The organism is Myceligenerans indicum (assembly GCF_016742955.1).
In the GTDB taxonomy this organism is placed as follows: Bacteria; Actinomycetota; Actinomycetes; order Actinomycetales; family Cellulomonadaceae; genus Myceligenerans; species Myceligenerans indicum.
In genome coordinates this window covers 457199-513996 of the sequence record NZ_JABBYC010000001.1, presented here as the reverse complement: position 1 = coordinate 513996, position 56798 = coordinate 457199, and the positions used below count along the sequence as shown (strand labels likewise).

Below are 56798 nucleotides of genomic sequence, written 5' to 3'. Positions count from 1 at the left end.
GCGATGCTCGCAGATCGCTTCATCAGATGTCTCCTCATGACGATGGTGGCGCGCGGCCGTGGACGGCCCTCGCGAACGCGCGTCACGCTAGCGACGAGTCGGTGTCGCCTCCCTTCCGTACGGTTACGCACCGGCAAATTCCAGGTCACATTATGGACTCGACGGATATTTTTTCGCCGACGGACCACGCCGCCAGAGGTTCGAAGAGTTCGGTGAAGCTCGGCGCGGACCACGTCGCGGGGCCTGGCCGCGCCGTCCACCGGTCGATGTGGGCGCCGGCTGCTCCCACGGCAAGGGCCGGCGCGACGTCGTTCGCGTGGACGTCGCCCACGGAGACGAGTTCACCCGGGTCGGCGCCCGACAGCAGACCCCGCAGAACGGCGGCCATGGCGGCGGGCTTGCCCGCCTCGGGGACGACGCCGTCCAGCAGCGGTGCGATGCCCTGCCGTTCGAGCCAGTCGGACACACCGACCAGCGGCGAGTTCGTCACGAGCACGACCCGCACCCCGGAGGCCGTGAGCCGCGCCAGGAACGCCCGCAACCCGTCGGGCGCGGCGGTCCCGGCGCCGTCCTGGGCGAACCGCGCGCGTGACGCGCGGTAGGCCGCGCCGAGCATGTCCCGGTCGAGCTGCGGGCCGCCCCGGCCCGTGGCGAGCGCCAGGGCGACGACGGCCTGGTAGCCGTCCTCGGGGAGCGGCATCGCATCAGCCGTCGGGGCGGGCTCGGACGGTGATCCGGGCGACCGCACGTCCCCGGCCGGGAGGCGTCCGGTCCGCAGGAAGTGGCGCAGCTCGTCGGTCACGTCCCGGCCCGTGCGGCGGGCCACCTCCTCCGCGTACAGGAGGACCGGTCCGTCACCGACGCAGACGGTGCCGTCGAAGTCGAGGACAAGCGTGCGACCGTTCACTCGCCGACACCGCTCACTCGTCGACGCCGAGCGCGGTGCGCAGGCGAGCGACATGCCCCGTGGCGCGGACGTTGTACTGCGCGAAGGACACCGTTCCGTCGGGTGCCACGACCACCGTGGACCGGATGACGCCCACGTACGTCTTGCCGTAGTTCTTCTTCTCGCCCCAGGCGCCGTAGGCCTCGAGGGTGGTGTGCTCGGCGTCGGAGGCGAGCGGGAAGGTGAGGGACTCGGCGGCGGCGAACTTCTCCAGCTTCGCGACCTTGTCCGGCGAGATCCCGACGACGGCGTAGCCGGCGCTCTGGAGGGAGGCCAGGGAGTCGCGGAAGTCGCACGCCTCCTTGGTGCATCCCGGCGTGGCGGCGGCCGGGTAGAAGTAGACGATGACGCCCCGCGAGGCGCCGGCCCGCAGGCCGCTGAGGGAGATGGTGTCGCCACCGGCGGTCGGGAGGTCGAAGTCGGGAGCCTTGTCGCCGGGCTCGAGCCGTGTGGTCATGGCACCAACCGTATCGATGTTCGACGGCCGCCGTGACCTACGGCGACCGCCTCCGACGACGGCCGTGTCGGGGGACGTACGAGCCGGCGACGGCCAGGCGGCGACACGCCGCCCGGCGGCGTGCAGGTGCGGTGATCGTGCCCGACGGCGCACTCCCCCACGAAGACAGCTGTGAGTGGACGCGACGGCACCGGGCTCGGCGTCGGCGCACCCGGCGGCGTTTCCGGCCAGGTGGGTCGCGTAGCGTTGGGGACGTGAGTTCCGTCGTCAAGAATCCCGCCGGCGCGCAGACGCCGTCGGGCAACCTCCCGATCCGCATGCTGCACGACCGGCTCCTCGTCGAGCCGGAGACGGACAAGGCCGAGCGGCAGTCCACGGGCGGGCTGGTGATCCCCGCCACCGCGGCGGGCCCGAAGCGGCTCGCCTGGGCGAAGGTCGTCGCCGCCGGCGAGCACGTGCGACAGGTCGACGTCGGGGACCGGGTGCTGTTCGACCCGGAGGACCGCGCCGAGGTGGAGCTCGGCGGCACCGACTACGTGCTGCTGCGCGAGCGTGACGTGCACGGCGTGCACACGGTGGACGACGGCGACAACGCCGCGGGACTGTACCTGTAGCCGCACTGCTCCCGGCATGCCCGTGACTCCACGGCGGCCGGCCGGCCGGGACGACCATTCGGGCGGGAAGCCGGGGACGGGGACCGTACGGCGATCGCCGCCCCGTAGCTGTCACGCAGGTCACGTCCTTTTCGGTTGTGAGTCCGGTCCGGCCTCCTGGTAGTGTTGCTCTCCGTTACGCGCCATTAGCTCAATTGGCAGAGCAGCTGACTCTTAATCAGCGGGTTTGGGGTTCGAGTCCCTGATGGCGCACTCAGCGATGGGTGAGGTGTGCTCACGATGTGAGCCAGTTCGCCTCGTCGATGTCTCGTGGGGGCGCAGCCCTCACACCCCGGCCTGGGGCTTTGCCCCGGACCCCTTCATGGTTGCGTTGGCCGCCTCCGCGGTGTGATCAAGCAGGGGTTGGGTTGGGTAGGCGCCATTAGCTCAATTGGCAGAGCAGCTGACTCTTAATCAGCGGGTTTGGGGTTCGAGTCCCTGATGGCGCACTCAGCGATGGGTGCGGTGTGCTCACGATGTGAGCCAGTCCGCCTCGTTGATGTCTCGTGGGGGCGCAGCCTCCGCACCCCGGCCTGGGGCTTCGCCCCAGACCCCTTCATGATTGCGTCGGGCTTGTCGGTGGGCAGGCTCGGTACAGCAAGCGGCGTGTGTCCTTTCGGACCACGCCGTTCTGTCGTCTCCGAGCCTTCGTGTCTGCCTGGCACGTGCGCCGGGTCGCCGTGACAAGGGTCACGTCACAGGGTTCTCCACGCTCGCGTCGTCGTAGCGAGACCGCAGCGATGCTCGCAGGTTTCGTCACGTGTTCCGACGAAGAAGGAGAAACCGATGAATCTCGCACTCTGGATCGCCACCGTCGTCCTGGCCGCGGTCGCCCTGCTCGGGGGCAGCACCAAGACGTTTCTGCCCAAGGCCAGGCTCGACGCGATGGAGGGCACCTGGACCACCTCGACGGCCGCCGGGCCGATCAAGGCACTGGGGCTGCTCGAACTGCTGGCCGTGGCAGGTCTGGTACTGCCACCTCTGGTCGGCGTGGCACCCGTACTGGTTCCCGTCACTGCGGTGTGCTGGGCCGTCCTCATGGTCGGCGCGATGGTGACCCACGGCCGACTCGGGCAGCCGAAGCTTGTTGCGCTGACCGGCGCCTACCTCCTGATCGCGCTGTTCATCGCCTGGGGCCGGCTCGGCCCCGCGGCGTTCGTCGCCTGAGGCGCGGAGCCCGGACGGCATCACAGCGACATGACACACCGCGGCGGCGAGCACCACGGTCTCGTGGAGCGGCGCCTCGCGCGCGGGATCAGCGCGCGGGGTCAGCGCGCGGGGTCAGCGCGCGGGGTCAGCGCGCGGGATCAGCGCGCGGTGCGGTCGGCGGCGACGGTGCGCAGGAGGCGGTACTCGTGGCGCCCGGTCAGGCGTAGCACGAGCCGCGCCGGCGGCGGGAAGGCCCGGCGACCGGCGTCGGAGGGATAGGGCTCGACGGCGATCACGTGGTGCGGAGCGCCGTCGACGACCAGCTCGCAGCCACCTGCGGCCACGATGTTGCGGTACCAGTTCACGTTCTCGCCATAGGTGAGCTCGGCGATGAAACCTTCGGCGGCGCGGGCGACGATGATCGGCGTCTCGTAGGTGGCTCCCGACTTCCGTCCGACGTGCCGGACCAGCGAGAACGGGCCCGTGCCCGACCGGGCGAGCTTGACGGTCCAGCGGTTGAGGGTGTTCTTGAGCAGCCAGAGCCATCGTTCGCGTATCGAGGTCATACCGTGCTCCGATTCCGGGAGGTGGGGTGCGGGAGGTGGGGTGCGGGAGGGCTGGCCGTCGAGTGGCGGCGGGACGGTGTGCTCAGGACTCGACGGCCCTGCTGGTCATGCCTTGAGGGTCAGCTCGATCACGGGAACCAGGTCGTCGGGACGCCGGACCGGAAGGGTCAGCGTGAGCGTGCCGGGCGGGGGCGCCGCCGGGCTGAGGTGGGACTCCTCCGGCTCGTGGGGCCCGGCATCGATCGCGATCTGGGTCCCGTCCGACAAGAGGCGCGCGAACGAGACCTCACCCGCGAGCCCGGGCAGGTACAAGGTCTTGAACGGCCAGGCCAGCACGTGCGCGTAGAGCTTGTCGTCGCGCCGGGTGTAGACCACCCCCGAGGGGGCCACCACGCCGTCGGCAGGTCCGGCGCCGTACACGGAGTCCTGGTGACGACGCATCCACCGGCCGATCTCCCGCAGGATGGCGGTGTGCCGGTCGGTCACCTCGCCCCGGGCCGTCGGGCCGACGTTGAGCAGCAGGTTTCCGCCCAGGGACACGGTCTCGACCAGCATGCGCACGATGAGCTCGGGACTCTTGTCGTCCAGGTTTGCGCGGTCGTAGCCCCAGGCGCCGTTGATCGTCTGGCAGGCCTCCCAGAGCACGCGCTCGCCGTCGACCTCGACGGGCCGCACCGGCTGGTACTGCTCCGGGGTGACCAGGTCGGCCGGCACGCCGAACCGGTCGTTGACGATCATGCGCGGCTGAAGCTCCCGACACATCGCCAGCAGGCTCTCGGCGTCCCAGTCCGCCGCAGACTTGCCCGGCAGCCCGTCCCGGACGGACGGCTGCGTGAAGTCGACGAACAGGTAGTCGATCTCGCCGTAGCCGGTCAGCAGTTCCCGCAGCTGCTCGCGCAGATAGGCCCGGAACCGTCCCATGTCGCGCGTCGCGTTCAGCCGCGCGACGTCGGGCCGGTTCCCGAGCGGATGCGACCAGTCGATGGTGTAGTCCGGGTGGGACCAGTCCAACAGCGAGAAGTAGATTCCTACCCGCAGCCCCTCGGCCCGCAGCGCCTCGACGTGCTCCCGGACCAGGTCCCGTCCGCGGGTACGGGCCAGCGAGTAGTCCGTGGTGGCGGTGTCCCACAGGCAGAACCCCTCGTGGTGCTTGGCCGTGAGCACCACGTACCGCTGGCCTGTCTCCCTGGCCAGCCGCGCGATCGCCCGTGCGTCGTACAGGTCGGGGTCGAAGTGCTCCGCGTAGCGGCGGTAGGTGTCGTCGCCGATCCGCTCGAAGTACTTCACCCACTCCTGACGGCCCGCCACGGCGTAGGTGCCGTAGTGGATGAACATGCCGAAGTGATCGCGGCGGAACCAGGCCGTGCGCTCGTGGGAGGTCAACGCGTCCGTCATGAGCCGGGTCTCCTTGTTCGCGGGTCGCGGCCTGCTGACCGAACGCTACTCAGTTCCCGCGTTCTGGCAAGGAACACCATGTCGCGCCGGGGTCATGGGGGCCGACGGCGTGCGTGCTCCCGGGAGAGCTCCGGCCCGGACGGGCTCGTCACCCACCACCCCGCGGGGCCACGCAAGGATTCCGGCCGGTCCGGTCTTCCTGGCCGGGTGGGTCACCCGACGAAGATGCAGAACGGGTGACCCATCGGGTCCGCGAAGACGTAGAGCGGCTCGTCCGGGTCCTCCGACCGGTCGAGCAGCTGGGTCGCGCCCAGCGCGAGGGCATGGTCGCGGGCCGCGCCGAGCGCGGCGGCGTCGCGCACCGTGGTGTCCAGGTGCAGCTGCTGCGGGACGTCGGGTTCCGGCCAGGTGGGTCTGGGCAGCCGATCGACCTGCTGGAAGGCCAGGGACACACCGTCCTCGCTCCGCAGGACCAGCCAGTCGTGGCCGCGCGGATCGGGCTCCCCCGGTGGAGGCGCCTCGTCCCCGGGCCGGTAGGTGAGTCCGAAGAGCTTCCGGTAGAACTCGGCGAGGGCCCGGACGTCGGTGGTGTCGAACACGATCTGCCGGATGCGCGGGATCATCGCTCCAGCTCAGCACATCCGGCGCAGGACGCAAGGTATCGGCGCCGCGCGTCCGGCGGCGACCGGCGAGGCAGGACCCGCCCACGGGACTCCCGGAACCGGCCGTTCCCCGTGTCGGGTGGCGGATGCGTCCTCAGACATGCAGGGAGGGCCGGTACACGAGTTCCTGGGTGCGGCCGTCGAGGGTGGTCTGCTCGATCAGTTCGAGGTCGAAGTCGGCGGCACCCTCGAAGATCGGACTCACCCCGGTCTGACCGGTGATGACCGGGAAGACGGTCACCTGAAGCCGGTCCACCAGCCCGGCGGCCATCAGCGCGCGGTTCATCGACAGGCTGCCGTGCGACCGCAGCGGGACGTCGGACTCCTTCTTGAGCCGCGCGACGACGTCGATGGCGTCGCCGGTCGCCACGGTCGCATCCGGCCAGTCGAGGAGATCATCCAGCGTGGTGGAGACGACGGTGGCCGGCAGGTTCCTCATGCGGGTGACCCACGGATCGTGCACGGACTCCTCGAGGTCCGACGCCAGGAGCCGGGTGAACGCCCGGTAGGTGTTGGCGCCGAAGACCATCCGCTGCTCCTGGCTGTACTGGGCCAGGCGGCGATCGAGGAGCTCGGGGCCCTGCTTGCCCCAGTAGCCGCTCCAGTTGCCGGTCGTGGCGCCGAAGCCGTCGAGGCTGGAGAAGACGTCGAACGTGTAGGTGGCGGACATGGGGCCTCCTCGGGCCGGTGGATCATGTGTCGTCCGTACGGACGAGACACGGAGGCAAAACTCATCGGCGCGCCGTCCGCGGTCGCCGCGGCGTCGTGGTCGCCACGCCGGTACCGTCCGGGCTGCCTCGCCGGGGCTGCCACCCCGGTACCGCCGGGGCCGCCACGCAGGTGCCGCCGCGACGCCCCCGCCGGGCCGGGGCCGTCCGCGCAGATCCCGCCCGCGTGCGTAGCCTGATCCTCATGACGAAGATCCTCGTGGTGGAAGACGATGAGGCGATGGGCGCTCTCGTGCGGCGCGGGCTGGAGGACGAGGGTTACGCGGTGACGCTCGTGGACAACGGCAACGACGCGCTGATCGCCGTCGGGCAGGGCGACTTCGCCGCGGCCGCGATCGACGTCATGCTCCCGGCGATGTCCGGCTTCGAGATCTGCCGCCATCTGCGTGCCCGGGGAAGCCGCCTGCCGGTCCTGCTGCTCACCGCCCGCGACGCCGTCGAGGACCGCGTGCGAGGCCTGGACTCCGGCGCCGACGACTATCTCACCAAGCCCTTCGCCTTCACCGAGTTCGCCGCACGGATCCGGGCGCTGGTCCGCCGCGACGCCACGGCGGCCCGCACCACGCTCCACGTCGGTGGGCTGGCCCTGGACGCCCCGACGGTCCGGGCGACGTCGGAGGGCAGGGCCGTGCCGCTGAGCGCGAAGGAGTTCTCCCTGCTGTGGATGCTCGCCATGCGGGCGGGAGAGCCGCTGACCAGACACGAGATCCTCCAGGAGGTGTGGGGAACCGCCGTGGACATCGACGCGAACATCGTCGACCAGTACGTCAGCTATCTGCGGCGCAAGCTGGCGCCCACCGCCTCGGGGGTGTCGATCTCCACCGTCCGGGGAGTCGGCTACAAGCTGACGGCCGACCGATGATGTTCTCGCGGCTCTCGGTCCGGGCGCGGATCACCCTCGGCAGCAGCGTCGTCGCGGCGGCGCTGCTCGGTGTGGCGCTGGTGGTGGTGCACCTGCGGGTCGGGGCGGTGCTCACCCACGCGGACGTGTCCCTCGCCCGGAGCGACCTCACGCCCTTCGCGGCCGAGATCGCCACCCATCAGGACGAGATCCAGGACGACCCGGGGACCGGGGTCCTCGTCTCCGTCCGCTCTCCCGCCGGGCAGCTGGAGGTGAACACCCTGCCGCACGACGTGGCGCGCGAGGTGGAGCACCACGACGCGACGGACGGGAACTTCACGATGACCGACGACGAGGACCGGTCCTACGTCGTCGTGGGGCGCGTGGTCACGACCGGCGACGGCGGGTGGACGCTGTGGGCGGCCCGCAGCACGGCGGCGAGCAAGCTCGCGCTGGAAGGGCTCGACCGCCTGCTCCTGGTGGGCAGCCTGCTCCTGCTGCTCTGCTTCGCCGTCGCCTCCTGGGTGCTCACCAGCGTGGCGCTACGGCCCGTCACGGCGATGCGCCGCCGCGCGGAGGCGCTCGGCGGCGCGGGCGACGGCACCCTTCCGGTGGGCCCCGCCCAGGACGAGCTCGCGGCACTCGCCACGACGCTCAACACCTTCCTCGCCCGGGTCCGGGCCACCGCGGACCGGGAGAAGCGGATGGTCTCCGACACCGCGCACGAGCTGCGCACGCCGCTCGCCGCGCTGAAGACCCAACTGGAACTGGCCCACCGCGACTTCGGGGACGCCGCCGCGCTGGCGGCTCAGGTGCGGGCCGCCGAGGTGTCCGTCGAGCGGCTCGCCTCGCTCGCGTCCAACCTCCTGGAGCTGAGCCGGCTCGAGTCGCGCGACGCCGTGGGCTCCTCCACGGCCGGGGACCTCGTCGAGGAGTTCACCGGCAGTATCGACCGAGCCCGGATGCTGGGGCTCGCGAAGTCCGCCGACATCACCTTCGAGGTGCACGTCGAGAACAGGTCGGCCAGCTACCGGCTCGACGCGCAGGCGCTCGGCCGGGTGGCGGACAACCTCCTGGCCAACGCGGTCCGCGCGATCGACGACGGCGGTGCGGTGCGGGCGGCGCTGACCCAGGCGCCCGACTCGCTCACGCTGACGGTCCAGGACGACGGTCCGGGCATGCCGCCCGACTTCGTGCAGCACGCCTTCGAACGGTTCTCCCGCCCCGACGAGTCCCGGACGGCGGCATCGGGCGGGAGCGGCCTCGGGCTCGCGCTCGTCCAGGCCGTCGCGGACGCCGCCGGCGGGCAGGCCCGGGCGCGCAACACCCATCCGGGCCTGGAGGTGACGGTGTCGGTCCCGAAGGTGCTGGTCCCGAAGATGTGAGAGCTCTCACCGTAGGGATATCCCGTTCCTAGGGAGCTTCCAAGTTCGGCGGCCACGGTCGTTCCATGACCACGAGCACCCAGGCCCGACCGATGGCATCCCCGTCACTCGCGCCACCGCCACGAGTGAATCACCGGCGCTCCTACGCCCGCCGGGCGCTCCGCGCGGACCTGCTGGTGACCCTGCTGTGGGCGTCTGCCGCCGCCGCGGTGGCACTGTTCCTCGCCTCCGGCGGGGCGGCCCAGTTCACGAGCGCGGCCCAGATCGTCACGAGCCTCGGCATCGTCGCGGGACTCGTCGGCACCGACTTCATCCTCGTGATGCTCGTCCTCGCGGCACGGATCCCGCTGATCGACAGGACGATCGGCCACGACCGGGCCATCGCGGTGCATCGTTCCCTGGGAAAGCCGGCCCTCTACCTGCTGCTGGGGCACGGCGCGCTGCTGCTCACCGGGTACGGCATGAGTGCGGGGATCAACCCGATCGCGGAGATCGGGCCCATGTGGGCACTGCCCGACATGCCGCTGGCGTTCGGAGGCACCGGTCTCCTGATCGCCGTCGTGGTGACCTCGCTCGTAGCCGTCCGGCGGCGGTTCAGCTACGAGGGGTGGCACCTCGTGCACCTGCTCAGCTACGTCGCGGTCGCCGTCGCCCTGCCGCACCAGCTCAGCGTCGGCGGCGTGCTCGCCGAGGGCACGGCGCAGCGCGTCTACTGGATCGGCCTGTACGTGCTCGCGTTCGGCGCGATCGCCACGTTCCGCTTCGTCGAGCCGGTCGTGTCGAGCCTGCGTCACCGGATCACGGTGTCGGGCGTGCGCACGATCGCTCCCGGGGTCACGTCGATCGAGCTGACCGGCCGGGACCTGCACAAGCTCGGGGCATCCGGCGGACAGTTCTTCATCTGGCGGTTCTGGACCGGGCGGACCTGGTGGCATTCCCACCCGATCTCCCTCTCCGCGGTTCCCACCGCCGGCTCGGCACGCATCACGGTTCGCGAGCTGGGCGCGGGAAGCGGCCGCATCAGCGCCGTGCCCGTCGGCACGAAGGTCTCCTTCGAGGGACCGTACGGCCTGTTCTCCGGAGCGGCACGTACCGCTCCCAGGCTGGCGATCGCCGCGGCCGGCATCGGGATCACCCCGGTGCGGGCCCTGCTCGAGCACGCACGGCTCGCCCCGGGCGAGGCCACCGTCCTGCTGCGCGCGAGCACCCCCGAGGAGACCTACCTCTGGGACGAGATCTACGACATCGCGGCGGCGAAGGGAATCACCTGCTACGTCATGGTCGGCCACCGCGCGGCCCGCGGGCCGGGCTGGATGCCCGCCGACGACGCGCGCCGCGGTGTCACGCTCGCCTCCGTCTTCCCCGACCTCGCCCGATCCGATCTCTACCTGTGCGGCCCCACGGCCTGGCTCGATCTCGTGGAGCACGACGCCAAGGCCCTGGGCCTCCCTGACCATCAGATCCACGCAGAAAGGTTCGACTGGTGAGAACTCGCGCCGTCCTCGGAAGCCTCTTCGCCTCGACCGCGATCCTCGTCATGGGATGGCAGGTGGGTGACACCGTGCTCGTGAGCCAGCCCGCCACGATGTCCCTGGCCGGCAACGACACGGGAACCAGCTCTCTCGCCACCGGATCGGTGAGCGGATCGCAGACCTCCGGTGAGAGCACCGGGAGCACGACAGGCGGCAGCAGCGGCAGCACGGCCGACGGCAGCACCACCGACAGCAACGGTGGAGCCTCCGACGGCACCTACACCGGGAGCAGCGTCAACACCGGCTTCGGCCCGGTGCAGGTCGCGGTGACCATCTCCGGCGGGGAGATCACCGATGTCGCCGCCGTGCAGCTGACCGACAGGGACGGCAAGTCCGTCCAGATCAGCAACTACGCCGCCCCGATCCTGCGCCAGGAGGTGCTGGACTCGCAGTCGGCGAACGTCTCGCACGTCAGCGGCGCCACGTACACCAGCGCGGGATACCTGCAGTCGCTGCAGTCCGCGCTCGACCAGGCAGGATTCTGATGCGACACGTCTTGCGCACCATGGGGACCGTCGTCTCCGTCGATCTCCCGGACGGGTGGGCCCCGGACCCGGTCGAGACCGTCTTCACCGCCGTGGACGAGCGGTACAGCCTGTACCGCGCCGACTCGGAACTCAGCCGGGTCGCCGACGGCCGGCTGGCCCTGGCGGACGCCGGCTCCCGGGTGCGGGCCACCTACGCCCGGGCGCTCGACTGGCAGGCCGCGACCGGCGGGGTCTTCACGCCGCACCGGCCGGGCGGCGGGCTCGACCTGAACGGCATCGTCAAGGCGGAGGCCATCGAGCAGGCCGGGGAGCTGCTGACCGCCTCGGGCTGCCCGGCCTGGACGATCAACGCCGGCGGCGACATCCTGACCAGCGGTGACGACGGACCGTTAAGGGTCGGCATCGCCGACCCCGCCGACCCGACGGCGCTGCTGTGCGCCATCGGCCTGGACGGTGACCGGCGGGCCGTGGCCACGTCCGGCAGCGCACAGCGCGGGGACCACATCTGGCGCGACCGTTCCCTGACACCCGCCGCCTTCGTCCAGGCGAGTGTGGTCGCGGCGGACATCGTCACGGCAGATGTCCTCGCCACCGCCGTCGTCGCCGGAGGACCTGCCGTGCTCGACGACCTCAGCGGCCGCTGGGACGTCGACGTCCTGGCCGTCGACCGGGCGGGAGGCATCCGGGCCACACCCGGTCTGCGCCGCGCGCTGCTGGGCCCTGCCGGTGCGGCGGCTCGCGGTGCGGACGACATCGGGTGAGCCCGGCACGGCACGGGGTCCGGTGCGGGTGAGCGGGAAGCAGCCGTGGCCAGGTGCCGGAAGGCGCTCGATGCCGCCGCCGGTGAGGCGGCCGGGCGCGCAGCCCGGACCTGGCCTCGGCACATCGCGGTGGCGGCCGCCGTTCCGCGGACTACCGCATTTCCGGCCTCATGCACCTGATCCTGGTAGAAAAGGTTCGTGACCGACACCGCGGACTACCCCGCCGACGACTTCTACCGCGACAACTCCCAGACCTCCGGCTGGCTCACGGAGGAGGACCTGGCGGTCGTGCGCGCACAGCTTCCGCTGGTCTACGTGGACGCCGTGCCGGTCCGGGTCGACGACTCGGGGGACGTCGTCGCCGTCGGCCTGCTGCTGCGCGTCGACACGCAGGGCGCCATCACCCGCGCGCTCGTGTCCGGCCGCGTCATGTACCACGAGCGGGTGCGGGACGCCCTGCTGCGCCACATCGAGAAGGATCTCGGCCCGGTCGCCCTGCCCCAGGTGCCGCCGTCCCCGCAGCCGTTCACGGTGGCCGAGTACTTCCCCACCCCGGGGATCACCTCCTTCCACGACCCGCGTCAGCACGCGATCTCCCTCGCGTACGTGGTGCCGGTGACGGGCGACTGCCGGCCGCAGCAGAACGCCCTCGACCTCGCCTGGATGACCCCGGAGGAGGCCTGCGCCGACACCGTGCTGGCCGAGATGATGAACGGTCAGGGCACGCTCGTGCGGCAGGCGATGGCGCACGTGGGCCGCCTGGGCTGAGGGTCCCGCGGCGCCACCACCGCCCGAGATGCCCCTGATGAGGTATAACTTCTCAGGTGCCACCCGGGGCACCCGCGAACGGGGAGGCCCATGCAGACGAAGCTCGCGGGCAAGATCGCCACCGGCCTGGGCGGTTCGCTGCTGCTCCCGTTCCTGGTGGAGCTCGGCATGGCGTCATTGCTGGACGAGACCTTCAGCCTGCGCCGCGGGGCGCTGTTCGTCGGGGTGCTGGGCGCGCTCAGCGCGCTGCTGTTCGGCGTCGACCAGCTCAGCCATCTTCGTGCCCGGCGGGCCCAGGCACGGGCCGCCCGCGACATCGCGACCCGCACCGCTCACGTCTCCCACCACGTGCTGCGGCCCTACGGCCCTGAGACCGACGGCGTGGTCGCGCTCTGCACGACCCGCCTCGCCCCGGACACCCTGCACTACCTGCAGTACCACACGCGCGGCAAGGGGATCTTCCGGGTCGACGTGCTCGACGACCCCGCCCTCGCGCCCCTCCTCGGCCTCGCCGACTCCGACCAGCACCGCCGCGTCTACGAGCGCTACGGCGAAGGGCTGCGCGCCCTGGTGGAGCTGCTGGACGACGACTTCGTCCAGCTCGACTCCGGCAGGGTGCTGCGCGTGGTGCTCGACGTGGAGAAGGGCGCCGTCTTCGTCGTCGAGGTGCACCACGGCTCTGGCCGTTACCTGCTCGGCGTCACGCTGGACCAGACGGCCGTGGACCGCGCGGACAACGACCTGCGCGACCTCGCCACCACGATCCGCGCCCACCTGGGCCGCCACCACGACACCGCCGTCCCGTAGCTCCACGGCCGACCCGGCCGTCACGTGGCGGGGGTGGCTGTCCGCAGGGGGGCGTGCTCAGGCAAGAGGGAGCTCGGGCCAGTCCGCCAGTTCCTCGCGCATGCGACGGTCGTGGGTGGCGACCACGACGGCCGCCGGCGTGATGGTCAGGGCACGCGTCAGCTCGTCGACCAGGTCGATCGACAGGTGGTTGGTGGGCTCGTCGAGCAGCAGCAGGTGCGGTACGTGCAGCAGCGCCCGCGCCAGCTCGAACCGGCGCCGCTGCCCCACCGACAGCTCACCGAGCGGCCGGTCCAGGTCCTCCTCGGACAGCAGCCCCAGCGACGCCACCGCCACCACGTGGTCGGGATCGAGCGCCCCGGCCGCGAGCAGCTCCAGCGCCTCGTCGGCCGCGGTCTCGAACCCGGTCCGTCGCGCCGCCTGCGGCGTCAGCGCCAGGCTCTCCTGCCCGACGACGCCGATCCGCACCCCGTCCCGGGACACCCTGCTCCCCCGGGCGAGCCCCGCACCACCCGCGAGCACCCGCAGCAGGGTCGACTTCCCCGCCCCGTTCGGCCCGGTCACCAGCAGCCTGCCCGACGGCGGCACGGCCACCCGCGTCCCGGGAAGGTCCAGCAGGACGCTTGGCACACTATTCCCGCCACCGGCGTCGTCACCACGACCGTCACCCGTACCGTCACCGTCGCTCCGCGAACGGTCACCGCCACCGGCCACGACCAGCGGACTGCGCACCTCGACGAGCGGCTCCGCCGCGTCCCAGCCCGGTGACATCGCCGGAAGATCGGGGAACGCGAGCGCCGGCGGCGGGACGGGCACCTCGACGGCCTCGGCCTCCAGCTTCTGGGCCAGCCGGTCGGCGGCCTTGACGTGGATGCGCGCGCGGGTGGCACGACGGTGGGTCTGCGAGCCCTTGGGCGGGCGCCACTCGTCGGACAGGCCCTCGTAGGAGGAGTCGAGCACCTCGGCGAGGTGGGCGGCGCGCTTGCGCTCGGCCCGGTAGCGCTGCCGCCAGCGGTGCAGCGTCTGGTTCTTGGCGAACCGGTAGGACAGGTAGCCCGGCTGCCCGTAGAGCACGGGCCTGCCGTCCCAGGAAGGGTCGAGGTCGAGGATCGCGGTGGCGACGTCGTCGAGCAGCTCGCGGTCGTGGGTGACCACCGCCAGTCCTCCGCGCCACGCGACGAGCTCGCCGGTGAGGAACTCGATGGCTCCGGTGTCGAGGTGGTTGGTGGGTTCGTCGAGAAGCAGCAGGTCGGCTCGTTCCGCGAGGCGGCAGGCCAGCCGGACGCGGTACCGCTCGCCGACGCTGAGCTCGTCGAGCGGGCGGCCGGGCTCGCGGGGAGCGCCGAGACGGGTGAGCGCGACGTCGACGCGGCGGTCCGCGTCCCAGGCCGCCAGGTGCTCCGCGCGGGCGAGGGTGCGCTGCAGCTCGGCGAGGTCGCCCGTCTCGTGGTCGAACGCGGCGGCAGCGGCCTCCAGTTCCGCGGCGGCGGTGCGCAGGCCGTCGAGGGTGCCGGCGACCAGGTCACCGACGGTCTGGCCCGGGGTGGCGTGCAGCTCCTGCTCGACGAGCGCCACGGTGCCGTCGCGGCGGACCTCTCCGCCGCTCGGGTCGAGGCGTCCGGCCAGGAGGTGCAGGAACGTGGACTTCCCGGACCCGTTCTCGCCGACGACGCCGAGGCGCGTGCCGGTGTTGACGCTGACGCTGACTCCGCGCAGGACGGCCCGCCCGGGGTAGGAGAAGGCGAGTTCGTCGGCGACAAGATGCATGGGGAAACCCTAGACGCCCGGCCGCGGCGACCGGACGATCACCGTGGCCGGGCGCCCGGGCCACCCGCATCCGGGGAGCCGACGGCCGGGCGGCAGGCGACAGGGGCGCCGACCGCCCGGCCGTGCGTCAGTTCGCGCCGACCTCCTCACGTTCCGCCGGGTAGCGGATCTGCTCCACCATCTCCTGGACCTCGTGCGACGGCGGGCGGGTGGCCAGGGAGACCACGATCGTCACGACCAGGTTCACGACGGCGCCGAGGGTGCCGATGCCCTCGGGGCTGATCCCGAACACGTACTCGTGGGCGCTGGTCCCGAACACCTCCAGCGTGTGGATCATGTAGCTCCCGGTGAACGCGAGCCCGGCCAGCATGCCGGACACCGCCCCGGCCGCGTTCGTCCGCTTCCAGAAGACACCGAGCACCAGGAGCGGGAAGAACGTCGAGGCCGCGAGCCCGAACGCGAACGCGACCACCTGGGCCACGAACGCCGGCGGGTTGATCCCGAAGTAGATCGCCACCAGGACGGCGAGTCCCATCGCGATCCGGCTCACCCCGAGACGCCGCGCCTCCGAGGCGTGGTGGTCCACGTACCGGAAGTACAGGTCGTGGGAGACGGAGGAGGAGATGACGAGCAGCAGCCCGGCGGCCGTCGACATCGCCGCGGCGAGCCCTCCGGCCGCCACGAGCCCGACGATCGGTGCGGGCAGGCCGGCGATCTCCGGACTGGCGAGCACGAGGATGTCGTTGTTCACGAGCAGGTCGGCGCCGCCGTCGGCGAAGACGGTGGCCTTGTTGGTGATCGAGGTGATCGTGTCCGCCGACTCCGAGACCGACACGAGCCCCGTGGCCTGCCAGTTCTGCACCCACTGCGGGAGCGCGTCGACCGGCTGCCCCTGCACGCCCTGGAGCAGGTTGAACTTCGTGAACGCGCCCACGGCGGGGGCCGTCGTGTACAGCAGGGCGATGAACACCAGCGCCCACAGTGCCGACCAGCGCGAGCCGCGCACCGACTTGGTCGTGTAGAAGCGGATGATGACGTGCGGCAGGCCCGCGGTACCGATCATCAGCGCCATCGTCACGAGGAACACGTCGAGCTGCGGCCGGGCGGTGAAGGCCTGGGTGTACTGGTCCAGCCCGAACTCGGCCTGGAGCGCGTTGAGCTCCTCCAGGATCCGTCCGAACGACACCTGCGGGACCGGGATCCCGGTGATGGTGTGCGCCACGGCCCAGGCCGGGATGAGGTAGGCCACGATCATCACCGTGTACTGCGCCACCTGCGTCCAGGTGATGCCCTTCATGCCGCCGAACACGGCGTAGGTGAAGATGACCGCCGCCGCGATGGCGACGCCGCCGGCCTGCGGGATCTCCAGGAACCGCGAGAACACGATGCCGCCGCCCGCCATCTGGCCCACCACGTAGGTGAACGACACGATGATCGCGACGACGGCGGCCACGGAGCGGACGGTCTCGCTGAACCGGTCGCCCACGAACTCCGGGACCGTGAACTTGCCCCACTTGCGCAGGTAGGGCGCGAGCAGGAGTGCCAGCAGGACGTAGCCGCCGGTCCAGCCCATCAGGTAGACCGAGCCGTCCGAGCCGAGGAACGCGATGAGCCCCGCCATGGAGATGAACGAGGCCGCGGACATCCAGTCGGCGGCGACGGCGGCGCCGTTGGCGATCGCCGGGACGTTCTGCTCGGCGACGAAGAAGCCCCTCGTCTCCCGCACCCGGCTGCGCCAGGCGATGTAGATGTAGACGCTGAAAGTCAGGGCGACGAAGACGAGCGCCCAGATCTGCGTTTCGGTCACGTCAGCCCCCCGTCGTGGTTGCGTTCGTGCACGCCGTACTCCCGGTCGAGCCGGTCCATGCGTACGGCGTAGACGAGGATCAGCACGATGAACGTGTAGATCGCGCCTTGCTGGGCGAACCAGAACCCGAGCGGGAAGCCGCCGATCACGACCTGGTTGAGCTGCTCCACGAAGAGGATCCCGCAGCCGAAGGAGACGGCGAACCAGACGATCAGCAGCACGACCATGAGCCGCAGGTTCTTGCGCCAGTACTCCTTCCGCCAGCCGTTGGCCTCGCCACCGCCGGGCGGCGGGCCGCCCTCCGGTGTCATGACGTCGTCGGACATGTCGCGCTCCTTTGCGTCTCGGTCCGGCAGCACCTCCACGAGCGGTGCCGGAGGGCCCGGGACTCCTGTGGCCCGGGTCACATCTCTTCCCACCGTGAGCCAAGTGGTTCCGGGCGGTGGCCTGCAAGGGCTCGGCCGCCCGACGGCGGTCGTGGCCCCGCGAGCGGTCGCCCGCGGTTCGCCGGCGGGCCCGTACGGTGGCCGGTGCCGCTCACGGGACGAGAGCGACCGCTCGTACCGCCCGTGCCCCCGCTCGCGGAGGCGGAGGTACCCGGGTGGCGCCCGGGCATCGGCAGGGGCGCCGTCGTGCCCTACGATCAACCCCATGTCCTCGACGTCGAGCGCATCACGGGCCACCGCGCGCCGCCGGATCCTTCACCCCGGCAGCGTGATGATGATCGTGGGCGCGCTCTGCGTCCTCGCCGGCTCGGTGCTCCCCTGGGTCCGCACGGCCGCCGGCAACCTGCCCGGGTACGGAGGGGCGGGGATCCTGACGGCCGCCCTGGGCATGCTGCTCTTCTCCGGTGCCGTGATCCCGCACCGCGTCTCGGCGATCACCCACTGCCTCGTGGTCGGGCTGCCGGTCGCGGCCCTCGTCGTGTGGCAGTCGGTGAAGCTGGGGCTCACGGTCGCGTCGACCGGAGCCTGGTGGCACGTCTGGGCCGGGGAAGGGCTCGTGCTGGTCGGCACGGGCGCCGCCGTCGTCCTGGCCACCGCCTGGCGCCTGTACCGCAACCCGTTCTGACGCCCGGCGCACGAATGGACGACGACGCCCTCCGCCTCGACGTGGACGAGCACGACACCCCCGCGGAGGTCGACGCCGCCTTCCGCACGCTGCGCCGTGTCGCCGTGTGGCACTTCGTCCTGTTCCTCGCCGCCGTGCTCGGCGTGCCCGCGCTGTCCCTCACGCTCGGCTGGTGGTCCGGCGCCCGTATCGACGGCGGGATGAGCCCGGGCTTCGCCATGGCCGCGTTCGGCCTGTACGTGTTCTTCCTGGCGGTCGGGCTGGCCGCGGCCACGCTCTCCTCCGCGGTGGAGGCCCGCATGCTCGGCGGGGCGCACGAGGAGGCCGGCGACGACGACGGCGAGGACGCCCCGTGACACCGGCCGGCACCACCGCCCTGGTGGTCCTGGTCACCACGCTGGTGCTGGTCGCCTGGCTGGTGCGCCCGCGCGGCGCCTCCACCGTGGACTTCTACCTGGCGGGCCGGCGCGTCGGCGTGGCGACCAACGCCCTGGCGATCTGCGGCGACTACTTCTCGGCGGCCTCGTTCCTGGGCGTGGCCGCAGCGGTCTACGTCTCGGGCCTCGACGGCGTCTGGTACGCGGTCGGCTTCGCCGCGGGGTTCGTGCCCGTGCTGCTGTTCGTCGCCGCCCCACTGCGACGCTTCGGCGAGTTCTCCATCCCGGACTTCCTGGGCAGACGCCTGGGGTCGGAGCGCGTCCGGCTGGTGTCGGTCGGCGTGGTGCAGGTGGTGATCCTCAGCTACCTCATCCCGCAGGCCGTCGGGAGCGGGATCACCTGGCAGCTCCTGGTGGGCCGCGGGCTGCCCGGCCTCGACCCGTACGGCACCGGGGTGCTGCTGTCCACGACGTTCGTGGCCGCGCTGGTCGCGTTCGGCGGGATGCGCGGCACCACGTGGACGCAGGCCGTGCAGTTCCTGGTGCTGCTGAGCGCGCTGGTCTGGCTGGCGCTGGCCGTCGTCGGCTCCGGCTTCCGCTACACCGAGGCCGTCTCCGACCTCTCGGCCACTCCCCTGGCCAATCCCGTACCCGGAGCGGACGGCTGGGAGCTGCGCGTCGAGACCGATCAGATCGACCCCGGCGCGGCGGCCGCGTTCGGCGAGCCGGGCGCCGCCTACGGCCCGCTCGCCCAGTTCGCGCTCATCCTCACCCTCGTCATGGGCACGGCAGGTCTGCCGCACGTGATGAACCGGTACTTCACCAGCCCCACCGGCACGGCCGCCCGCATGACGACCGTGTGGGTGCTGGGGCTGGCGGGCCTCTTCTACGCTCTCGCGGTGATGCTCGGCACCGCCGCCCGGCAGAAGATCGCCGAGGCCGCCGGTGAGCACGCCTGGCTCCAGGGCCTGACCACCGACGGCGTGCTGCGCGTCCCGGAGCATGCGCTGCCGGTGCTGGGCCGGCTCTACGGCGGCGACGTCGGGCTCGCGGTGATCGCCGCGGGCGCCCTGGTGGCCGTGATGTCCACCATCGCGGGCCTGCTGCTCGCGGCGGCGGCGTCCTGGGGGCACGACGTGTACGAGCGGCACATCAACCCCCGCGCCACGCAGCGCCAGGCGGTGTGGGCCGGCCGGGCGAGCACCGCCGTCGTCGCGCTCACCGCCGCCGGGATGGCGGTGGTCCTGCAGCCGGACCATCTGGCGCCGTCGGTCCCGTCCATCGTGGCGGCCATGGTGACGTGGGCGTTCGCCATCGCCGGGTCGGCGCTCACGCCGGTGTTCGTGCTGACCATCTGGTGGCGGGGGACGACGGCGGCCGGTGCGGTCGCCGGGATGCTCACCGGGGGCGTGACCTCCATCGGGATGTTCGTGCTGGGGCTGCTTCCGGTGGGCCCCGGCCTCGGCGAGATGCTGATGACGCCCACCCTGGTGGCGGCTCCGCTGGCCGCCGTGGTGTGCGTCCTCGTGTCGCGGGTGACCCGGCCGCCGTCGGACGTCGAGAGCCAGTGGCTGGTCCTGCACGGCACGGCGGCGGACAGGCAGGCGGAACGCCTGGCGCGCCTCACGATCAGCAGCCTCGGCAAGGGGCGCCACGGCCGGCGGAAGGGGGACTGAGAATGCGTTCCGGGAGCGCGCTGCTCGCAGGGGGGATCGCGGTGGTCTGGGGGGTGGTGTACCTGGTGACTCAGGTCGTCGTCGACCCGCCGCTCGGTGTGGGGACCACCGTCGTGGCCGGTGTGGCCGTCACGCTCGCCGTCGTCCTCGGATATCCGTCGGCGTTGCGGGGGCCGCGCTCGGCCACCGTGCTGCGGCGGGGCCCCGAACCGCGGCGGGGCGGGGCACGCGGCCTCGTGGCGGGCGGCCGCGCCATGCCGCTGCGGTCGGGCCTGACCGCCGACGCCGCCCGCCGCACCGCGGACCTGCTGCGCCCGCTGCTGCGGGGCGATGCCGTGGCGATCACCGACACGGAACGCATCCTGGCCTTCGTCGGACCGGGCGACGACCACCACCGGGCCGGCAGGCCGGTCCGGGCGTCCGTGACGCTCAAGGCGATCACCACGGGACGCAGCGCGACGTCGCGCAGCACCGCGGACCTCGGCTGCGGCGAGCCCGACTGCCCGCTGGCGGGCGCCGTGGCGGCGCCGCTGGTCGTCGAGAACCGTGTGGTCGGGGCTCTCGTCGTGCTCCGCACCGGCCCGGAACCTGCCGAGCGCGGGCAGGTGGAGGACATGGCCGGCATCCTGTCCCTGCACCTCGAGCTCGCCGAGGCGGACCGGGAACGCGAGCTCGCCGCCGACGCCCGGCTGCACGCGCTGCGTGCGCAGATCAACCCGCACTTCCTGTTCAACGTGCTGAACACGATCGCCTCGAAGTCCCGCACCGACCCCGAGGAGGCGCGTGCCCTGCTGCTGCGGCTGAGCGACTTCTTCCGGTACGCGGTACGCCAGGACGGGCAGCTCGCCGAGTTCGCCCAGGAGTACTTCTTCGTGCGCACGTACCTGACGCTGGAGCAGGCCCGGTTCGGCGACCGGCTGCGCGTGCGGTACGACATCGACCCGCAGGTGCTGACCGCTCACGTACCGGTCCTGACGATCCAGCCGCTGGTGGAGAACGCGGTGAAGCACGGCCTGGCGGACAAGGTCGACGGCGGGACGGTGACGCTGCGGGCCCGAGTGGACCCGCTGACCCGGACCACGTCCATCCGCGTGTCGGACGACGGCGTGGGGATGTCGCCCGAGGTCCTCGAAGAACTCGACGGGCCGCACCTGACCGCGAGTCAGGACGGCGGGCGCCGCGCGAGGGCGGCCGGAGCCGCGGGTCACGCCCCCGCCGACGGGAACGACGCGACCGCCGACGAGGCCGGCGACGAGGCCGTCGACGACGCCGTCGACCGGCCGAGCGAGGGCGCCGGGACCGTCCGTGGCGGCCGCGGGGGGCCGCACCCGCACACCGGCGTCGGGCTGCGGAACATCTCGCAGCGCCTCACGGCCCTGTTCGGAAGCCGGTTCTCCCTGGACGTCCGTTCCACGCCGGACGAGGGAACCGTGATCGACCTGCGCGTCCCACTACGCTGATGCCCGTGCGCGACGACGACACCCGCCCCCGCGCGCTGATCGTCGACGACGAGGCGCCCGCCCGGGCCGAGCTCCGGTACCTGCTGGAGGAGCTCGGCGACGTGCAGGTCGTGGGCGAAGCCGCCAACGGCGGCGAGGCGCTGCAGCTCCTGGAGGCCGTCCCCTACGATCTGGTGCTCCTGGACATCCGGATGCCGGGCACCAGCGGGCTCGACGTCGCCGCCGCCGCGCGGCGGCTGCCCAGGCCGCCGCGCATCGTGTTCACCACGGCCCATCCGGACCACGCGGTCGAGGCGTTCGACCTGGAGGCCGCCGACTACCTGGTCAAGCCGTTCGACGGCGCCCGGCTGGCCCGCGCGGTGGAACGGGCGCTGACGCAGTCCGGGACCGACGACGGCGCGGGGGGCGGCACGGGGGGCGGCGCGCGCGGTGAGACCGCCGGAGGCAACCGCACGGGACAGCCCCCGGCTCCCGACGGCGACCGTCCGGACCCGGAGGATCTTCTGCCGCGACCGCTGGCGAAGGTTCCCGTGCAGAAGGACGGGCGGACCGTGCTGGTCGACCAGCGCGCGATCGTGTACGCCAGCGCCGCCCGCGGCTACTCCTACCTCAAGCTGGCCGACGAGCGCTTCCTGGTCACGTTCTCGCTGAACGAGCTCGAACGCCGGCTGCGCGGGCACTTCTTCCGCACGCACCGCTCCTACCTCGTCAACCTCGACCACGTGCGCGAGCTGGTGCCCGACTTCAAGGGGGCGCTGGCCTGCGTGATGAACGACCGCCAGCGCAGCCGGGTCGAGGTGTCGCGGCGCCAGGCGGCGGAGCTGCGCCGGCGCCTCGGCGCGTGAGGAACTGGTCCCCCTTGTGTTGACCTGCGCAAATGGGCAGTATGACCTGCATGTCCAAAGCCACTCCCCCCATGCTCAGGATGCTCAACGTGCTTCTCCTGCCGGGGGCGCGCAGCCGCAAGGATCCGGACGCCACCTTCGAGAAGCTCCTGGCCGCCGCGCAGCATGGGCGGCGGCCGCTCGGTCCGCAGGACCTCACGGCCGTCGAACCCCTGCGGCTTCTCCTGCGCGCGCACGCGGCGAACCCGCACCTGAGCCCGTTCGGCTGGACCACGGTGCAGGCCGGGATCCGGGACCGGCTGCGCAACCGCGTGATCGTCCGGGACATCCAGGCCAGGCATCCCCAGGTGCGCGAGCAGCCCGTCACGGCGCCGGTGTTCGTGATCGGACTACCCCGAACCGGGACCACCTTCACGTACAACCTCATCGCCCGTTCACCGGGGAACCGCGGGCCGCTGCTGTGGGAGATGCTCAACCTCGGCCTCCCGGTCGAGGACCCGGCCGAACGCCGGCGGATCGCCGAGCGGACCACCAAGCGACTGTCGGTCATGGACCGCCTCAGCCCGGACTGGTCGCAGGTGCACCCTCTGATCGCGACCAGCGAGGAGGAGGACTTCTTCCTGCGTGACCACTCCGAGCTGCACACCACGGCGTCGACCGTGCCGGCGTACCGGGAGTACCTCGCGGACGCCGACCTCACCGACGACTTCGTCCTCCTGCGCCAGGCCCTGCAGGTGATGTCGTTCGGGCAGGAGCCGCACCGCTGGATCCTGAAGCACCCCGCGAACCTGTGGCGGATGCCCGAGATCCTCAGCGCGTTCCCCGACGCGCGGTTCGTGTGGACGCACCGCTCTCCCGGAAGGGCGCTCGCCTCCGGCTGCTCCATGTCCGAGGCGCTGCGGAACATGCACTACAAGCCCGGTACGGTCGATCTCGACGCGATCGGCGCGGAGTGGCTGGCGATGCTGTCCGACGGCGTGGACCGCGCGCTCGGCCAGCGTGAGCAGCTGGACGACGACGTCCTGGTGGACGTCTCCTACAGCGATCTCGTCGAGGAACCGGTGCAGGTGATGCGCGGCGTGTTCGATCACCTCGGCATGACGTGGACCGCCGACGACGACGCCAACCTCGCCTCGGCCCGGCACCGGCCCCGCCACCGGGGCCACCGGTACACGCTGGAGCGGTACGGCCTCGACGAGCTTCAGGTCGCGGCGGCGTTCGCGGGTTACCGGATCCCGTCGGTACTCGCCTGAGGCGCCGCCGGTGCCACCGGCCCCGCCGGCGCCACCGGCCCGGCCGGGCGCGCCGGGAGCCGGTGTCAGGCCCGGGACAGGGCCCGCACGACCAGCGGGGCCAGGGCGCGGAACGCCTTGCCGCGGTGGCTGATGGCGTTCTTCTCGTGGGGGTCCAGCTCGGCCGCTGTGCGGGTTCCCGGGACGCCGTCGGACGATGCGGGCTGCTCGTCGGGGACGAGGACCGGGTCGTAGCCGAAGCCGTTCGCGCCGCGCGGGGCCCCGGTGAGCACCCCGCGCATCTCGCCGGTGCGGACCTCCTCGGTGCCGTCGGGCGTGACGAGCGCCGCCGCGCACACGAAGCCGGCGGTGCGGTGCTCCGGGCGCACGTCGGCGAGCTGGGCGAGCAGGAGGTCGAGGTTCGCCCGGTCGTCGCCGTGACGCCCCGCCCAGCGGGCGGAGAAGATGCCGGGCGAACCGCCCAGCACGTCCACGGCCAGCCCCGAGTCGTCGGCGACCGCCGCCAGGCCCGTGGCCGCACACACCGCACGCGCCTTGATCAGGGCGTTGGCGGCGAACGTCACGCCGTCCTCGACCGGCTCCGGCGCGCCGATCTCGCCCGAGGTGACCAGTTCGCCGTCGGGCAGGTCGACGCCCGCGCCGCCGAGGATCGTGCGCAGCTCCACCAGCTTCTTGCGGTTGTGGGTCGCGATGACGAGCCGGGCGCCGGGCGATGCCGGCCGGGCCTCCGGTCCGCGGCCGTCCGCACCCGGCACCGCCGTGCCCGTTCCCTGGTCCGTCACTTCGCCTCCTGGTGGTCGGTCCCGTCGTGCCCCGCGGCGCCGGGCCGGGACGTGCCGCGGCGGATGACGGCCACCATCGCGCGCCAGCCGAGCATCGTCACCCCGAGGAACCCGAGGGTGACGAGCAGGAACGAGACGGCGAACGAGCCGCCGGTCGCGACGCGCAGGATCATCCCCCCCACGGCCGTGGTGAACCAGACCGCCACCCCGACCGGCCAGATCCGGGCCGGGTCCCGCCAGGCGCGGGTCCAGGCCCAGCCCACCGCAGCGGCGACGGCGAACGGCCAGACCACCCGGCCGAGCTCCAGCACCAGCGTGTCGTGGGCGCTCATCCCCGCGATCGCGAACACGAGGACGGCGACACCGTCGGCGACGATCGCCGGGGCGACGGGGACCCTGTCGGCCGAGGTCATCCGCCCAGCTCCTGGGCGAGCGCCGCCTGCTGGAACGCCGTCAGGTCCGCCGCGCCCGCCACCGCGAGGTCCAGCAGCGTGTCGAGCTCGGCCCGGTCGAACGGCGCGTGCTCGGCCGTACCCTGCACCTCGATGAACGCGCCGGCGCCGGTGACCACGACGTTCATGTCGGTCTCGGCGCGCACGTCCTCCTCGTAGGGCAGGTCGAGCATGGGCGTGCCGTCGATGATCCCCACGGACACGGCGGCCACCGAGTCGGTCAGCACGGGCTTCCCGCGCGCGGTGATGTGGCCGTGGCGCTGCCCCCAGGCGACGGCGTCGGCCAGTGCCACGTAGGCGCCGGTGATCGCGGCGGTACGGGTGCCACCGTCTGCCTGGAGCACGTCGCAGTCCAGCACGATCGAGTTCTCGCCGAGCGCGGACATGTCGACCACGGCTCGCAGCGAGCGCCCGATCAGCCGCGAGATCTCGTGCGTCCGGCCGCCGATCTTGCCCTTGACGGACTCGCGGCTGCCGCGCGTGTTCGTCGACCGCGGCAGCATCGCGTACTCGGCGGTCACCCACCCCTCGCCGGAACCCTTGCGCCAGCGCGGCACGCCCTCGGTGAACGAGGCGGCGCACAGCACGCGCGTCCGGCCGAACTCCACGAGCACGGAGCCCTCGGCGTGGTCGAGCCAGCCGCGGGTGATCTTCACCGGGCGGAGCTGGTCGGTGGCGCGCCCGTCGGCACGCGTGATGTCGGAGGTACTGATAGTCACAGCCGCCAGCGTACTCGCGGGGGCGGCATCGTCCTGGGCGGGGGCCGCCACGCCTCCTCGGGCGGTCCACGTGGCGGCACTTTCCTTGCCGGGCCCCGCGTTCCCCGCTTGGATGGGAGCCGGCCTGCCCACCCCGGGCACCTCACCGACCCCGGGCAGAGAGGAACGCTCCCGATGAGCCTGCTGGACAAGTTCAAGGACGAGTTCGTCGACATCGTCGAATGGACGGACGACACCCGCGACACGATCGTGTGGCGCTTCCCGCGCCATGACAACGAGATCAAGAACGGTGCCCGGCTCACGGTCCGCGAGTCGCAGACGGCGGTGTTCGTGAACGAGGGCCAGATCGCGGACGTCTTCACGCCCGGCATGTACACGCTGGAGACGGCGAACCTGCCCATCCTGAGCACGCTCAAGGGCTGGAAGCACGGGTTCGAGTCCCCGTTCAAGGCCGAGGTGTACTTCGTCAGCACCCGCCAGTTCACCGACCTCAAGTGGGGCACCAAGAACCCGGTGATGATGCGCGACCCCGAGTTCGGTGCCGTGCGGCTGCGCGCGTTCGGCGCCTTCGCGGCTCGGGTCACCGACCCGGCGCTCCTGCTGCGTGAACTGGTGGGCACCGACCCGCAGTTCCGCACCGACGAGGTGCACGAGTACCTGCGCCAGAACATCGTCAGCCGTCTCGGCACCGCACTCGCCTCGGCGAACATCCCCGTCCTCGACCTCGCCGCGCACCAGGGCGAACTCGGTGACACCCTCGCCGCCACGCTGACCGCCGAGCTCGAGCCCGACCTCGGCATCGCGATCCCGCACTTCGTCATCGAGAACATCTCGCTGCCGCCCGAGGTCGAGGAGGCGCTGGACAAGCGCACGTCGATGGGGATCGTCGGGAACCTCGACCAGTACACGAAGTTCCAGGCCGCCGAGGCCCTCGAGGCGGCGGCCGAGAACCCGGGCAGCGGCGCGGCGACCGTCCTCGGCATGGGCCTGGGCCAGCTGGCCGGGCAGACCGTGGCGGGCGCGACGGCGCCGGCGGCCCAGCCCGCTCCGCCTGCCCGGCCCGCCCCGGCCGCCGCCGCTCCGCCGCCCCTGCCGGGTGCGGTGCAGTGGTTCCTGGGCGTGGACGGCGCGCAGTCCGGCCCGTTCGACGACGCCGGTCTGGCCGGCCAGGTCTCCTCCGGCGCGCTCACGCCTGCCACCCTCGTGTGGCGGGAAGGCATGGCCGGCTGGCAGGAGGCGTCGACCGTGCCCGACGTCGCCCGCCACCTGGGCGCCACCCCGCCGCCCCTGCCGCCGCGGTCCTGAAGGCTTTGACGAGGATGACCCAGCCCCCCGACGCCCGGCCCGCCACCCACCAGGGCTACCCGTGCGAACAGTGCGGCGCGAACCTCCGGTTCGCCGCCGGTACCGGCACGCTGACCTGCCCGTACTGCGGGCACACCCAGGAGGTCGCGAGCACCGACCGCGAGGTGCGCGAGCACGACTTCGCCACGCTCGCCTCCTCCCGCCGCGAGCTCCCGCCCGAGACCCACGACTACAGGTGCGGCGCCTGCGGCGCCGTCACCACGAGCGACCGGCTGTCGCACGCCTGCGGGTTCTGCGGGTCGCCGATGGTCGCCCAGGTCGAGGACCTGGGAATCGTCCAGCCCGAGGCGGTCCTGCCGTTCACCGTCGACCGGGCGACCATGACCTCGGCCCTGCGGCACTGGGCCCGCACCCGCTGGTTCGCGCCGTCGGCCCTGAAGAAGGTGAGCGCCGCGGAGCAGGCGCACAGCGTCTACCTGCCGCACTGGACCTACGACGCGCAGACCACCACCGACTACAGCGGGCAGCGCGGCGAGCACTACTGGGTGACCGTCACCGGCACCGACTCCGAGGGCCGGCGCACCGAACGGCAGGAGCGCCGCACGCACTGGTATCCCGCGCACGGGCGCGTGGCGCGGTTCTTCGACGACCTCCTGGTCACCGGGACCCGGCGCGTCATGCCCGAGCACCTGGCCAAGCTCGAGCCGTGGCCGCTGGCGCAGGCCGAGCCGTACCGGCCGGAATTCCTCGCCGGCCACGAGACGCTGCGGTACGACGTCGAGCCGGAAGCCGGCCTGGAGACCGCGAAGAGCCGGATGGAGCGCGTGATCGAGGACGACTGCGAGAGCGACATCGGCGGCGACGAGCAGCGGGTGCACCACATGGACACGGCCTACACGGCGGTGACGTTCAAGCTGCTGCTCCTGCCGGTGTGGATCGCGACCTACCTCTACGGCGGCAAGGCGTTCCAGGTGCTGGTCAACGCCCGCACCAGCGAGGTCATCGGGCAGCGCCCGTGGTCGGCGTGGAAGATCACGCTCGCCGTCCTGGCCGGGCTCGTCGTGGTGGGCGGGGTCGTCGCGGCGGTCGCGTGGAACGGCTCGCGCTGACCGGGGACCGGCCCGGGCGGGACACCACGGCGTGTCCTCCCGGGCCGCTCACACCGTGTACGTCGCCCCCGGCTGGGCCAGGCGGACGTCGCCGTCGTACTCGTCACGTGCCTCGGCGAGCGTGATGCCCGGCTCGTTCCACACCGGCAGGTGCGTCAGCAGGAGCCGCTTCGCGTCGGACTCGTGCGCGACCCTCCCGGCGCGCCTGCCGGTGAGGTGGATGCCGGGCTCGACGTGGTCGTCCCGGCCCTCGACGAAGGCCGCCTCGCTGAGCAGCAGGTCGGCCTCGCGGGCCAGCGTCACGACGCCGGAGCAGTAGTCCGTGTCACCGGTGTAGGCGATCACGGCGCGCTCGTCCGGTCGCAGCGTGCTCGGCCCGGTCACCCGGATGCCCCACGCCTCCTCCGGGTGGAACACCCGGTAGGACTCCAGGGTCAGCGGTCCGACCTGCACCGGCATGCCCTCCTGCCACGAACGGAAGTCGTAGTCGGCGTCCATCGTCTCGCCGTCGCTCAGCCCGTAGGACCGGGCCGCCTGCGTCGCCGTCGTGGACGGCGACCACACCGGCAGGTGCTTCCCCTTGCCGGTGCGCACCGATCCGCACTCCGGGTGGTAGCGCAGGTACACGTACATGCCCGACAGGTCGGCGCAGTGGTCCGGGTGCAGGTGGGAGATGGCGACGGCGTCGATGTCGAACGGGTCGACGGCGCGCTGCAGGGCACCGAAGGCGCCGTTGCCGAGATCCAGGACCACGGTCCAGTCCCGTGCCTCGTACCCCGCGGCGGCGGCCTCGACCGCGGAGACCTGGACGAGGTACGACGACGCGGGCGAGCCCGGCCCCGGTCCCGAGCCCGAGACCCCGAGTGCGATGAGGCGCATCAGACGGCCTCCATGCGGGAGACCTCGGGCCCGAGGAAGCGGTGCGCCAGCGGGCGGACGGCCTCGGGCGACCCGGTGGTGAGGAACGCGTGCGTGGGGGGCCCGGCCTCGGGGCTGCGCTCCAGGTCGTGCTCGACGAGCTTGCGGTACACGTCCTTGGCGGTCTCGTCCGCGCTGGAGACGAGGGTGACGTCCTGGCCCATGACGTAGCTGATCGGCCCGGTCAGCAGAGGGTAGTGCGTGCAGCCGAGCACGAGGGTGTCCACCCCCGCGTCCCTGACGGGGTCCAGGTACTCGTGGGCGTACTTGAGCACGTCCTCGCCCGATGTCTGCCCCTCCTCGACCAGGCGCACGAACTCCGGGCACGCCTGGGTGGTGAGCTCCAGGCCGGGGGTGACGTGGAACGCGTCGTCGTAGGCCAGGGACTCGATGGTGGCCCGGGTGCCGATCACGCCGATGCGGCCGGAACGGCTGGTGCGCACCGCGGTGCGTGCCGCGGGGAGGATGACCTCGACCACGGGGATGCCGTGCCGCAGCGTGTACCGCTCACGGGCATCGCGCAGCGCCACCGACGACGCCGTGTTGCAGGCGATGACCAGCATCTTCACGCCGTCGGACACGAGCCGGTCCATGACGTCGAGCGCCATCGCCCGGATCGCCCCCAGGGGCTTGGGCCCGTAGGGGGTGTTCGCGTTGTCGCCGAGATACCGGACCTGCTCGTTCGGTAGCTGGTCCAGAATGGCGCGCGCGACCGTGAGGCCGCCGAGGCCGGAGTCGAAGATGCCGATGGGCGCGTCGTTCACGGTGCGATGCTAATCGCACCGCTGTGTCCGATCCGTTACCCGCGCCACGCGGCGCAGGTGATGCCTGCCACGTTCCGCGGGGGTCCGGCGGCGTGCGCGAAGCCTCAGGCGTCCTCCGCACCGGTCTCGGGGGGCCGGGGACGTCCCCGCAGGTCCGCGATCATGACCTCCATCAGCGTCTCGAGCGCGAAGCCCGCCGCGACGAACACCCCGGACCAGAACCGCCGTGCGGCGCGGCCGTCGGCGGCGACGGGGATCTCACGGCCCATCTGCTGGTCCCACATCACCTGGTCGGTGAGCGTGTTGACGTCGTCGTCGGACTCCAGTCCCAGGCGCTGGGCGATGACCAGGCGCATGTCCGTGAGTGCTCCCGCGACGGCTTCGGCGGACTCGCGAGCGACCCGCACGGGCGGCGGCGCGCCGTGCCGGCCGAGCGTCTGCCACGGCGCCTTCTCCGGCTCGGGATCGTCCTCGGACGGCGGGGGCTCCAGCAGATCGGCGAACGCCTCCAGGCGCTCGGCCTTCTCCTGGGCCAGGTCGTTCTGCGTCAGCCGGCGGAACTCCCCGGCCACGCCGTCGTCGTCGGTGCTGGCGTCCGGCAGGAGGCGCCGGACCGCCGGGTCCTGGGGCGTGGGCCCGACCGACGAGATCCCCGTCAGCTTCGCGAGATCGCCGTCGGTGATCTCGTCGGGGGCGAGGAGGCCCTTGTTCCACACCCGGGTGGTGCTGCCCGTGTGCGGCGTGGGCAGGTCGTTCGGGTCGGGGTCCGGTGCGGAGGCGGGCAGTCCCGTCTCGTCCCGGACCATCGTGGCGACATCACGCGCCACCCGGGCGAGCACGGCGCGCTCCACCGGGTCCATCCGCGACTCGTAGCCCCGTCGCATGGCTCGGAACGGGGTCATGCCGCTCCCTGGACGCCGCCGGTCTCCTGCAGCGTCGCCCACAGCCCGAACCCGTGCATGGCCTGCACGTCCACCTCCATGCGCTCCCGTCCCCCGCTGGAGACGACCGCCTTGCCGTCGTTGTGCACCCGCATCATGAGTGTGTGCGCCTTCGCCTGCGGATAGCCGAAATAGCTCTCGAAGACGTACGTCACGTACGACATGAGATTGACGGGATCGTTCCACACGATCGTCACCCACGGGTCGGCAGGCCGGTGAGCCGCGTCCTGCTCCGTCTCCTGCTGGGTGGCCGTCCCGGCTGAGACTGTCGCCGCGGGCGCGGACTGGGGCATCTGCGCAGCGGAGGTCACAAGCCCTACCTTATCGATCCCCAGGGTGTGAATCACATTCCGCGCCGCGCTTTCGCGCAGGGCTCACCAGCACTTCACCCGCTCGTGGCCGGGCCGCGTCCTGCCTGGTCCCCGACCGTCCCGATCGTCGCGGGAGTCGCGCCGGAGGCCCTCCGGGCTCGTGCTGCACGGTGGCGCGGAACAGGGGCGCGGAACGGACGGCACGCGGCCGGGCACGCGGACGCCGTCGCGTCACCCGTCGTCGCCGGGTGACGCCTTTTCCCTTCACGTCGCCGCGGGCGGCTGGTAGACAATCCCGGTGACCCCAAACGATGACGGAAGGAATCCCTCAGGCGGCGTCCCGGACAAGCCCGAGGCCACCACGCACGCCTGGCCCGACCTGGGACAGCACGACGAGGCCGCCCGCGCGGCCGTCGCCGGGATCGCGGCGCTGCTGGGCCGGCCGATCCCCGAGAAGAAGGCCGAGCCGCACACGGCCTCGGAATGGCTCGCCCGCACCTGGGAGGTCAACGAGTCGGCGCTGGAGACGGTCTCCCGTCCCGTCTCCCCGGTCCTGCACCTCCTGTACGGGTTCGTGCTGGGGCGCTGGATCGCGGAGCACGCCGGCGACGTCGTGCAGCGCGGCCCGGACCGCCGCGCCCCGCAGATGTCCCGGCTCGACCTCGGTTCGGGCACGGCGGTGACCGTCCCGACCGCCGCGACCGTGCTGTTCCCCGCGGGCACCCGCGACGAGGACCCGGTGGCGATCGAGACCGGCTACCAGTTCGGCGACCCGTACCTCACCGCGCACGCGCTCCCCGGCCGGCGCGAGGTGGCGGAGCGTGCGCTCGACGCGCTGTCGGCCGATCTGGCCGCCGACCACCCCTACCGGGGCCGCACGCTCCAGGCCTCCGCGCCGGGCAGGCTCACGGTCAAGCCGGTGACTCCCACGCCGCAGGAGCGCACCGACCTCGTCCTGCCGCAGAGCGTGTGGCACGAGACCGACCTGTTCTGCGCCGGGGTGACCACCCGGCGGGACACGCTGCGCGCCCTCGGGCACTCGACGTCGCGGGGTCTCCTGCTGGCCGGGCCGCCCGGCGTCGGCAAGACGAAGCTGGCACGGGTGCTGGCCACGGAGCTGGCCGGGCCCCTGACCGTCGTCCTGGTCACCGCCGACGTGCTGCGCACCTGGATGACCGAGCTGTACGAGGAGGTCCGCACCCTCGGGCCGTGCCTCGTGGTGCTCGAGGAGATCGACTCGGTGGGCGGCAAGGACAGCCGCGGGACGACGAGCTTCGGCGAGTTCCTCGACGCCCTCGACGGCGCGCGCACCACCGACGACGTCCTGACGGTGGCCACGACGAACGATCCGGCCGCGCTCGACCCCGCGGTCAAGCGGCCCGGCAGGTTCGACACGATCCTGGAGGTCCCGCCGCCGGACGCCGCCGGACGCGAGGCGATCCTGCGCCTGTACCTCCCCCCGGACGCCGGGGTCGACGCCGGTCTGGTGGCCTCGTTCCTCGACGGCGCCACGGGGGCCGACCTGCGCGAGGTCGCACGCCGTTCCCTCCTGGAGCACGGCGCCGACGGGCTCACCACGGACCGCGTGCTGGACATCGCCACCTCCGGCCGCTGGAAGCCGGCGCCGGTCGCCGGAAACTACCTGTGACCCGAGGCCGGAGCAGGTCCGGGCCCGTGGATCCGCTCCCCCGCGCCGGAAGGGGCGGCACGGCGCGGGTCCCGGCCGTGGACCGGCCGTGGACCGGCGGGACACGCGGCGGCGGTCGGACGCATGTCGGTGTCCCGACGTAGAATCCGACCCATGAGCGAGCCCCTGGACAATCCCCCGGACGACCCGCGCACGAGCGGTTCCACGAGCGTCCTCGAGCGCGAGGAGACCCGCGAGGAGACGGAGCCGGGGGACCACGAGCGCTTCGCCCACTACGTCCGCAAGGACAAGATCATGGGGTCGGCCTTGTCCGGCCGGCCGGTGATCGCGCTGTGCGGCAAGGTCTGGGTGCCGGGCCGGGATCCGAGCAAGTTCCCGGTGTGCCCCGTGTGCAAGGAGATCTACGAGGGTCTGCGCGAGCCGCAGGACGGGGACGGCGGCCCGGGCAAGGGCGGTCCGGACGGAGGCGGTTCCGGCAGGTGACGAACACGCCGCAGCTCCCCCGTAACCCGTCGTCTGCGGCCGCCTCGCACCTGAGCCCCGCCTTTCCTCGCCGTGCCCCGTGGGGTACGGCGTCGAACCTGCGCGCCTGGCAGGCCGAGGCGCTGGAGCTCTACCGCGAGCGGTCCCCGCGCGACTTCCTGGCCGTGGCCACCCCCGGGGCGGGCAAGACCACCTTCGCCCTGCGCATTGCCACCGAGCTCCTGGAGGCCGGGGTGGTTCGCCGGGTGACCGTCGTCGCGCCCACCGAGCACCTCAAGCACCAGTGGGCCGATGCCGCGGCGCGGGTGGGCGTCAGCATCGACCCCAGCTTCACGAACGCCCAGGGCCGGCACGGCGCCCACTACGACGGCGTGGCGCTCACCTATGCCCAGGTCGCCGCCAACCCGGCGCTGCACCGCGCGCGCACCGAGGCGGCACGCACCCTGGTGATCCTCGACGAGGTGCACCACGGTGGTGACGCGCTGAGCTGGGGTGACGCGGTGCGGGAAGCGTTCGAGGAGGCCACGCGCCGCCTCGCGCTGACCGGCACCCCGTTCCGCAGCGACACCTCCCCGATCCCGTTCGTGGTCTACGAGGAGGACCGCGACGGCATCCGCCGGTCCAAGGCGGACTACACCTACGGGTACGGTGACGCCCTGCGCGACCACGTCGTGCGGCCGGTGCTGTTCATGACCTACTCGGGCGACATGCGGTGGCGCACCCGGGCGGGCGACGAGGTCTCGGCCCGGCTCGGCGAGGCCATGACCAAGGACATGACGGCCCAGGCGTGGCGCACGGCGCTCGACCCGGAGGGTCAGTGGGTCCCGTCGGTGCTGCGCGCCGCGGACAAGCGCCTCACCGAGGTCAGGCGTACCGTCCCGGACGCCGGCGGGCTCGTCATCGCCACCGACCAGAACACGGCGCGCGCCTACGCGAAGCACCTGACCGAGATCACGGGACAGCGCCCGGTCGTGGTGCTGTCCGACGACGCCGGGGCGTCCGGGCGCATCGAGGACTTCACCTCGTCCGAGGACCGCTGGATGGTCGCGGTGCGCATGGTGTCCGAGGGCGTGGACGTCCCCCGGCTCGCCATCGGCGTGTACGCCACGTCCACGTCCACGCCGCTGTTCTTCGCCCAGGCCGTCGGCCGTTTCGTGCGTGCCCGGACCCGCGGCGAGACGGCGTCGGTCTTCCTGCCGTCGGTCGCGCCGCTGCTGGAGCTCGCCGGGGGCCTGGAGCAGGAGCGCGACCACGCCCTGGACCGGCCCAGCACCGCCGAGGAGCAGGGGATCGAGTACGACCCCGAGGCGGCCCTGCTCGCCGAGGCGAACCGTGAGGAGAAGGCCTCGGGTGACCTGACCCAGGGCACCTTCGAGGCGCTGGACGCCCAGGCCTCGTTCGACCGCGTCCTGTTCGACGGCGGCGAGTTCGGCACGGGGGCCGACGTCGGCTCCGCGGAGGAGCTCGACTTCCTCGGGCTGCCCGGCCTGCTGGAACCCGATCAGGTCACCACGCTGCTGCGCCAGCGGCAGGCGGCACAGGTCAAGGCCCGCGGGGCCGCGCAGGCGTCGGCGGCGGGGCCCACCGACCGCGAGCGGGCCGCCGAGCAGGCCGAGCACGAGCACCGCCGCGCGGGCGAGCTGCGCAAGGAGCTGTCCAAGCTCGTGGGGGCGTGGGCCAAGCGGTCCGGCGAGCCGCACGGCGTCGTCCACACCCGGCTGCGGCGCGAGTGCGGCGGCCCCGAGGTGCCACTGGCCACGGCCGCGCAGCTGGAGGAACGGGTGGCGAAGGTGCGCAGGTGGTTCGTCGGCGCCCGTTGACGGCGGCGATCGAGGTCAGGGCTGTGACGAGGACCTCCACGTGATGTTTCCGACACGGTCAGATCGTGAGACGAGTGCGGAGACTCCGTGCTTTCGGCCTGCTCACCCGGTCCGGCTGCCATACCGTGGACCGTATGACCAGCGAGCCCCGGGGCACTGGCGCCCCGCTCAGCGACTGGCCTGCCCTGCACGTCGTCGAGCCGGCACCGCCGCCGGCCCTCGTACCAGGCCAGGGCCTGCCGGAGAACTTTCCCGCGGACCTGCCCGCGGCACCCCGTCCCGCGGCGCGTCCGTCGGTGGCACTGCTCACCGACAGGTACGAGCTCACCATGCTCCAGGCGGCCCTGGCCGACGGCACGGCACACCGGCACTGCGTGTTCGAGGTGTTCACGCGGCGGCTCCCCGCGGGGCGCCGGTACGGCGTGCTCGCCGGGACCGGCCGGGTCCTGGAAGCGCTGCCGCACTTCCGGTTCGGTGACGACGAGCTGGCGTATCTCGAGCGCGAGGGCGTCGTGGACGCACGGACGCTCGACTATCTCGCCGGGTACCGCTTCAGCGGCAGCATCCAGGGCTACGCCGAGGGGGAGATGTTCTTCCCCGGCTCGCCCGTGCTCCAGGTGGAGGGCACCTTCGCCGAGGCGGTACTGCTCGAGACGCTCGTGCTGTCGATCCTGAACTACGACTCGGCGGTCGCCTCCGCCGCGTCACGCATGACCAGTGCCGCCGTGCACCGGCCCATCCTGGAGATGGGGTCACGGCGCGCGCACGAGCAGGCGGCCATCGCGGCCTCCCGCGCCGCCGTCGTCGCCGGGTTCACCGCGACGTCGAACCTGGAGGCCGGGATGCGCTACGGGCTGGACACGATCGGCACCGCGGCCCACGCGTTCACGCTCCTGCACGACGACGAGGTCTCCGCCTTCCGGTCGCAGGTCGACGCCTTCGGGCCGGGCACCACCCTGCTCGTCGACACCTACGACGTGCTGCGGGGCGTGGACCGCGCCGTCGAGGTCGCGGGCACCGGCCTGGGCGCGGTGCGGCTCGACTCCGGGGACCTCGGCGGACTCGCGGTGGAGGTCCGCGCGCGGCTGGACCAGCTGGGCGCCCACGCCACGAAGATCGTGGTGACCTCGGACCTCGACGAGTACGCGATCGCGGCCCTGGCCGCGGTACCGGTGGACGTCTACGGCGTCGGAACCCGGCTGGTGACCGGGTCGGGGGCGCCGACCTGCGGAATGGTCTACAAGCTCGTCGCGCGGGAGAGCGCCGCCGGGCGGCTGGAACCGGTGGAGAAGTCGTCCTCGGGCAAGGAGTCCCGCGGCGGCCGCAAGGCGGCCGCCCGCCGGTACGGACCGGACGGCCGGGCGACGGAGGAACTCCTGGTCACCGGACCGGACGAACTGGTCGCCGCCTGGACTCCCGACAACCGCGACGTGCGGCCGCTGCACGCTCCCCTGGTCGTGGACGGGGCGGTGGACTCGCGCTGGGTCGGTGCCTACGGCGTGGAGAACGCGGTCCGCACGCACGCGAACGCCCGCGCGGAGCTGCCGCGGGGGGCGCGCCGGCTCTCCGACGGCGACCCGGCGCTGCCGACGACAGCGCTGACCCTGACGGACTGAGACCGTACGCCGCCGCGGCGGCCGACGGTCAGAGCCCCTGCCAGTCCGGCTTCTCCGCGTAGGTCTGGCGGTAGTAGTCGGCGAGCTGCAGGCGGCTTGCCGCCGCGTCGTCCACCAGGACGGTGGCGTGCGGGTGCATCTGCATGATCGTCGCCGGCCACATGGCCGAGATCGGGCCCTCCACGAGCTGGTGGACCGCCTCCGCCTTCGCCCGGCCCGTGGCGAGCAGCACCAGGTGCTTCGCCGACATGATCGTCGCCAGCCCCTGCGTGAGGCAGTGCCGTGGCACGTCGCCGACCGCCCCGCCGAAGAACCGCGCGTTGTCCTCGCGCGTCTGCCGGGTCAGCGTCTTGATCCGCGTGCGTGAGGCGAGCGAGGAGCCCGGCTCGTTGAACGCGATGTGCCCGTCCGTGCCGATGCCCAGGAGCTGCAGGTCGACCCCGCCGGTGGCCGCGATGGCGGCCTCGTAGTCGGCGCAGGCACGCTCCAGGTCCTCCGCGTTGCCGTCAGGACCCTGTACGGCGCCCGGTGCGAAGTCCACCCGCGAGGCGATCTCCCGCTCGATGACGTTGCGGTACCGCTCCGGGTGGTCGGCGGGCAGTCCGACGTACTCGTCCAGCATGAACGCGCGGGCGTGGGCGAAGGACAGGCCGTCCTTGTGCCGCCGGGCCAGCTCGTCGTACACCTTCAGCGGGCTCGACCCGGTGGCCAGCCCCAGGACGCTCCGGGGGTGCTCGGTCAGCAGTGCCTCGATCGATGCGGCCGCCAGCCGTGCCAGATCACCGGCCGGTGCGATCACGACCTCCATGTCAGCGCTCCCTTCGTCTTCGTTCCCGCCAGTGCGGTGTTCCTCCCGGCGCCGGCCTCCGTACGCCCGGCCGCCGCGGGATCCTTGGCGGACGGGTCGGACGGAGCGGCGCCGAACTCCTCGGGCTCCTCGGGCCGCTCGTCCCGCCTGCCCAGCACCGCCGCACCCACGGCGGCGACGGGCACGTCCGGCGGTGCCAGCGTGACACGCCCCGCCAGACCGAGCGACGCGAGGAAGGGAGACGCCTGCGCCTGTTCCCGCAGCGACTCGCGCACGACGTCGAGCAGCGGCCGGCCGAGCTGGGCGACACCGCCGCCGAGCACCACGTGGCGCACGTCGACGGTCAGCGCGAGCAGTCGCACGGCCGCCGCGACCGCGTCCGCGAACTGCTTGCGCACCCGGACCGCCCGGTCGTCACCGGCGTCGGCCGCCTCGAAGAGCTCCACCGGTGAGGGCCGGCCGTGCCGCGACGGCCACGCCGTGGCCAGGGCCGTTCCGGACACGAACGTCTCGATGCAGCCGCGCTGGCCGCAGGAGCACTCGGGGCCCGAGGGGTCGATCGGGACGTGCCCGATCTCCCCGGCGGCGCCGCTCACCCCGCGGCGCAGGCGGCCGTCCATGACGAGCCCGGACGCGACTCCGGTGCCGAGCGCCAGGAACGCGAGGTCCTCGTGGCGCGCGGCCCCGGGCTTGTCTCGTTCGAGCTGGTGCGCGGCGCCCACGGCGGCCACGTTGAGATCGTTCTCGACGACGACGGGGATCCCGCCGAGCGTCTCGGACAGCAGTTCGGCGAGCGGCAGCTCCTCGGCCACACCGAGGTTGACGGCGTGCTTCACGGTGCCCGCCCGGGCGTCGACGATCCCGGGGATGCCCAGCCCGACACCGCCCACGACGTCGATGCCGAGGCCGGCCGCGCCGACGACGTCGTGCACGGCACGGGCCGCGGATCGCACGACGCCGTCGGGCCCGAGCTCGGTGGGCAGGCGGGTGACGGCCACGAGGCCGCCGTCGGCGTCGAGCAGCGCGCCGAGGATCTTGGTGCCGCCGATGTCCAGGCCGACGGTGTGTGCCGCCGCGCCGGATCGGGAGGTTCTTGTGTTCGTCATCAGCCTTTCACCGCGCCGGCGACCAGGCCTCCGGACATCCGGCCCTGGACGATGAGGAAGAAGATGACAGCCGGGATCGCCACGAGGACCGCGGCAGCCATGACTGCACCCCAGTTGGTGGCTTGCGTGACCATGAGGAAGGTCCGCAGCCAGAGGGTCAGGGTCATCGTCTCCGGGCGCTGCATGATGACCAGCGCCATGATGAACTCGTTCCACGCGTTGATGAACGCGAAGATCCCGGTGGCGACCAGCCCGGGTGCGAGCAGGGGAAACGTGACCCGCCAGAAGGCGCCGGCCGGCGAGCAGCCGTCGATCATGGCCGCCTGCTCGAGCTCCTTCGGAACGCCCGCGACGAAGCCGCGCAGCGTCCAGATCGTGAAGGGCAGCACGCCCGCCACATACACGAGGGAGAGGCCGAAGATCGTGTTGATCAGCGCCCAGCCGTCGATGATCCGGAACAGGGAGATGATCATCGCCTCCCCCGGGATCATCTGGATCACGAGGATGAGGACCAGGAAGGTCCGCCTGCCCTTGAAGCTGAACCGGGTCAGCGCGATGGACGCGACGAAGCCCACCACCAGGCACACCAGGAGGGTGAGGAACGTGGCGCTCAGCGAGTTGAGCACGGCGGGACCGAACGGCGCGCGCTCCTGGCTGAACATCGCCGAGCGGTAGTTGTCCAGGGTGAAGACGTCCGGCGTCGGGAAGAACGAGATCTCCTCGCCGCGGATCCTGTTGTTGGGCAGGAACGACGTGTTCAGCATCCAGTAGACGGGGAACACGAACAGGCAGAACACGAGGACGGCGACCAGCCCCCACCCGGCGTCCTTGGCACGTCTGGCGGGCGACCTGCGCACCGCTACGCGGGTGGTGCTCACAGCTCCTCCTCCTTCATGGTGCGGCGCACGTAGTAGATCGAGAGCAGGAGCATGATCGCGACGAAGACGAACGCGATCGCGCTGGCCGTGCCGAAGTGCCCCTGCCCCATGCCCATCTGGTAGATGTACACGCCGATGGTGTTGGTCTTCTGACGGTCGCCGCCGATGTCCTGCAACGCGTAGACCTGCGGGAAGACCTTGAGGTCCCAGATCATGGACAGCACCACGAGCACCGTGACGATGGTGCGCACGTAGGGCAGCATGACGAGCCGGAACCGCGCGAATGCCCCCGCGCCGTCGAGCTGGGCCGCCTCCAGCACCTCACCGGGGATCTGGGACAGTCCCGCGTACATGGTGAACGCGACGAACGGGATGGCTCCCCAGACGATGATGAAGGTCAGGATCGTGAAGAAGCCGAGCGGGTCGAGCAGCCAGGAGTGGCCGAACCAGCGCTCCCCCGTGAAGCGGGTGAGCAGGTTGTTCACGAGCCCGTACTGGGTGTCGAAGATCCAGCCCCAGATCGTGGTCGAGCTCAGGGGCGGCATGGACCAGGCGAGCAGCAGCCCGACGGAGACCAGGAGCCGCAGCCCCTTGCCGAGGCGCATCATCAGCAGGGCGATGAGCGTGCCGAGCACCATGGTCAGGACCACGGCGACCAGCATGAACAGGATGCTGCGCCCCAGGACGGCCCAGAAGGCGCTGTCGGTGAGGATCGCGGTGTAGTTGTCGAAGCCCACCCACTCGGCCGGCATGCCCATGACCTGGGCACGTTCGTACTCCTGGAAGGACATGACCAGCATCCGCACGACCGGGTAGCCGGTCAGGACACCGAGGATGAGGATCGACGCGGACAGCAGGAGCCACGGGACGGTGGGGAGGCGGCGTCGTCGCCGCGGTCGTGGCGGTGACGATACCGACGCCGGCGGTGCGGCGGGTTCGGTGGCGAGGGAGCTCATGGCTACCTTCCGGTGACGAGCAGTTGGGGGCAGTGTGACGGTCCCCCGCCCGGGCTCCGGGGCTGCCGGGCGGGGGACCGCGGAAGGTGGGCTGCTGGGTCAGCCGTTGAGGATCGACTCGATCTGGGAGTCGATGTCGGCCGCGACCTGCTCCACGTCATCACCGTTGGCGAGGCGCGTGAACTGGGTCTGCAGCACGTTCTGCGCCTCGACGTCGGCCCACTTCGGCGTGGCCGGGGTGAGCTTGGCGCCGGCCGCCGCCTCGACGCCCGCCGCGCCGATCGAGTTCTCCTGCGGGACGTCGCCCGACAGGGACACCTTCGCGGGGATCAGGCCGATCCCGGCGATGATCGACTGGTACTCGTCGCTCAGCATGATCTTCAGGGCCGAGTAGGCCAGGTCACGCTGCTCGCTCTTCTTGGCGATGGCGATGTTCGAGCCGCCGGCGAACACCTGGGCGGCGCCGCCGTCCTTGCCCGGCAGGGCGAACGCCTCGAGGTCGCCGCCGTACGTCGACCCACAGCCGGGAACGCCGTCGTCGGACTCCGGCTCCTCCGGGGCGTTGATGGACCACTGGATCCACGTCGGCGCGGACAGGTAGCCGATCTTGCCCTCGCAGAACGGCACCTGCAGGTCGGTCTCCTGACCGTCGGCCGGCGCGTTCGAGGCGTTGAGCATCAGGTCCTGGATCTGCGTCAGGCCGGCGATGCCGCCCGGCGTGGAGAAGCCCGCCTCCCAGCTGCCGTCGTCGGCCGGCTCGGCGATGTAGCCGCCGTTCTCCCAGATGAAGGGCAGTGCGTTGTACCAGTCCTGGCCCGGCCACCACATGCCGGAGAACTTGCCCTTCTTGTACATGTCCTTCGCGGCGTCGACGTACTCGTCGAGGGTCGCCGGCGGCTCGCCGTCGACCAGCTGCGGGCTGTAGAAGACCGCACGCGAACCGGCGTAGTAGGGCAGGGCGTAGTGCGCGCCCTCCCAGTCACCGGCCTCGACGAAGCCGGGGAGCAGGTCGCTGCCGCCCAGTTCCTCGAACTCGTCGGCGGTGATCTCGCTGAAGTAGCCGTTGGACGTGAACGCGGACGCCTGCGTGTTGCCGACCTCGACCACGTCCGGGGCGTCCGAGCCCGCGAGCGCCGTCGTGTACTTGTCGACGAGGCCGTCCCAGGACTGTTCCTCGATGACGAGGGTGGAGCCCTCGTTCTGCTCCTCGAAGGTGGTCTTCAGGTAGTCGCGGGCCTCGTCGGGCGTGTCGGTCCCGACCAGCCAGACGCGGACCTCGCCGGTGCTCGGGCCGCCGTCGTCGGCGGCGTCGGCGCCGGACGCGCACGCGCCCATGGCCAGAGTCATGGATGCCGCCGCCGTGACGGCGACGAGACGGTTCTTTCTCACGCGATGTCATTCCTCTCGGGTACTTGCCTGCGATGTCGGTGCGGTGTCTTGCCGCGCCCTCGGCGTGAACACGTCCGTGTGGTCACGACACCCCCAGCTGAGCGGACAGGACCAGGACGGCGGCGCCGAGGAGCACCACGTCCTGGCCGAGAGACGCCATCCGGAGCTGGAGGCCGGCGCTGACCGCCGGCATCGTGCGCTGCTGGAGGGTCTCCTGCGCTGCTTCCCGCAGGGGGCCGTCGAGCAGGTCCGCGGGACCGCTCAGCAGGACCTCGGCGAGGTTCAGCGCGCTGACGACGGGTGCCAGGGTCGTTCCGAGCACCCTGCCGACTTCCGCGAGGTCGGCGTCAGCAGTTGTGGGGTCCTTGCCCTCGACCGCGCTGCGCAGGGCGCGGGTGGACAGGACGGTTTCGAGGCAGCCGCGGCGGCCGCAGGCGCACAGCTCGCCGTCGTCGACGGCGGTGGTGTGGCCCAGCTCGCCGGCGGCGAAGCGGACGCCGTGCACCCGGATGCCGTCGACGACGATCCCGGCGCCGACGCCGAGCCCGACGAGCAGGAGCAGCATGCCGGCGGCGGCGCCGCCGTAGGTGAACTCGCCCAGTGCCGCGGTGTTGGCGTCGTTGGCGACCTGGACCGGCAGGCCGATCCGGTCGGTGAGGATCTCGGCGAGCGGGAGGTCGTACCAGCCGCGGTTCGGTGCCTCGATGACGCGGCCGCGGTCGTCGACGACGCCGGGCGAGCCGACGCCGATCCCGAGGACGGGACAGGTCGCCTGGGCGACGAGCAGGCGGGCGAACCGGGCGACGAGGTCTGTGAGCTCGTCGCCGGTGCGGCCGTCGACGTCGAGGGCTCGGCGCTCGATCACCTGGCCGGTCAGGCTGATGACGGCGCCGCGCATCTGGGCGGCGTCGGTGAGGTCGAGCGAGACGATCTGGAACGCGTCCCCGCGCAGGCCGACCAGGATCGCGGGCTTGCCGACCCGCTGGCCCGGACGGGTGCCGAGTTCTTCGACGAGCCCCTCGGCGATGAGCACCGAGACCAGGTCGGAGATGGTGACACGGGTCAGGGAGGTGGCCCGGGCGAGGTCCGCCCGCGAGGTCGGCCCCTCGTGGAACAGGTGCTGCAGCACGAGAGAACGGTTGTGAGCGCGAGCGTGCTCCGGGAGCACCTTGGAGGTCGCGCGAAGGCGCTCCCCCACTCGTCCGCTGCTGCGTGTCGTCGTCGGCATGTTTGTTAGTACACCTGATTAACGCCGCCGTGTCCACGACGACGGCGGGCCGTTACTTGACCGTTACCCGATCTCACCCGGCGACGCGCCAGTTGAGCATGGACTCGATCTGGGTGTCGAGGCTGTCCGCGACCTCTTCGGGGTCTGCCCCCGACGCCAGCCGGGAGAACGCCGCCGGGATGATTCCGTACGCCTCGATGTCGCTCCACTTGGGCGTGGCCGGGGTGAGCCGCGCACCCCGGACCGCCGCCACACCCGCCGCGGCGATCGGGTCGGACTGGTCCACCGCCGAGGACAGCGACAGGCGCCCCGGGATCAGGCCGTTCTCGGCGAGGATCGTCTGGTACTCGTCCCCGAGCATGATGCTCATGACCTCGTACGCCAGCTCGGGGTGCGCGGAGTCCTCGGCCATGGCGATGTTCGACCCGCCCGCGAACACGGGAGCCACGTCGCCCGGCTCGCGTCCCGGGAGGGGGATGGCCCTCAGGTCCTTGCCGTACGTCGAGGCGCAGCCCGGCACCCCGCCGTCCTCGGGCTCCTCGGGAGCCTGGATCTCCCACCGGAGCCAGGTCGGCGCCGAGACGAAGCCCGCGACCCCCGCGCAGAACGGCTGGGCCAGATGCGTGCCGTCGTCCTCCGGCGGGGCGTTGGAGGCCGACATCATGAGGCGCTGCACCTGTTCCAGCCCCCTGATCCCGCCGGGCGAGGAGAACCCCGCCTCCCACGTCCCGTCCTCGCGCCGCTCGGCGACGTAGCCGCCGTTCTCCCAGATGAACGGCAACGCGCTGTACCAGTCGCGACCCGGCATCCACATGCCCGAGACCTCATCGGTCCGCATGCTGACGGCCGTGTCCACGAGCTCGTCGAGCGTCCGGGGAACCGGCCGCCCCCCGAGCTGCTGCTCGGAGTAGAAGATCACGCGGGAACCGGCGTAGTACGGCAGCGCGTAGAGCACCCCGTCGTAGGTGCCCGCCTCCACGAAGCCGGGCAGCAGGTCGTCGCCGCCCAGCTCCTCGTACTGCTCCTGCGTGATCGGCGCGAGCAGACCCCCGGCGTCGAGCGCGGCCGCCTGGGTGTTGCCCATCTCGACGACGTCGGGCACCACTCGGTGCGACCTGCCGCTGAGGCGCTCGGTCAGCAGCTCCAGCAGACCGGTCCACGCCTGCCGCTCCACCACCAGCTCCACGTCCGGATGACGCTGCTCGAAGGTGGTGGAGAGGTGGTCGATCGCCTCCTGCGGCGTGTCCTGGCCGGCCAGCCACACTCGCACCGTGACGTCCCGGTCCGCGGAGCCGCTCGGCGGGCTCCCGGCAGGTCCGGGCGAACAGCCGGCGAGAGCCGACGCCGTCACCACCGCGGCGAGCACGAGCGTACGGATGCGCATCTTCATCGAGGGGACCCTTCCGACGGGCCGCCGCACCGTGCGGCGGGCATCACGTCAGCTCCCCTGTGCGCCGACATGCTTATGTTAGGTCCCCTACTGAACCTGTTCGAACGCCCGAAGTCCAGCCGACGACGGACGCCGCAACAGAAACTTGACCTGAGGAGGCGGGGCCACGGCGCACATCTTCACCCCGGGGCGTCAGCCACCAGCCCGGCGAACCACCAGCCGGGTCAGCCGCCCGACCAGGGAATCAGGACCGGTCTCCCGCCCCCGAGCCCTCACCTCAGTGGAACGCGAGCTGCAGCGGCTCGACGATCTCGTCGCCGTCGACCAGGTACGCCGTCCGGTACAGCTGGAAGGTGGTGCACGGATGCGAGATCCCGAAGCCGACCACGTCCCCCGGGCGGATCTCCCCGGCGCCCTGCCCCACCCGGACGAAGGCGTGCTGGTCGTTGAGCGCCGTGACCTCACCCCAGCCGTCGGGCAGGTCGCGCGCCTTGCCGAGCCGGCCGCCGTCGTCCACGGTGCGGACGGTCAGCGGCGTCGGCAGGTCGATGTCCGACGACGCGTCCCGGCGCCCCACCCCACAGATGACCAGGCCGGGTTCCGGCACCGACAGCACCTGGCCCCACACCGTCAGGGCAGGCCGCAGGGGACTCGCGCCCAGCCGGCGCCACGGATCCGTGCGGCGGTAGTGGCCGTGGTCGTGGGCGACGTACGCGCCCGAGCGCAGCACCACGCGCGTGGCGACCGCCGCGCCGGCCGGATCCGTCAGCGGCCGGGTCAGCTCCCGGAGCACGACGTCGGCGAACGCGCTCCCGCCCGCGCTGAGCACCACCTCGCCGTCCACGAGGCCGGCGACACGCGCGCCCGCGGCCCGCAGGTCCGCGCACCAGCGGGCCACCGCCGCCAGCTCCGCGTCGCTGGTCCCGACCGCCACCGGGCCCTCGTACCCGGCGACGCCCACGAGCCGCAGCCCCGCCCGCGTGACCTCCCGGGCCAGTGCCGCGACCTGGGCGATCGATCGCACCCCGGTGCGTCCGCCCGGCACGCCCACCTCCACCAGCACGCCCAGCCGCTCGGGGAAGACAGCCTCGGCGAACGCCGCGTCCAGGAGCGCCACACCCTCCCACGAGTCGACGTAGACCCAGGCCTCCTCGACCTCGCCCGCGTCCAGCGCCGCGCGCAGCCAGCGGGCCTCGCGCGGGTCGGTGAGCTCGTTGGCCAGGAGCACGCGGGTGCGCAGGCCCACCTTGCCCCACCAGACCACCTCCCGGAGCTGGCCCGGGGTGGCCACGGTCGCGCCCCAGGTTCCGGCCGCGGCCTGTCGCCGGTAGATCCCCGTGGCCATATGGGTCTTCACGTGCGGCGCGAACTCCACCCCGGCACCGGAGAACACCTCGGCGACGGACGCGATGTTGTGCTCGAGCGCCGCCTGATCGACGGTCAGCAACGGCCAGGACAGCGAGAAGTCATCGATGCGCACGGACACATCCTGCCGGATCACCGCGCCCGCACGGGCGCGCGCGCCAAGGCATCCCGGATACCTCCGGGACGGGAGCACCGGTCCGGCACCGAACCTCGCCCGGCGCGCTCAGCCAGGACGAACCGCACCGCCCGGGGCCGCTCCGGTCAGGTCACCGCCCGCCAGGACCGGTACACCCCGCACCAGGACGTCGTCGACGCCCGACGCCACCACGCGCGGCAGGTCGTAGGTGGCGCGGTCACGCACCGTGTCCGGGTCGACCAGGACGACGTCCGCGACGGAACCTGCCACGAGCGCGCCGCGGCCGGCGAGCCCGAACCGCCTCGCCGCCCGTCCTGACAGGTGCTCGGCGGCGTCATGCCACGACCAGTCGCCGGAGCCCACCCGCTCGGCGAGCATCCGGGCGAACGCGCCCCAGCCGCGCGGATGCGGGCGCCCGCCCAGGTAGATCGCGTCCGACCCGCCCAGATGCGCCGCGTGGCCCGCGAGCGCGGCCACCGACTCCGCGGAGTTCGTCGGGGGCTGGGCGAACACGCAGGTGGCGCGCAGGCCCGTCGCCACGAGGACCTCGATCACGGCATCAGCGGGGTCGAGACCCAGCAGCCGGGCGACGTCGGGCAGCGTCCGGCCCTCCGCCCAGGTGAGGTTCCGGCCTCCCTGGTCGGGCACGGACGCGAACGTGATGCGGGGCCACGTCTCGGCCAGGGCGGGGAAGTGCTCACGCCGCAGCCGCGCGACCGTCTCCGGATCCCGCAGGGCGCTCACCGTGGCCTCCGGGTCGGCGAGCGGCAGCCACGGCGGCAGCGAGACCATCGACAGGATGGAGCATCCGCGCAGGTAGGGGTAGGAGTCGAAGGTGACGTCGAGACCGTCGGCGCGCGCTTCGTCGACGTACCCGGCAAGTTCGGCCGCAGGCCCGTGGTAGTGCGACACGTGCGTGGCGACACCGGAAGCCCGCGCGATCCGCACGAGCTCCGCGAAGCCGTCGCCCGCCTTGTCCTCGTACCCGCGCATGTGACTGACGTGCGGCAGGCCCCGCCCCGCGACGACCTCCGCGAGCGTCACCAGCTCGCGCTCGTCGGCGTACCCGCCGGGCACGTACTCCAGGCCGGTCGACAGCCCGCACGCGCCGTCGCGCAGGGCCTGGCGCAGGAGCGCCCGCATGCGCGCGAGGTCCTTCTTGGTGGCTCGCTTCGGGTTGTCCCCGAGCACCGCGTGCCGGATCGTGCCGTGCGGGGCGAGGTAGGCGACGTTCACCGGAACCGTGCCGTCGTAGCAGGCCAGGAGGTCGCGCACACGCGGGCCGCGATAGCTCGGGTGGTCGCCGAGGATCGCCGCGAAGTAGGCGGCCGGCCACCTCCCGTCACCCGGGGCGTACGAGACGCCGTCCTGCCCGGTCACGATGGTCGTGACGCCCTGCCGCAGGAGCGAGTGCTGCACGTCCGGGTCGTGCACGACGCCCTCGGCGTGGGAGTGCGCGTCGATCAGTCCCGGCAGGGCGATCCGCCCCCCGGCGTCGAGAACGTGACGGTCCGGCGCCGCACGGGCGGCGGCACGCGTCACCAGGGTGATACGCCCGCCGCGGAGGTGGAGGTCGACCGGTTCGGACAGGGACCCGTCGGGCAGCGGGAGCCTCGCGCCGGCCACGACGCCGACGGCAGGCGGCGAAGACGCCTGCGGGCCGGACACGGCAGACCGGGCGCCGCCGTGGCCCGCGAGCGCCCCCACGCCGGCGCCTGCCCCCGCTCCCATGCTCGCCTCGGCGCCGTGGAGCCGCGTCTCGCTCTCGCGCGCGCCGGCCAGTTCGCCGGCCAGGTCGCGGAACGCTCCGGCCACGCCGGGCCGGCGCTGCCAGAAGTGCGGGCCCGTGGGCGGCCGGTACTCGACGCCGTAGGCGTCGAGCCGGGGCAGGTGGTGCTCGTCGAGCCGCTTCAGGAACCCGTCCGACGCCGGCGTCCCGGGCGTGCGGTCGGTCGCGGGCGACCAGAGCACCTCGGCGACGGCCGCCAGCCGCGGGAAGGTGGCGTGGTCGACGCGGCGCGCGGAGTCCAGGTGCTCCGTCCAGACCTGCGCCTGCCCTCCGAGCAGCCGGCCACGGTGCTCCGTGTCCGTGGCTCCGGCCGCCTCGACCCCTCCGGCCTCCTCGGCTCCCCCGGCCGCCTCGACTCCCCCGGCCGCGGCCTGCGGGAGGCCGCCCGGCAGGTCCGGGTGGTAGGACAGGGCGTCCGCGACCGTACGGAGGAAGCCCACCGGGACGGGCTCCTCCGGGTGGTCACCGCCGCGGTGGTCCAGGTACCAGGCCGTCTCGGGTGCGACGACGACGTCGTGCCCGGCCGCGGCCGCCCGCGACGCGATACCCGGGCTGCCCGCGCGCCAGGCGGTCACGACGACGTCGCGCGGCAGGTCGGGACCGAACGCCTCGTCCCAGACGATCGCCCGCCGCCCCAGGTCTCGCACGTGGTCGGCGAGCCTGGCCAGGAACCAGCCGTGCAGGCGGGCGACGTCGGGAACCGGCTCTGCCGGCGCCCGGAGCACACCATGACCCGATGCCGGGGCCGCCGGCCGCACGAACCCGAGGGCGGCGGCACGCGCCCGGATGGCGGGCGACCGTTCCCAGCGGTCCACGGGCACCTCGTCGCCGCCGAGGTGGATCCACGGGGCGTCGAACACGTCCGCGACCTCGTCGAGCACGTGCCGGAAGAACGCCAGGGACTCCTCGGACGGGTCGAGCACGTCCTCGCTGATCCCCCAGGTGGTGCGCACACCACGCCGGTCCTTGCGGGTTCCGAGGAACGGGTAGGCGGCCACGGCGGCCTCGACGTGTCCGGGAACGTCGATCTCCGGCACCACCGTGACCCCGCGCTCGCGCGCGTAGGCGACGATCTCGCGCAGGTCGTCCTGCGTGTAGAAGCCGCCGTGGGGTGTGCCGTCGCCGGTTCCCGTGCGCCAGGTGCCGATCGTGGACTCGGCCCGCCAGGCGCCCGCCTGCGTCAGCTCCGGGAAGCGGCGCACCTCCAGACGCCAGCCCTGGTCGTCGGTGAGGTGGAGCTGGAGCACGTTGAGCTTGTGCAGCGCGGCGAGGTCGACGAACCGCAGCACGTCGTGCTTGGGCAGGAAGTGCCGGGCGACGTCGAGCAGGACGCCGCGCCAGCCGAAGCGGGGGTGGTCGGCGATGCGCAGGGCGGAAAGGGCGACGGTGCCCGACGACGGCCGGCGGGTGCCCTCGCCGGTACGGAGCGGCGCGCGCCGGAAGGCTCCGGGGCCGGCCAGCTGCCGCAGGGTCTGCGCGGCGGCATGCGCACCGTCGAGGTCGGCGGCTTCGACCCGCACCCGGGTCGACGCACCGGGGGCGATCTCCAGGCGGTAGCCACCCGGCGGGGTGCCGCTGCCGCGCACGAAGCTCACGTCCGGGTTCCCCGCGCCGTCGTCAGGCACGAGCTCGATGCCGAACGCCGCCTCGGTGACCCCGCGCCACCACCGTGCGGCGGGACGCAGTGCCGGGTCCGCCGCGACCCGCGCGCCGTCGCCGAGCAGGACCGTCCCGTCTCCGGTCTCCAGCGACACGGGTGCGGGCACGAGACCGGGATCGGGGGTCACGGAGTGCAACCCTAACGCCGACGCGCCGCATGCCCGCATCGCAGCGGACATCGCGGATCGCCACGACCTGCTGGTCCAGGGCTGTCGTGCGTCACCGCACGGTCCGGGACGCACCAGCTTGCCGGGACCGTGGCGTGACGGAACCATCGTGGCATGGCGAAACGTCCTCGGGTCATCGCGTTCGACGTCATCGAGACGCTGTTCCCGCTCGAACCGGTCCGGCGGCGGCTGGTCGACGCCGGGCAGCCGGGGCACGTGCTGGAGCTGTTCTTCTCGCGCCTCCTGCGGGACGGGTTCGCCCTCGCGGCCAGCGGGAGCTACCGCCCGTTCGGCGAGGTCGCCGCCCAGGCCCTGCGATCGGCCACCGGATCCGCGCTCGACGACGAGGCGGCGGGCGCCGTCCTCGCGGGGTTCGCCGAGCTCGACCCGCATCCCGACGTGCTGCCGGCGGTCCGGCTCGCCCGGGACGCGGGCATCCGGCTGGTGACGCTGACGAACGGTTCGGCGCAGAACACCATTCGGCTGCTGCACCGCGCCGGCCTGGACGACGACATCGAGCAGGTCCTGTCGGTCGACGACGTGCGGCAGTGGAAGCCCGCCCCGGAGATCTACCGGCACGCGGTCCGCAGCACCGGCGCCGATCCGGAGCAGCTCGCCCTGGTGGCCGCGCACGCCTGGGACACCCATGGTGCCCACCAGGCCGGGCTCACCACGGGATGGGTCGCCCGTGGCGGGGAGAGCTTCCCGGACATCTTCGCCGGCCCGGACGTCGCGGGCGGCGACCTCGTCGAGACGGTCCGGGGGCTCCTGGCCCTGCCGGTCGACTGAAGGGACCGTGCGCGGCCCAGGCGTCGTTCCCGGGGCCGTACCGGCCGTTCCCGGGGCCGTACCGGCTCAGTACACGTGGACCGGGGTGCCGACCGAGGCGCCCCAGGACCAGATCCAGTCCATCGCGGTGTTGGACACGCGGATGCAGCCGTGCGACGCCGGGTAGGCGGGGATCGAGGGCGAGCCGTGCACGGCGATGGCGCCGGTGAAGTACTTGGGCCGGTACATGCTGCCCAGGTCGAGGGACGACTCCCGGATACCGTCCACCTGCCGGTACACGGCGAAGCTGCCGCTCGGGGTGTGCGCCACGTACTGGGCGCCCAGCGCCTCGTAGCTCTCGCCGTTGCCGGACGCCGCGTTGAAGGTGCGGATCACCTTGCCGTTCTCGACCACGAGCAGCACCTGCCGCCCGAGGTCCACCTCGATGCCGGTTCCGCCGTACCGCGAGACCGGGACCACGCCGTCGTCCAGGGCCTTCTGGGTGGCCGGCCCCACCACGGCGTCCCGGCCCAGACCGGCGACCTTCTGGAACGCGACCACGGCCTGCCAGGTCTCGGCACCGTAGACGCCGTCCGCGGACGTCACCTGGTAGCCGAGCTGTCGCAGACGCTCCTGCATCCGCGCCACGTGCTCCCCCTGCTCGCCGGGGGTGATCTCGGCCAGGCGCGCCTGACGCTCCGCCTCCGCCTTGGCCTTCGCCGCTGCCTTCGCCGCTGCCTTGGCCTCCGCCCGCGCGGCAGCCTCGGCCTCTTCGGCGGCCTTCGCGGCCTCGGCCGCGGCGCGCCGGTCGGCGGCCTGCTCCTGGGCGGCGGCACGCCGCGCGTCGGGCGTCGACACCAGCGCGACGTCCGGCGCCGCGGCGCCCGAACGCTCGGCGCTGCTGGTCGACGACGGGGCGGCGGTGTCCGACGGCGTCTCCTGGGCCTCGCTGCTGCTGGCCGCCACCAGGGTGGCGACCAGGGCCACCGCACCCAGGGTTCCGGCCGTCATCTTGCGTGTCACGCTGTTGTCCATCGCTGCGCTCCTCCTGGGGGCGGGCCCACGATCGGCACGCGGATGCCCGTCAGTCGTCATCGCGCGCCGAGCGCTCCGTCTTCCCTGGTCAGAGCGGGCCACGCGCGAAGTTCTCACGGGGAGAGACGGCCAGGATGCCCGATTCGTTGGTTGAGGTGGTGAATCGTCACCGGACCGTGACCGGCACCTGGGGCTCCTCCCCGACCCGCACCACCCGCACCCTCCCCATCAGGAAAAATACGGTGCGCCCCTCGCCGGCCCCGCCTAGGCTCACGCCCGGACAACTGAACATCGGCGAGGTTCGGGCGGACCGGAGACGGTCGGTTCACTTCACACTCAGGGTTGCGGGTTCGAGTCCCGTCGTCACTTCGGGTGGCGTAGCTCAACGGGCAGAGCATGAGACCCCCGGCGGTCGGCCACACGCCCGCCCGGACCTCGTCGGAGCGGGCCGGAGCCGATCGGTTACCTGGTCATGGCAGTGCGGGTTCGAGCCCCGCGCCCGGTTCGCCGGGTGTTCTGCCGCCGGCGGCGTCACACGCCCGCTCACGTCACCGCAGAAGGCGGTGGCGGGCCGAAGGTCATCGGTTACCTCTCCTCGGAAGGAAAGACGCGGGTTCGAATCCCGCCGCCGCCTCCGGGCGGCGTAGCTCAGCGGCCCAGAGCACAACCCCGGTGACCACGACACGCCCGCCACCGCTTTCGGCATGTCCGGAACGAACAGAACGACCCGGCCCCAGGCCGGCGTCGTCGCCACGCACGAGGAGGGAAGTACCCATGGACATCCTGCGCGCCGTCAGCCGCCGCCGGACCCCACAGCACGAGCAGGCCGACGCCCACCAGAAGCGGAACGAGGCCGGCGGGTACACCTTCGTGCTCGACGACGTCGCGCGGCTGCGCCGCTTCCTCACCCTCGGCGTCGACGGAGGCACCTACTACGCCGCACCACGTGACCTGGCCCGCGACAACGCCGAGCTGGTGCTGCGCCTGGCCGAGCGGGACCCGGACGTCCTGGTCCGCACGATCGTCGAGGTCTCGGCCCGCGGCGCGGCGCCCCGGCAGCAGCCCGCACTCTTCGCGCTGGCGGCCGCGTCGTCGGTACCGGGCAGCGCGCAGGCCGCGCTCGCGGCGCTGCCGCGCGTGGCCCGCACGGGAACCCACCTGCTCCAGTTCGCGGGCTACGCCGAGCAGTTCCGCGGCTGGGGCCGCGGCCTGCGCCGCGCCGTCGGGCGGTGGTACACCGACAAGGACGCGGACGCCGTCGCCCACCAGGCGGTCAAGTACCGGCAGCGCGAGGGCTGGTCCCACCGTGACCTGCTGCGACTGGCCCACCCCGTTACGTCCGACCCGGCCCTGCGCGCGACGTTCGACTGGATCACGCACGCCTCGACCGGCAACGCGACCCCGAAGCTGATCGAGGCGTTCGTCCGCGCGGGGGCGACCTCCGACGTCGCCACCTGGGCGGCTCTGGTCCGCGACGCGGGCCTGACCTGGGAGATGCTGCCCGACGCCGCGCTCGGTGAGACGGCGGTCTGGGACGCGCTGCTCGACGTCGGCGTCCCGGCCACGGCCCTGATGCGCCAGCTCCCCCGGCTCACACGACTCGGCGTGCTCCCTGCCACCGGCGGGCGCACCGCTGAGGTCGCGGACCGGCTCGCCGACCCGGAACGGCTGCGGCGCGCCCGCGTGCACCCGGTGAACGTGCTGGTGGCGCAGCGAACCTACGCCTCGGGGAGGTCCACGCGCGGTTCGGGCACGTGGGAGCCGACGCCGGCGATCACCGACGCGCTGGACGCCGCGTTCTCCGCGGCGTTCGGCGCTGTCGACCCCTCCGGGACGAGGACGATGCTCGCCGTGGACGTGTCGGGGTCGATGGGCTTCGGGAACATCTCGGGCCTGCCGATCACGCCCCGGGAGGCCGCGGCCGCGCTCTCGCTGGTCCAGCTCGCCACGGAGCCGACGGCGTCCGCCGTCGCCTTCACCGCGGCGGGCGGCGGGCACCGGTGGGGCGAGCCGCCCGCGCTGGCGCCGCTGCGGATCTCGCCCCGTCAGCGGCTCGACGACGCCCTGCGTGTGGTGGACTCGCTGCCGATGGGTTCGACGGACTGCGCGCAGCCGATGCTGCACGCGACCCGCGAGGGGCTGGAGGTCGACACGTTCGTCGTCTACACCGACAACGAGACGTGGCACGGCAGCGTGCACCCGCACCAGGCGCTGCGCGAGTACCGGGAGCGTTCGGGCATCGCGGCGCGGCTCGTCGTCGTGGGCATGACGGCGACCGAGTTCTCGATCGCCGACCCGGCCGATCCGGGCATGCTCGACGTCGCCGGCTTCGATGCCGCGGTGCCGTCGCTGATCAGCGAGTTCGCTCGGGGGCTGTGACCGCGGGCGGCGGCCGGTCCCTTGCCGGGCACCGGCCGTCGCCGGTGCCCGGCTAAACGTTTCGCGCCCTGCCGCCGGGGCGGGTGAACGACGAGGGTGTCGGACCGGACCTGCGTCGACGCGGACGCGGGCGGACCCCGAGAGGTAGCCATGCATCCACGACCCCCCGCACGACGACGCGCGGCGGTCCGGGCCACCGCCCTCACGGCGGCCTGGGCGCTCCTCACCGCAGGAGCCGCCGGCGTCGCCCCCGCGGCCTCCGCGGCCGGCGACCAGGACTACGCCGAGGTGCTGCAGAAGTCCCTGTTCTTCTACGACGCCCAGCGTTCCGGCGACCTGCCCGACGACTTCCGCGTGAACTGGCGCGGGGACTCCGGCATGGCCGACGGTGCGGACGTCGGCCTGGACCTGACCGGAGGCTGGTACGACGCCGGCGACCACGTGAAGTTCGGCCTGCCGATGGCGTTCACGACGACGATGCTCGCGTGGGGCGCGATCGAGAGCCCCGGCGGCTACGCCGCGGCCGGCCAGCAGGACGAGCTGCTGGACTCGCTGCGCTGGGTGAACGACTACTTCATCAGGGCGCACCCGGAACCGGACGTGCTCTACGCCCAGGTGGGCGACGGGGAGGCCGACCACAAGTGGTGGGGCCCGGCCGAGGCCATGCAGATGGCACGCCCTGCGTACAAGGTCGACGCGTCCTGCCCGGGCAGCGACGTCGCCGGGGAGACGGCGGCGGCGATGGCGGCGTCGTCCATCGTGTTCGCCGACTCCGACCCCGGCTACGCGGCCGAGCTGGTCACTCACGCCGAACAGCTCTACGACTTCGCGGACACCTACCGCGGCGAGTACTCGGACTGCGTCCCGGCCGCGAACTACTACAACTCGTGGTCGGGCTACCAGGACGAGCTCGTCTGGGGCGCGTACTGGCTCTACGAGGCCACGGGTGACGCGTCCTACCTGGCCAAGGCGGAGGCGGAGTACGACCAGCTCGGGACCGAGCCGCAGACCGGCACCCACTCCTACCGCTGGACGATCGCGTGGGACGACAAGTCCTTCGGCACGTACGCCCTGCTGGCACAGGCGACGGGCGAGCAGCGGTACATCGAGGACGCGAACCGGTGGCTCGACTACTGGACCACGGGGTACGACGGCGAACGGGTGACCTACTCCCCCGGCGGGCAGGCGTACCTGGACACGTGGGGTTCGCTCCGGTACGCCGCGAACACCGCGTTCGTGGCACTCGTCTACGGCGACTGGCTGGCGCAGCAGGGCGACACGACCCGGGCACGGACGTACCACGACTTCGGTGAGCGCCAGATCGACTACGCGCTCGGTGACAACCCGCGCGGCTCGTCGTACGTCATCGGGTACGGCGACAACCCGCCGCAGAACCCGCACCACCGCACGGCTCACGGGTCGTGGCTGGACTCCCTGACCGACCCGGCCGACACGCGGCACACGCTGTACGGCGCCCTCGTCGGCGGCCCCGGCTCTCCCGACGACTCGTACACGGACGACCGGTCGGACTACGTGTCGAACGAGGTCGCCACCGACTACAACGCGGGCTTCACCTCCGCCGTCGCCTACCTCGCCGACGAGTACGGCGGCACGCCGCTGTCGGACTTCCCTCAGCCGGAGCAGCCCGACCAGGACGAGTTCTTCGTCGAGTCGAACCTCAACCAGCCGGGGACCGAGTTCACCGAGATCAAGGCGATGGTGCGCAACCGGTCGGCGTTCCCCGCGCGGGTCCTCGACGACGTGCGGGTGCGCTACTGGTTCACCCTGGACGCCGGCGCGGACCCGGCCACGATCCAGGCCTCGACGAACTACACCGAGTGCCCGGACGGCGCGGCGACCGTCGGGCATGCCGGAGGGGACCGGTACTACGTGGAGATCGACTGCTCCGGCTCACCGGTGTACCCGGGTGGGCAGTCGCAGCACCGCCGCGAGATCCAGTTCCGGGTGACCGCCGACGTGTGGGACCCGAGCAACGACTGGTCGCAGGCCGGGGTCGGGGCCGATCCGGCCAAGAACGACCGGATCACGCTGTACGAGGGGCCCGAACTGCTGTGGGGCTCGGAGCCCGGCTCGGTCGGCCCGGAACCGGAGCCCACGGAGGAGCCCACAGTGGAGCCCACGGGGGAGCCCACCGGGGACCCGACGGAGGAACCCAGCGGACAGCCCACCGATCCCGGGCCGGGCACCGCGTCCTGCACGGCGTCGTACACGGTGGTGAACCAGTGGGACGGCGGGTTCCAGGGTGAGGTGTCGGTGACGAACACCGGAACGGAGACGGTCGAGGGCGCCGCCGTCACCTGGGAGTTCACGAACGGCGAGGCCATCACCCAGTCCTGGGGCGGGACCGCCGTCCAGGACGGGCCGACGGTGACGGTCCAGGCACCGGGCTGGGCCCCGGACCTCGCGCCCGGCGCGACGTGGACGCTCGGGTTCATCGCGACCGGAAGCTCGGTACCACCGGCCGCCGTGCTGCTCGGCGACACCCCCTGCGATCTGGGCTGACACGCGGCCGACGTCGCTCCGCGCGCCTGGCTCCGGCACGTCCGGGGTCCGGGGGCGCGGAGCGGGGCGTCTCCGGCGCACGCGTCAGGAGGATCGCTCCGGAACCGCACCGGTGACGCCGGGAAGCGGCTCGCAGAAGTACCGCTGAAGCGTCGGCGCGTACAGGGCCACCAGCTCGTCGCAGCTGAGAGCCACGATCTCCGGGACACGAAGGATGTAGCGGCTCAGCGAGATCCCGAGGACCTGCGTTCCGGCCATCGCCCCACGGAGGTGTGCCTCGTCCTCGTCCTCGCAGAAGTGCCGTGCGATGGCCGATGCCTCGTCCGCTATCGATGCCCGCACCGCGGCGGCGCTGGCCGGGTCGGCGAGCGCCCTGCGCAGCCGCGCGAGGCCGATCGGCTCCTCCTCCCAGTAGCGGCACATGCCGCGCATGACCACCTCGCCGATCCGGCCGCGCGGAACCCCGGCCGGGTCAGGGAGCGACAGGGAGACATCGATGGCGGTCGCGTAGAGGGCTTCCTTCGTGCCGAAGTAGCGCATGACCATCGACGGGTCGATCCGGGCCTCGGCCGCGATGGACCGGATGGTCGCGCGGTCGTACCCCTCCTCGGAGAACGCCCGTCGTGCGGCTGCCAGGATCGCCGCCTTCGTCGCCTCGGAGCTCCTCCCCCTCGTCGCTGATTCCATGGGACCAACTTTATGCCAACAGGCGTTGACTCGAGGCACGGGCTGCTCTAAGTTGCCAACAGTTGTTGGCCAACAGGTGTTGGCATACTCACCGGAGGACAGCATGCCTGATGTCATCGTCGGCGGGCCCAGCGGGCCCCCGGCCGACCGCCTAGTGGTGGCGCCCATCGCCCTGCACCCCGTAGGCACGGTCCTCGGAGGACGGTCCGAGGCGTTCGACGACGGCTGGGACACCGAACAGGCAGTGATCCGCCTCGACGGGCACCGCTTCGG

The 56798-nt window shown here is 72.6% G+C and carries 52 protein-coding genes, 3 tRNA genes and 1 pseudogene (2 of these 56 running past the window's edge); 28 read left to right on the top strand and 28 right to left on the bottom strand.

Annotation, left to right across the window (positions count from 1 at the left end):
* From HGK34_RS02265 to HGK34_RS02255, 3 genes are all read right to left on the bottom strand, one after another.
* A protein-coding gene (locus tag HGK34_RS02265; RefSeq protein WP_201844888.1) for a phosphate/phosphite/phosphonate ABC transporter substrate-binding protein crosses the window boundary here: on the bottom strand, nucleotides 1-23 show its beginning. The gene continues 964 nt to the left of window position 1, outside the view; the window shows 23 of its 987 coding nt (coding positions 1-23); it begins with the start codon at nucleotides 21-23; its stop codon lies beyond the left edge, outside the window.
* A gap of 122 nt (nucleotides 24-145) precedes the next feature.
* Nucleotides 146-907, bottom strand: a complete 762-nt coding sequence (locus HGK34_RS02260) for an HAD family hydrolase (RefSeq protein ID WP_201844887.1) — start codon at nucleotides 905-907, stop codon at nucleotides 146-148.
* A gap of 13 nt (nucleotides 908-920) precedes the next feature.
* Complete coding sequence (locus HGK34_RS02255) at nucleotides 921-1403, bottom strand: peroxiredoxin (protein ID WP_201844886.1); 483 nt, start codon at nucleotides 1401-1403, stop codon at nucleotides 921-923.
* A gap of 254 nt (nucleotides 1404-1657) precedes the next feature.
* Between HGK34_RS02255 and HGK34_RS02250 the strand changes: the two genes are divergently transcribed.
* From HGK34_RS02250 to HGK34_RS02235, 4 genes are all read left to right on the top strand, one after another.
* A complete protein-coding gene (locus tag HGK34_RS02250) occupies nucleotides 1658-2017 on the top strand; it encodes a GroES family chaperonin (protein ID WP_504739207.1) in 360 nt (119 codons plus the stop codon).
* A 179-nt stretch (nucleotides 2018-2196) separates the two neighbouring features.
* A tRNA-Lys gene (locus tag HGK34_RS02245) sits at nucleotides 2197-2269 on the top strand.
* Between the two features lie 163 nt (nucleotides 2270-2432).
* Nucleotides 2433-2505: transfer RNA gene (locus HGK34_RS02240), tRNA-Lys, on the top strand.
* A 337-nt stretch (nucleotides 2506-2842) separates the two neighbouring features.
* On the top strand, nucleotides 2843-3223 hold the full coding sequence (locus HGK34_RS02235; protein ID WP_201844885.1) for a DoxX family protein: 381 nt from the start codon (nucleotides 2843-2845) through the stop codon (nucleotides 3221-3223).
* Between the two features lie 140 nt (nucleotides 3224-3363).
* Here HGK34_RS02235 and HGK34_RS02230 read toward each other — a convergent pair whose 3' ends face one another.
* From HGK34_RS02230 to HGK34_RS02215, 4 genes and pseudogenes are all read right to left on the bottom strand, one after another.
* The gene (locus tag HGK34_RS02230) at nucleotides 3364-3771 is read right to left on the bottom strand and encodes a nitroreductase family deazaflavin-dependent oxidoreductase (protein WP_201844884.1); all 408 of its coding nucleotides are present in this window, start codon (nucleotides 3769-3771) and stop codon (nucleotides 3364-3366) included.
* Nucleotides 3772-3876: 105 nt separating this feature from the next.
* Nucleotides 3877-5169, bottom strand: a pseudogene (locus tag HGK34_RS02225) (alpha-L-fucosidase); the annotation flags it as partial.
* 209 nt (nucleotides 5170-5378) lie between these two features.
* Complete coding sequence (locus HGK34_RS02220; RefSeq protein WP_201844882.1) at nucleotides 5379-5789, bottom strand: VOC family protein; 411 nt, start codon at nucleotides 5787-5789, stop codon at nucleotides 5379-5381.
* Between the two features lie 133 nt (nucleotides 5790-5922).
* Nucleotides 5923-6498: a dihydrofolate reductase family protein gene (locus tag HGK34_RS02215; protein ID WP_201844881.1), complete on the bottom strand. Its 576-nt coding sequence runs from the start codon at nucleotides 6496-6498 to the stop codon at nucleotides 5923-5925.
* Between the two features lie 242 nt (nucleotides 6499-6740).
* Between HGK34_RS02215 and HGK34_RS02210 the strand changes: the two genes are divergently transcribed.
* From HGK34_RS02210 to HGK34_RS02180, 7 genes are all read left to right on the top strand, one after another.
* On the top strand, nucleotides 6741-7418 hold the full coding sequence (locus HGK34_RS02210) for a response regulator transcription factor (protein ID WP_201844880.1): 678 nt from the start codon (nucleotides 6741-6743) through the stop codon (nucleotides 7416-7418).
* The gene (locus tag HGK34_RS02205) at nucleotides 7415-8782 is read left to right on the top strand and encodes a sensor histidine kinase (RefSeq protein WP_244666272.1); all 1368 of its coding nucleotides are present in this window, start codon (nucleotides 7415-7417) and stop codon (nucleotides 8780-8782) included. The genes HGK34_RS02210 and HGK34_RS02205 overlap by 4 nt, the downstream gene beginning before the upstream one ends.
* Nucleotides 8783-8847: 65 nt before the next feature.
* Nucleotides 8848-10269, top strand: a complete 1422-nt coding sequence (locus tag HGK34_RS02200) for a ferredoxin reductase family protein (protein ID WP_201844879.1) — start codon at nucleotides 8848-8850, stop codon at nucleotides 10267-10269.
* The gene (locus tag HGK34_RS02195) at nucleotides 10266-10799 is read left to right on the top strand and encodes an FMN-binding protein (protein WP_307815675.1); all 534 of its coding nucleotides are present in this window, start codon (nucleotides 10266-10268) and stop codon (nucleotides 10797-10799) included. Before HGK34_RS02200 ends, HGK34_RS02195 begins: the two co-directional genes overlap by 4 nt.
* Nucleotides 10799-11563, top strand: a complete 765-nt coding sequence (locus HGK34_RS02190; RefSeq protein ID WP_244666271.1) for an FAD:protein FMN transferase — start codon at nucleotides 10799-10801, stop codon at nucleotides 11561-11563. The genes HGK34_RS02195 and HGK34_RS02190 overlap by 1 nt, the downstream gene beginning before the upstream one ends.
* A gap of 198 nt (nucleotides 11564-11761) precedes the next feature.
* Nucleotides 11762-12331, top strand: coding sequence for an NUDIX hydrolase family protein (locus HGK34_RS02185; protein WP_201844878.1), 570 nt, complete (start codon nucleotides 11762-11764; stop codon nucleotides 12329-12331).
* A gap of 90 nt (nucleotides 12332-12421) precedes the next feature.
* Nucleotides 12422-13138 carry a hypothetical protein gene (locus tag HGK34_RS02180; protein WP_201844877.1) on the top strand — a complete coding sequence of 239 codons (717 nt, stop codon included), beginning with the start codon at nucleotides 12422-12424 and terminating at the stop codon, nucleotides 13136-13138.
* 57 nt (nucleotides 13139-13195) lie between these two features.
* Here the strand turns inward: HGK34_RS02180 and HGK34_RS02175 are convergent, their stop codons facing one another.
* From HGK34_RS02175 to HGK34_RS02165, 3 genes are all read right to left on the bottom strand, one after another.
* Nucleotides 13196-14905: an ATP-binding cassette domain-containing protein gene (locus HGK34_RS02175; RefSeq protein ID WP_201844876.1), complete on the bottom strand. Its 1710-nt coding sequence runs from the start codon at nucleotides 14903-14905 to the stop codon at nucleotides 13196-13198.
* Between the two features lie 127 nt (nucleotides 14906-15032).
* Nucleotides 15033-16712, bottom strand: a complete 1680-nt coding sequence (locus HGK34_RS02170; RefSeq protein ID WP_201844875.1) for a sodium:solute symporter family protein — start codon at nucleotides 16710-16712, stop codon at nucleotides 15033-15035.
* The gene (locus tag HGK34_RS02165; protein WP_244666270.1) at nucleotides 16709-17038 is read right to left on the bottom strand and encodes a DUF4212 domain-containing protein; all 330 of its coding nucleotides are present in this window, start codon (nucleotides 17036-17038) and stop codon (nucleotides 16709-16711) included. Before HGK34_RS02165 ends, HGK34_RS02170 begins: the two co-directional genes overlap by 4 nt.
* Before the next feature lie 325 nt (nucleotides 17039-17363).
* Here HGK34_RS02165 and HGK34_RS02160 point away from each other — a divergent pair, with 325 nt between their 5' ends.
* Genes HGK34_RS02160 through HGK34_RS02135 form a run of 6 tightly spaced genes read left to right on the top strand, consistent with a single transcriptional unit; the run spans nucleotide 17364 to nucleotide 23394 of the window.
* Entirely contained in the window at nucleotides 17364-17783 is a 420-nt protein-coding gene (locus HGK34_RS02160) for a hypothetical protein (RefSeq protein ID WP_201844874.1), read from the top strand.
* A gap of 14 nt (nucleotides 17784-17797) precedes the next feature.
* The gene (locus HGK34_RS02155) at nucleotides 17798-18139 is read left to right on the top strand and encodes a hypothetical protein (RefSeq protein ID WP_201844873.1); all 342 of its coding nucleotides are present in this window, start codon (nucleotides 17798-17800) and stop codon (nucleotides 18137-18139) included.
* The gene (locus HGK34_RS02150; protein WP_201844872.1) at nucleotides 18136-19836 is read left to right on the top strand and encodes a solute symporter family protein; all 1701 of its coding nucleotides are present in this window, start codon (nucleotides 18136-18138) and stop codon (nucleotides 19834-19836) included. The genes HGK34_RS02155 and HGK34_RS02150 overlap by 4 nt, the downstream gene beginning before the upstream one ends.
* A 2-nt stretch (nucleotides 19837-19838) precedes the next feature.
* On the top strand, nucleotides 19839-21296 hold the full coding sequence (locus HGK34_RS02145; protein ID WP_201844871.1) for a histidine kinase: 1458 nt from the start codon (nucleotides 19839-19841) through the stop codon (nucleotides 21294-21296).
* Between the two features lie 5 nt (nucleotides 21297-21301).
* A complete protein-coding gene (locus HGK34_RS02140; protein WP_307815672.1) occupies nucleotides 21302-22141 on the top strand; it encodes a LytR/AlgR family response regulator transcription factor in 840 nt (279 codons plus the stop codon).
* A 50-nt stretch (nucleotides 22142-22191) separates the two neighbouring features.
* Entirely contained in the window at nucleotides 22192-23394 is a 1203-nt protein-coding gene (locus HGK34_RS02135; RefSeq protein ID WP_201844869.1) for a sulfotransferase family protein, read from the top strand.
* Between the two features lie 65 nt (nucleotides 23395-23459).
* Here HGK34_RS02135 and rdgB read toward each other — a convergent pair whose 3' ends face one another.
* From rdgB to rph, 3 genes are read right to left on the bottom strand one after another with little or no spacing between them, the layout of a single operon-like run.
* Complete coding sequence (gene rdgB, locus HGK34_RS02130) at nucleotides 23460-24149, bottom strand: RdgB/HAM1 family non-canonical purine NTP pyrophosphatase (RefSeq protein ID WP_201844952.1); 690 nt, start codon at nucleotides 24147-24149, stop codon at nucleotides 23460-23462.
* Nucleotides 24150-24172: 23 nt separating this feature from the next.
* The gene (locus HGK34_RS02125; RefSeq protein WP_201844868.1) at nucleotides 24173-24589 is read right to left on the bottom strand and encodes a DUF3054 domain-containing protein; all 417 of its coding nucleotides are present in this window, start codon (nucleotides 24587-24589) and stop codon (nucleotides 24173-24175) included.
* Nucleotides 24586-25347, bottom strand: a complete 762-nt coding sequence (gene rph, locus HGK34_RS02120) for a ribonuclease PH (protein WP_201844867.1) — start codon at nucleotides 25345-25347, stop codon at nucleotides 24586-24588. Before rph ends, HGK34_RS02125 begins: the two co-directional genes overlap by 4 nt.
* Before the next feature lie 174 nt (nucleotides 25348-25521).
* Here rph and HGK34_RS02115 point away from each other — a divergent pair, with 174 nt between their 5' ends.
* On the top strand, nucleotides 25522-26652 hold the full coding sequence (locus tag HGK34_RS02115) for an SPFH domain-containing protein (RefSeq protein ID WP_201844866.1): 1131 nt from the start codon (nucleotides 25522-25524) through the stop codon (nucleotides 26650-26652).
* A gap of 14 nt (nucleotides 26653-26666) precedes the next feature.
* Entirely contained in the window at nucleotides 26667-27761 is a 1095-nt protein-coding gene (locus HGK34_RS02110; RefSeq protein ID WP_201844865.1) for a TFIIB-type zinc ribbon-containing protein, read from the top strand.
* Between the two features lie 48 nt (nucleotides 27762-27809).
* On the opposite strand, the gene HGK34_RS02105 is transcribed toward HGK34_RS02110, so the two are convergent.
* The 4 genes from HGK34_RS02105 to clpS form a co-directional block, all read right to left on the bottom strand.
* Nucleotides 27810-28640, bottom strand: coding sequence for an MBL fold metallo-hydrolase (locus HGK34_RS02105; RefSeq protein ID WP_201844864.1), 831 nt, complete (start codon nucleotides 28638-28640; stop codon nucleotides 27810-27812).
* Nucleotides 28640-29443, bottom strand: coding sequence for a glutamate racemase (murI, locus tag HGK34_RS02100; protein ID WP_201844863.1), 804 nt, complete (start codon nucleotides 29441-29443; stop codon nucleotides 28640-28642). The genes HGK34_RS02105 and murI overlap by 1 nt, the downstream gene beginning before the upstream one ends.
* 104 nt (nucleotides 29444-29547) lie before the next feature.
* Nucleotides 29548-30345: a DUF2017 family protein gene (locus tag HGK34_RS02095; protein WP_201844862.1), complete on the bottom strand. Its 798-nt coding sequence runs from the start codon at nucleotides 30343-30345 to the stop codon at nucleotides 29548-29550.
* Nucleotides 30342-30677, bottom strand: a complete 336-nt coding sequence (gene clpS, locus HGK34_RS02090; RefSeq protein WP_201844951.1) for an ATP-dependent Clp protease adapter ClpS — start codon at nucleotides 30675-30677, stop codon at nucleotides 30342-30344. Before clpS ends, HGK34_RS02095 begins: the two co-directional genes overlap by 4 nt.
* 316 nt (nucleotides 30678-30993) lie before the next feature.
* On the opposite strand from clpS, the gene HGK34_RS02085 reads away from it, so the two are divergent.
* The 4 genes from HGK34_RS02085 to HGK34_RS02070 all read left to right on the top strand — a co-directional run bounded on the left by HGK34_RS02085 (nucleotide 30994) and on the right by HGK34_RS02070 (nucleotide 36262).
* Complete coding sequence (locus HGK34_RS02085) at nucleotides 30994-32343, top strand: AAA family ATPase (RefSeq protein ID WP_201844861.1); 1350 nt, start codon at nucleotides 30994-30996, stop codon at nucleotides 32341-32343.
* Nucleotides 32344-32496: 153 nt separating this feature from the next.
* On the top strand, nucleotides 32497-32826 hold the full coding sequence (locus HGK34_RS02080) for a DUF3039 domain-containing protein (protein ID WP_201844860.1): 330 nt from the start codon (nucleotides 32497-32499) through the stop codon (nucleotides 32824-32826).
* Entirely contained in the window at nucleotides 32823-34646 is a 1824-nt protein-coding gene (locus tag HGK34_RS02075; RefSeq protein WP_201844859.1) for a DEAD/DEAH box helicase, read from the top strand. Before HGK34_RS02080 ends, HGK34_RS02075 begins: the two co-directional genes overlap by 4 nt.
* 134 nt (nucleotides 34647-34780) lie before the next feature.
* Nucleotides 34781-36262, top strand: a complete 1482-nt coding sequence (locus HGK34_RS02070) for a nicotinate phosphoribosyltransferase (protein WP_201844858.1) — start codon at nucleotides 34781-34783, stop codon at nucleotides 36260-36262.
* A 28-nt stretch (nucleotides 36263-36290) separates the two neighbouring features.
* On the opposite strand, the gene nagB is transcribed toward HGK34_RS02070, so the two are convergent.
* The 9 genes from nagB to HGK34_RS22410 all read right to left on the bottom strand — a co-directional run bounded on the left by nagB (nucleotide 36291) and on the right by HGK34_RS22410 (nucleotide 49094).
* Nucleotides 36291-37070, bottom strand: a complete 780-nt coding sequence (nagB, locus tag HGK34_RS02065) for a glucosamine-6-phosphate deaminase (protein ID WP_201844857.1) — start codon at nucleotides 37068-37070, stop codon at nucleotides 36291-36293.
* Entirely contained in the window at nucleotides 37058-38176 is a 1119-nt protein-coding gene (locus HGK34_RS02060; protein ID WP_201844856.1) for an ROK family protein, read from the bottom strand. Before HGK34_RS02060 ends, nagB begins: the two co-directional genes overlap by 13 nt.
* On the bottom strand, nucleotides 38176-39054 hold the full coding sequence (locus HGK34_RS02055) for a carbohydrate ABC transporter permease (protein ID WP_307815670.1): 879 nt from the start codon (nucleotides 39052-39054) through the stop codon (nucleotides 38176-38178). Before HGK34_RS02055 ends, HGK34_RS02060 begins: the two co-directional genes overlap by 1 nt.
* Nucleotides 39051-40010, bottom strand: coding sequence for a carbohydrate ABC transporter permease (locus tag HGK34_RS02050; protein WP_201844855.1), 960 nt, complete (start codon nucleotides 40008-40010; stop codon nucleotides 39051-39053). Before HGK34_RS02050 ends, HGK34_RS02055 begins: the two co-directional genes overlap by 4 nt.
* A gap of 99 nt (nucleotides 40011-40109) precedes the next feature.
* Nucleotides 40110-41399: an extracellular solute-binding protein gene (locus HGK34_RS02045; RefSeq protein WP_307815668.1), complete on the bottom strand. Its 1290-nt coding sequence runs from the start codon at nucleotides 41397-41399 to the stop codon at nucleotides 40110-40112.
* 82 nt (nucleotides 41400-41481) lie between these two features.
* The gene (locus HGK34_RS02040) at nucleotides 41482-42627 is read right to left on the bottom strand and encodes an ROK family transcriptional regulator (protein WP_201844854.1); all 1146 of its coding nucleotides are present in this window, start codon (nucleotides 42625-42627) and stop codon (nucleotides 41482-41484) included.
* Between the two features lie 73 nt (nucleotides 42628-42700).
* Nucleotides 42701-44017, bottom strand: a complete 1317-nt coding sequence (locus HGK34_RS02035; RefSeq protein WP_201844853.1) for an extracellular solute-binding protein — start codon at nucleotides 44015-44017, stop codon at nucleotides 42701-42703.
* A 277-nt stretch (nucleotides 44018-44294) separates the two neighbouring features.
* On the bottom strand, nucleotides 44295-45497 hold the full coding sequence (locus tag HGK34_RS02030; RefSeq protein ID WP_201844852.1) for an alanine racemase: 1203 nt from the start codon (nucleotides 45495-45497) through the stop codon (nucleotides 44295-44297).
* 108 nt (nucleotides 45498-45605) lie between these two features.
* Nucleotides 45606-49094 carry a family 20 glycosylhydrolase gene (locus tag HGK34_RS22410; protein WP_307815667.1) on the bottom strand — a complete coding sequence of 1163 codons (3489 nt, stop codon included), beginning with the start codon at nucleotides 49092-49094 and terminating at the stop codon, nucleotides 45606-45608.
* Nucleotides 49095-49247: 153 nt separating this feature from the next.
* Here HGK34_RS22410 and HGK34_RS02015 point away from each other — a divergent pair, with 153 nt between their 5' ends.
* On the top strand, nucleotides 49248-49922 hold the full coding sequence (locus HGK34_RS02015; protein ID WP_201844851.1) for a haloacid dehalogenase type II: 675 nt from the start codon (nucleotides 49248-49250) through the stop codon (nucleotides 49920-49922).
* Between the two features lie 66 nt (nucleotides 49923-49988).
* On the opposite strand, the gene HGK34_RS02010 is transcribed toward HGK34_RS02015, so the two are convergent.
* Nucleotides 49989-50936: a L,D-transpeptidase family protein gene (locus HGK34_RS02010; RefSeq protein ID WP_244666269.1), complete on the bottom strand. Its 948-nt coding sequence runs from the start codon at nucleotides 50934-50936 to the stop codon at nucleotides 49989-49991.
* Nucleotides 50937-51495: 559 nt separating this feature from the next.
* Here HGK34_RS02010 and HGK34_RS02005 point away from each other — a divergent pair.
* The 3 genes from HGK34_RS02005 (at nucleotide 51496) to HGK34_RS01995 (ending at nucleotide 55838) form a co-directional block, all read left to right on the top strand.
* Nucleotides 51496-51570: transfer RNA gene (locus HGK34_RS02005), tRNA-Pro, on the top strand.
* Between the two features lie 140 nt (nucleotides 51571-51710).
* Nucleotides 51711-53315 carry a TROVE domain-containing protein gene (locus HGK34_RS02000; RefSeq protein WP_201844850.1) on the top strand — a complete coding sequence of 535 codons (1605 nt, stop codon included), beginning with the start codon at nucleotides 51711-51713 and terminating at the stop codon, nucleotides 53313-53315.
* 150 nt (nucleotides 53316-53465) lie between these two features.
* Complete coding sequence (locus tag HGK34_RS01995) at nucleotides 53466-55838, top strand: glycoside hydrolase family 9 protein (protein ID WP_201844849.1); 2373 nt, start codon at nucleotides 53466-53468, stop codon at nucleotides 55836-55838.
* 84 nt (nucleotides 55839-55922) lie between these two features.
* Here the strand turns inward: HGK34_RS01995 and HGK34_RS01990 are convergent, their stop codons facing one another.
* Complete coding sequence (locus HGK34_RS01990) at nucleotides 55923-56525, bottom strand: TetR/AcrR family transcriptional regulator (RefSeq protein ID WP_201844848.1); 603 nt, start codon at nucleotides 56523-56525, stop codon at nucleotides 55923-55925.
* Between the two features lie 103 nt (nucleotides 56526-56628).
* Between HGK34_RS01990 and HGK34_RS01985 the strand changes: the two genes are divergently transcribed.
* Nucleotides 56629-56798 carry the 5' portion of an SAM-dependent methyltransferase gene (locus tag HGK34_RS01985; RefSeq protein ID WP_201844847.1) on the top strand. Its footprint extends 349 nt past the window's final position, so only the first 170 of its 519 coding nucleotides appear in the window; it begins with the start codon at nucleotides 56629-56631; its stop codon lies off the right edge, out of view.

Coding starts and splice junctions, on each gene's coding strand:
- HGK34_RS02255 (WP_201844886.1), bottom strand. CDS start 1,403: ATGACCACACGGCTCGAGCCCGGCGACAAGGCTCCCGACTTCGACCTC.
- HGK34_RS02235 (WP_201844885.1), top strand. CDS start 2,843: ATGAATCTCGCACTCTGGATCGCCACCGTCGTCCTGGCCGCGGTCGCC.
- HGK34_RS02230 (WP_201844884.1), bottom strand. CDS start 3,771: ATGACCTCGATACGCGAACGATGGCTCTGGCTGCTCAAGAACACCCTC.
- HGK34_RS02220 (WP_201844882.1), bottom strand. CDS start 5,789: ATGATCCCGCGCATCCGGCAGATCGTGTTCGACACCACCGACGTCCGG.
- HGK34_RS02215 (WP_201844881.1), bottom strand. CDS start 6,498: ATGTCCGCCACCTACACGTTCGACGTCTTCTCCAGCCTCGACGGCTTC.
- HGK34_RS02210 (WP_201844880.1), top strand. CDS start 6,741: ATGACGAAGATCCTCGTGGTGGAAGACGATGAGGCGATGGGCGCTCTC.
- HGK34_RS02205 (WP_244666272.1), top strand. CDS start 7,415: ATGATGTTCTCGCGGCTCTCGGTCCGGGCGCGGATCACCCTCGGCAGC.
- HGK34_RS02200 (WP_201844879.1), top strand. CDS start 8,848: ATGACCACGAGCACCCAGGCCCGACCGATGGCATCCCCGTCACTCGCG.
- HGK34_RS02190 (WP_244666271.1), top strand. CDS start 10,799: ATGCGACACGTCTTGCGCACCATGGGGACCGTCGTCTCCGTCGATCTC.
- HGK34_RS02180 (WP_201844877.1), top strand. CDS start 12,422: ATGCAGACGAAGCTCGCGGGCAAGATCGCCACCGGCCTGGGCGGTTCG.
- HGK34_RS02175 (WP_201844876.1), bottom strand. CDS start 14,905: ATGCATCTTGTCGCCGACGAACTCGCCTTCTCCTACCCCGGGCGGGCC.
- HGK34_RS02165 (WP_244666270.1), bottom strand. CDS start 17,038: ATGTCCGACGACGTCATGACACCGGAGGGCGGCCCGCCGCCCGGCGGT.
- HGK34_RS02160 (WP_201844874.1), top strand. CDS start 17,364: ATGTCCTCGACGTCGAGCGCATCACGGGCCACCGCGCGCCGCCGGATC.
- HGK34_RS02155 (WP_201844873.1), top strand. CDS start 17,798: ATGGACGACGACGCCCTCCGCCTCGACGTGGACGAGCACGACACCCCC.
- HGK34_RS02145 (WP_201844871.1), top strand. CDS start 19,839: ATGCGTTCCGGGAGCGCGCTGCTCGCAGGGGGGATCGCGGTGGTCTGG.
- HGK34_RS02135 (WP_201844869.1), top strand. CDS start 22,192: ATGTCCAAAGCCACTCCCCCCATGCTCAGGATGCTCAACGTGCTTCTC.
- HGK34_RS02125 (WP_201844868.1), bottom strand. CDS start 24,589: ATGACCTCGGCCGACAGGGTCCCCGTCGCCCCGGCGATCGTCGCCGAC.
- HGK34_RS02115 (WP_201844866.1), top strand. CDS start 25,522: ATGAGCCTGCTGGACAAGTTCAAGGACGAGTTCGTCGACATCGTCGAA.
- HGK34_RS02110 (WP_201844865.1), top strand. CDS start 26,667: ATGACCCAGCCCCCCGACGCCCGGCCCGCCACCCACCAGGGCTACCCG.
- HGK34_RS02105 (WP_201844864.1), bottom strand. CDS start 28,640: ATGCGCCTCATCGCACTCGGGGTCTCGGGCTCGGGACCGGGGCCGGGC.
- HGK34_RS02095 (WP_201844862.1), bottom strand. CDS start 30,345: ATGACCCCGTTCCGAGCCATGCGACGGGGCTACGAGTCGCGGATGGAC.
- clpS (WP_201844951.1), bottom strand. CDS start 30,677: ATGCCCCAGTCCGCGCCCGCGGCGACAGTCTCAGCCGGGACGGCCACC.
- HGK34_RS02080 (WP_201844860.1), top strand. CDS start 32,497: ATGAGCGAGCCCCTGGACAATCCCCCGGACGACCCGCGCACGAGCGGT.
- HGK34_RS02070 (WP_201844858.1), top strand. CDS start 34,781: ATGACCAGCGAGCCCCGGGGCACTGGCGCCCCGCTCAGCGACTGGCCT.
- nagB (WP_201844857.1), bottom strand. CDS start 37,070: ATGGAGGTCGTGATCGCACCGGCCGGTGATCTGGCACGGCTGGCGGCC.
- HGK34_RS02060 (WP_201844856.1), bottom strand. CDS start 38,176: ATGACGAACACAAGAACCTCCCGATCCGGCGCGGCGGCACACACCGTC.
- HGK34_RS02050 (WP_201844855.1), bottom strand. CDS start 40,010: ATGAGCTCCCTCGCCACCGAACCCGCCGCACCGCCGGCGTCGGTATCG.
- HGK34_RS02040 (WP_201844854.1), bottom strand. CDS start 42,627: ATGCCGACGACGACACGCAGCAGCGGACGAGTGGGGGAGCGCCTTCGC.
- HGK34_RS02035 (WP_201844853.1), bottom strand. CDS start 44,017: ATGAAGATGCGCATCCGTACGCTCGTGCTCGCCGCGGTGGTGACGGCG.
- HGK34_RS02015 (WP_201844851.1), top strand. CDS start 49,248: ATGGCGAAACGTCCTCGGGTCATCGCGTTCGACGTCATCGAGACGCTG.
- HGK34_RS02010 (WP_244666269.1), bottom strand. CDS start 50,936: ATGGACAACAGCGTGACACGCAAGATGACGGCCGGAACCCTGGGTGCG.
- HGK34_RS02000 (WP_201844850.1), top strand. CDS start 51,711: ATGGACATCCTGCGCGCCGTCAGCCGCCGCCGGACCCCACAGCACGAG.
- HGK34_RS01995 (WP_201844849.1), top strand. CDS start 53,466: ATGCATCCACGACCCCCCGCACGACGACGCGCGGCGGTCCGGGCCACC.
- HGK34_RS01990 (WP_201844848.1), bottom strand. CDS start 56,525: ATGGAATCAGCGACGAGGGGGAGGAGCTCCGAGGCGACGAAGGCGGCG.